This window comes from Amycolatopsis sp. WAC 01375, from assembly GCF_003947325.1.
GTDB lineage: Bacteria > Actinomycetota > Actinomycetes > Mycobacteriales > Pseudonocardiaceae > Amycolatopsis.
Genome location: NZ_QHHW01000061.1, coordinates 1 through 57,671 on the forward strand (window position 1 = coordinate 1; position 57,671 = coordinate 57,671).

The window sequence follows — 57,671 nt, forward strand, 5'->3', positions numbered from 1 at the left end:
GCGGCTTGGTTAGTCAACGAGCCAGCGAGGTCGGGTAGGAAGGCGCCGGGGTCGCTCTCGGCGAGTCGCCGATAGTGGGTGACGGCTTCGTTACTGGCGGCCAGCGCTCCGGCGCGGTTACCAACTTCGCTGCGCGTAGCGGCTTGGTTGTTCAACGAGCCAGCGAGTTGGGGCAGGAAGGCGCCGGGGTCGCTCTCGGCGAGTCGCCGATAATGGGTGACGGCTTCGTCAATCGCGGCCAGTGTTCCCGCGCGATTACCAACCTCGCTGCGCAGGTTGGCTTGGTTGTTCAACGAGCTAGCAAGGTCGGGCAGGAAGGCGCCGGGGTCGCTCTCGGCGAGTTGTCGGTAATGGGTGACGGTTTCGTCAATCGCGGCCAGCGCTCCTGCGCGATCACCAACCTCAGCGAGTCGGATGGCTTGGTTATTCAACGAGCCAGCGAGGTCGGGCAGGAAGGCGTCAGGGTTGCTCTCGGCGAGTCGCCGGTGCAATGCGACGGCTTCGTCGCTCGCGGCCAGTGCCCCCGCGCGATCACCAACCTCGCTGCGCATAGCGGCTTGGTTGTTCGACGCCGTGGCGAGGTTGGGCAGGAATGCGCCGGGGATGTTCTTGGCGAGTTGTCGATAGTGAGTGACGGCTTCGTCACTGGCGGCCAGTGCCCCCGCGCGATCACCAGCCTTATTGCGCAGGTTGGCTTGGTTGTTCAACGCCGTGGCGAGGTTGGGCAGGAAGGCGCCGGGGTCGCTCTCGGCGAGTCGCCGGTGCAATGCGACGGCTTCGTCGCTCGCGGCCAGGGCTCCCGCGCGATCACCAACCTCGCTACGCAGGTTGGCTTGGTTGGTCAACGAGCCAGCGAGGTCGGGCAGGAAGGCGCCGGGGTTGCTCTCGGCGAGTCGCCGGTGCAATGCGACGGCTTCGTCGCTCGCGGCCAGGGCTCCCGCGCGATCACCAACCTCGCTACGCAGATTGGCTTGGTTGTTCAACGCCGTGGCGAGGTTGGGCAGGAAGGCGCCCGGGTCGCTTTCGCAGAGTCGCCGATAATGGGTGACGGCTTGGTCAATCGCGGCCAGCGCTCCCGCGCGATCACCAACCTCGCTGCGCGCAGCGGCTTGGCCGTTCAACGAGCCGGCGAGGTAGGGCAGGAAGGCGCCCGGGTCGCTCTCGCCGAGTCGCCGATAATGGGTGACGGCTTCGTCGCTCGCAGCCAGTGCCCCCGCGCGATCACCAACCCCACCGCGCATAGCGGCTTGGTTGGTCAACGAGCCAGCGAGGTCGGGCAGGAAGGCGCCGGGGTTGCTCTCGGCGAGTCGCCGGTGCAATGCGACGGCTTCGTCGCTCGCGGCCAGTGCCCCCGCGCGATCACCAACCTCGCTGCGCGTAGCGGCTTGGTTGTTCAACGAGTCAGCGAGTTGGGGCAGGAAGGCGCCGGGGGTGTTCTCGGCGAGTTGCCGGTAGTGGCTGACGGCTTCGTCGCTGGCGGCCAGCGCTCCGGCGCGGTCACCAGTTTCGCTGCGCGTAGCGGCTTGGTTGTTCAACGAGCCAGCGAGTTGGGGCAGGAAGGCGCCGGGGTCGCTCTCGGCGAGTCGCCGATAATGGGTGACGGCTTCGTCAATCGCGGCCAGGGCCCCCGCGCGATTACCAACCTCGCTGCGCAGGTTGGCTTGGTTGTTCAACGAGCCAGCGAGTTGGGGCAGGAAGGCGCCGGGGTCGCTCTCGGCGAGTTGTCGGTAATGGGTGACGGTTTCGTCAATCGCGGCCAGCGCTCCTGCACGATCACCAACCTCATTGAGTCGGATGGCGAGATCATTCGACCATGCGGTGCGTGCAGCGAGGTTGTCGGTGTCGGTCGCGGTGGGGTCTAATTGTGGTTGGCTGTGCTGTGTCGCGGTCAATGCGAGGGTTCGGAGCGCCGCGTGTCCTGTGGGTATAGCGGTGGCGAGCTGTGCTAGTGGCAATGGGGTGTCTTCGTGTTCGGCGAGCTCGGTGAGGGCGGCGGCGAATGGGCCTCCTTGGTTGAGGGCAACAGCCAGGCCGGCCGACCACAAGTACGGGTGGTGGTCCAGCAGTCGCTGGGTCAGGTCGAAGGCGCGGTGGGGGTTCTGCTCTGCGGCGCGGGTGAGAACGGTGCAGACGCGCAAGCCTTCCGTGATCGCGGCTTGCGCGTCAGAGTGGGCGTCCGGGTCGTTGGGACGCTGGGCGAGCCGTGGGTCGGTGGTCGGGTCGGGTGGGATGCAGCGATCTAGCAGAGCGGGAGTGTCGGTGAATTCTCGTAGTACGAGTCGTTCACCCACGGGATCTGGCCGGATCGCGACGCCTTCGTCGGCGGTGTCGGGGGTCAGGAGCCCGGTCAGTACGTCGATGAGGACTGTCCGGTCGGGTGTGGGCAGGGCAAGCTCCTCGATTGCCGTAAGACCTTTGGTCGCTCGAGCTGTGGTGGACGGCGCGATGAGCGTCAGTACGGCCCCCGCGCGGGCCAGCAGGGTTGAGGGGTAGGTGGGCAGACCGCGTTCGGTGCAGGTTCGCTGCCAGTAGTCGAATTCTCGGAGCAGGACCCGGTCGTACAGTGTGTCGCGCTGGGTCGGCAGGGCGTCATCTGCTGCGCCCTCGGCGGCCAGCCACGCCTGTAGCACCAGGTCCAGGGTGGTCCAGCGTGGGTTCGGGGGTGGTTGTTCGATGGTGGTGCTCACCATGCCGGGCAGCTCGGCGAACCGTTGCGCGGCGCGGCGGAACACGCCGGCCGAAGCGGGATGTCGCCGCGAGAGGGAAACGAGCAGTGGTGCGGCGCCGCTCAGGCCGTCACGCTCGGCGGCTCCGGTAAGGGTCGTGAGCCAGTCGCCGACCGCCCGGGCGGTCAGCAGCACCCTGGTGGGCGATTCCCGGCCACGGAGGGCTTTGACAGTCGCGAGGATACCCTCGGCGCCGGTGTCCTCGACGTAGTCCACGACGACCAGCACGGGCGACTCCACACCCGCGAGCCAGGCCAGGTCGTCGCCGCTCGGAACTGGGTATTTGGCCAGGAACCCGGTGTACCAGCCTGCTGCGTCCAGCCGCCGGCACAGCTCAGCGGCCAGGTGGGTCTTGCCGGCGCCTCCCACCCCGTGCAGCACTGCCAGTGCCACGCCGTCCGGGGTTGAGCTGTTTGCCTCAGCCCACTCCAGCAGCAGATCCAATTCATCGCGGGTGTAGAACGGCACCACGCCCTGCCTAGCCTTGATCTGCGTCAGCGGGCCGGCATGTGGATTTGGCGTGATATAGGGGTCGGTCAGCGGCTGGAAGTCCGGCTGCCGCCAGTCGATCAGATCCACAGCGGGAACAGTTCGCCGGGCCAGCCCGACGTTGATGCCCAATCCCCACCGCCACTTGCCGGAAGTCTTGGCGGTTGCTGCGATCATCTCGGCGCCATCAGCGACTGCGGTGGCCCAGTCTTTTGCCGGGGCGGACGTCTTCGCCGGCCAGGTCGCGCCAGTGACGTCAATCGCGAGGAAGGACCCGCCAGCATCCACCGTCGCACGGATCTCCCCGTGTAGCGGGAACCCGTCCTCGGTCACCGGTGCAGTCACCTGCACTACGTCCTGGAACGGGGTGCTCCCTTCCGATGCAGACCACGCGCCGTCCAGCCAGATCAGCACGATGGCATGCCCAGCCCCGCCGAGCCGCGAGTCGAACACGACGATCATCGGATGCAGCCCGGCGTCCAGACAGGCCCCGGCGTAGGCCACGCAGATGTCGAGGCAAGTGGCGTGCCGTGGCCGGGCCAGCACCTGGTCCACCGGACGGACGGTCTGTAGCCCGCCACCGCTGGTGGTCGGCTCGCCCACGTAGCGCACGCCGGTGTCGGCGAACACCTCGTAGATCAGCCGCGCCTTCTCGGCCGGTGCCGTGCTCCGCGGCCCAGGTAATCTCCTGGCCAGTTTTGCCGGCAGCAGCTTGCGAGCCAGGTCCTGCTGGACATATCGGGCCAGCTCGCCTGGATCCGCGGCCCGGTCCCATCGCCATCCGGTCATGGCTCGATCACCCCGATGATGTCCTCGCCGATGACCCGGTCCACCTTGGGCACGTGATCAAGCTCGACCCGCAGTCGGTGCGCCCCCGCGGGCAGAGCGGGGATCTCTACCCGCCAGCTTCCGCTGTCCCACTCCACCGGGAGGCCGTCGGGCACCTCAGCCGATACCCCCGGCTCGGCAACCAACCTGACCCGAGCCTTCACCTGCTGCGGATCGGCTCCGCACAACCGCACGGACGCCGTCGACGGCACCCCGGCCGCGGTCACGTCATCCACATCGAAACCCACCCACGGCCGGTCCGGCCCCAGTTCACCGCGCACGGCATCCAGCGGAGCCGCCTCGAACCGGGCGACGAACTCGACCACACCGCTCGCCGACGCGATGGGCAGATGCGGTTCCGGCCACCAAGCTCGGTGATAGACCCCATCGTCACCATCAGCCGAGTACTCCACCGGAGTGGCAGAAACGGCGGGCACCGTGCCATCCCCACCCTCCCACCCCTGGCTCGGCAGCCACTCCGCATCTGCCCGGCTCACCCGAACACGCTGCCCCTCGACCACCGCCCGACTCGCCGTCGCATGCCCGGTGGCATAGAAAGCCATGAACCGCGACCTCGCCTCCGGCGTCGACCCGAATAAGTCCCTACAGCCCGCCTCGAGCTCCAAATGCCGCTCATACGCGGCTTTCGCACGTATACGAAATGACTCCGGCGCGACCGACACCTCGTGCGGATACACCGGGCCGCCGCCGTCCAGCACTGCTGGATAACGTGGCAACAACTCCCAGGTGGAATCCCATCCCGACACCACCTCAGCGGCATCCTTCAGTAGCCGGCTCGACATCGCCGCCACCGACGTGGGGCCCAGCCGGACACCATTGAGAAGCCAGTCGATCGCCTTCGGCGCGCCGCGATGCGGCGTGGCCACCGTGATCAGGGACCGGCAGATCCGGTGACCCCCCAAGACGGCCCACCACCAGCGTGCCACCACGCCACCCATCGAATGAGCAACCACGATCACCTGCCGATCACCCACACGGCACGCGATCTCCGCCTCCAACCGCTCGGCGTTGGATGCCATCCCCTGGCGGAAATCGTAGGGAAACAGCAACACACTCGCCCCAGGCCGAGGGGCCCGACCCGGATGGACAGTGTCGATATCGTCGGGTCCCAATCGGAACTTGTTCATCAGCCGCTGGACTAGCCGGTCATACCCCGCGACCTTCTTCCACGGCAGCACCCTCATGCTCGGCAAAAGCCCGACCGGCACCACCGGCTCCGACATCGCCAGGCCGTCTGGATCGAACCCTGACCGCACTGTTCTCTGCAGGTTCTGTCCCCACAAGGGTCGGCCGTCCGGGTATTCCAGGGCACTTCCGCCGATGCCTGGAACGATCACCAGCAGATGCTTGAGGCCCATCAGCCCTCCCGACCGATCAACTTCTTCACGCCCTTCAATCGTTCGTCCAACGACACGGGTTACCGGCTGTGTATCACGGTTCGGTCGGGCACATGACGAACCAGGCTACGTGAATCAGCGGTAGTAATTGACCAACTTTCTCGCCGCTGAGATATGGGTCTTCGCGACACCGGGTTCTGCCTGCTGAAGCCACATGTTTCACGTTGTTCGGAACTCGATAGCTCTGGTCACGTGTTATCACCGTCCAGATCGTTCCGAAGAGCGGCGGATGATGAAGCTCTTCGGTCCGTGAGTTCTCTGAAGGAGTCCGCTGCGGGTGTTCGGAGTGAAACGACGGTGCCTTTGCGGCCGAGTTGTTGGCGCAGGGCGGTGTTCTCGTGGTGCAGGGTGGCGATGACGGTGGCTGCTGCTTCGAGGCGTCGTCGGAGCTGGGTGCATTCGTCAGTTTTCTTGGTGAGGCTGGCACGTAGCGAGTGGGCCTCCTGGTCGTGGCGTGTCTGCTGAGGCGTTCGCTTGCCGACGGCGTCGAGAGCGGTGTCCCATTCGGTGAGGATGGTCTTGGCGCGGAAGAGGGTTGCGTGACTGACTCCGGCTTCGCGTCCGAGGTTGGCTTTGGTCAGCCGGCCGTCGGTGTGCTTCGGAGTGCCGTCGAGCAGGCGTTTCATGGCTTCCCGGAGCGCTTTCACTGTGCGCGGTGAGACGACGTCGTCGCTCGCGGGAGTCACGATTTGGCCTTCCGCAGGACGGCGCGGACGTCGTCGAGTTCCCGTTGCAGCGCGGTCTTGCGGATGGGCGCGATCTTGGGGGTGTCGAGAAGTGTGAGCAGGGTGTGTTCTTCGGTTCGCCAGGCGGGGATGTGTTCTGGGCCGAAGAGGCTGTTGCCGCAGCGGGCGGGTTGGCAGCGGTCGACCAGCGGCCCCTGATGTCCGGGCGGGATGATGGTGTTCTCCAGGCATTTGGCGCCGACAGGGTTGGTCTCGTCGAGGGTGCAGTGGTTGAGCTTGCCGAAGCGAATCGAGATGCGGGCCTTGCGGAGCAGGTCGTACTCGACGCGGGCGTCGCCGTGCTGGGTTTGCCCGGAGACACGGGTGACGCTGTCGAAGGTGCCGCGCAGCCGGTCGGCTGCCGGTCCGTAGCCGATGGTGTCGCCGCGGCGGTGGGCGTCGTAGAGGTCCTGCAGGCGCTGGAACCGGGTGCTGGCGAGGGCGTCGTCGAGGCGGCGGGCCCATGCCGGCGTGGTTCTGGTGTAGCCGGGGGTGGAGCGGTTGGCGAGTGCTCGGGTGGCGACGTGCTTGAGCTGGATGCCCAGGGCGATCTCGGCGCCGGGGTGGTCGCGGGCGAGCATCGCCATGGTGCGCCGAAACATGTGAGGGGTGATCTTGCTGTCGGGGATGGCGGGCAGGCCGTTGTAGCGGCGCGAGCCGTTCACACGGCGGATGAAGGAGACGATCGCGTGTTGGCTGGAAAAACCGTCGTCGTTACTGCCGTCGCGGACCCTGCCGAACGCCAGCTCCGCGTGCAGCGACAGCTGAGAGGCGGTGAAGATCGCCTTGGCGGCCGGTTCGATGATCCACCAGTGCCGAGTGGGCAGGTCGGGGTCGCGTTTGCGTTTGGTGGAGGTGACCGAGGGTGCGCCGTAATGCTCGACGACGCTGTTGTGGGTGATTTGCCGGATCTCGCTGTCGCGCATCATCGACAGCGCGGCGACGAAGATGTAACAGGCATTGCGCAGCGCGACGCATTCCATCCAGAGCTGCAAGGGGTGCAGGCAGGGATGCCAGGGCCCGCGGCTGCCGTCGGGACGGGTCACCTCGTGCAGGTCAGGGAGCAGACCGGGTTGCGTGCGTCCAGCGGCGACGACGTCCAGCACAAGGCTGCGACGCTGACGGCCTCCCGTACTACGGAGGGCGAAGAGGTTGTTGCTGGCGCCGATCATCGTGCCCAGCACGTTCCAGTTCACCGCCGCCGCAGGGTCGGTGGACCTACTGGGGCGGACCGGGATTCGGTGCTGCGGGTCGGCGAGCCACTCGGTGACGGCCTGGGTCAGTTCGGCCTGCGGCAGCGGCCGCGTGGCGGCTTGCCAGCCTTGCCAGACGGCCCGTGCCCGCAGGATGTCCGGACCGAAAGCGTCGATGTAGGTCCAGGCCGCGCGGACGAGCGGGAACCACGATTCGGGTGGGATGGCCGGGGTGGACAGTTCCTCGGAGTCGCGGATGCCCAGAACGTGGCTGGCGGGTTGACCGGGCCAGGGGTCGGCGGGCAATCCTCCGCAGGCCAGGACAGGGCCGAACTCGTGGAGGGCCTTGATCACCACGATGTGCTCGTTGACGCTGCCGATCGCCAGGCGCTGCCGTTGAGCGTCGATGTAGCGGTGGAAGTCCTCGATGTCCCAGCGGCTCAGGTCCTCGGGTAGCCGTTCGGCTTCGGCCCAGGCCGCCAGTGTGCGCAGGGTGCCGGCGCGCAACGTGACGGTGCGCGGTTCGCGCGGCTGGGGCTGGAGGTGGATCCCGGCGGCCAGGACCGCGGGGTGCCGGGGGTTGAGCCAGACCATCGCGGTCTCGCGGAGCCGCAGGTTCCAGACCGGGGTCAGCCCGGCGAAGGAGACCCGGTAGTTGGCGGCGTATTGGTTCACCGGACGCTCGACGACACCGTTGAGATTCCACCGCTCGGACTGGCCGAACACGGGCGGCTGCGCACCGGGCAGCAGAGGATGAGACTGGACGACCGGCTCGTCGTCGCGGAACACCGAGCGGGCAGCAGGCAGGGGAAAGCGAGTGGTCATCGGTCGAACTCCACGTGTGCGGATAGCGGTAGGTGCAGGTCGGCCTCTCCGGCCGCGATCTGCTGGCGGGCAGACGCGATCTCGGCGGGTGTGCGGTCGGCCAGCACGGCGGTGAGGTTGGTGTGGCTCTGGCCCCAGAGGGCATGGAAGTGCTGTGGGGTCAGCCGGGTACGGAGCCGGTCGAGATGGTCGGCCAGCAGCAACAACTGCGGCAGGTTGGACGGCAGCACCAGGGCGTGGCGGCATTCCAGGCAGCGCAGCGGCGCGACCGGGCAGAGGTCCCCGGCTTTGCCGAAAGGCGAGTCGAACGGGTCCCGGCAGGCCGAGACACCCATGTCCAACACTCCATCGCGTAGCTGTGCGACCTCCTCCGCGGTCAGGCCCACCCCCGTAGCGGTGGCGGGGTCGTCGAGGGCCTGCTCGGCGACCGCGGTCAGCACGGTCGGGCCGACGACCGCTTCGTCGAACCAGCGTTGCTGGGCGGAGGTGATGACATGCCCGGCGATCACCTTCAAGGTGGTGCCGTGCGCGTAGTGGCCGTGGAACACCTCGACGCTGTGATCGTCGGCGACGTCGCTGACCCGCCCCCGATAGGCAAGAGCCTTTTCGACCTTGCCCGACTTCCGTAGCCGCCGGATGTCGGCCGGGCCGGTCACCCGCAGCCCCATCCGCTCCAGCCAGTCGTTGAAATCTGCGCCGTTCATGTCACCGTTGAACCGACTGATCGTGAGGTCATAGACCCAGATGGCCGACCTCAGGAACAGCGGAGCAGGCGCGAGGCCGCTGCGGGCGCGCAGCCGCGCGGTGACCGCGAGCAGGCGCCGCAGGAGGTCGGCAGCGTCCATTCGACCGATTGCCAAGTGTGTGACGGTGACGGCGTCGTCCTCGACGGTGCTGCTGGTGTAGAAGCGGCGCCGGACGGAGCGGGCCCGGTTCTTGGTGAAGGTGAGCAGGACACCGTCCGGGGCGAACTCCACCTGGTCCTCGGTTAGGCCGGTGACTTCCTCCGAGGTGTGCCCGGTCGCGGCCATCAGCAGGATTCGGAAGCCGTGCAGGTCCCGGTTGTGGGGATAGAGCATCCCGGTCAACACCCGCAGCAACGCCCGGCCCCGACGATTGAGCGCCTCGCCCAGTGGCAGCAGGTCGGTCAGCTCAGCGGGCCACGCGGTCGGAGTCGGCAGCCGACCCAGCAGCTCACGGGTCGGCATCCCGTGCTCGATCGCCCAGAGCAGGTTGGCCGGGTCCAGCCACCCGCCCTTCTCGGGATCGACACCACGATCCAGCAGCTCCCGGCCGTGCCGCAATCGCTGTTCCAGGCGTGTGACGTCCGCGCGGGCCGCCTGGACCAGTGCTTTCTTGTCAGCGCGGGAGAACTCGTCGACCTCGCGGGTCTTGCCGCGCCGCAGCCCGCTCGATCCGGTCAGCCAGCCGTGCAAATGGGCCGCGACTTCCCGATCAGGGTGCTGGCCGCGCCGTTTGACCAGCTTCCGGAGCCGCCCCGCCTGGTACGCCGGCTCGGTCGACCCTGCCGGCCACCGAGCTGGCAGCTGCCGGGTCCAGTCCAGGATCAGCGGCAGCACGTCAGGGACCGCGCGGGCCAGTGATACCTCCGCCGCGGCGGGCAGGTGGGTGTCGACGAAGCGGCAGAAGCTGCGGACCGCGCGCCGGTAGCAGCGCATCGTGGCGACACCCAGGTCATCGGTCGCGGCCAGCTCCACCCACTCGTCGGCAAGCTCAGCGGCTAGCGCCGAGCAGACGAACTCAGCCGGGTCGATGGCGGTCGTGCCGCGCCGCCCACTGGGCTCGGTGCCCTCCAGCCGACGGACGCCGATCCGCGCAGGCGCGGCGACTCGACGGGCAGGGCGTGGGTTACGCCGGTACTCACCTTTACGGGGCATCGCCGCTACCTCCCTGGGCGCTGGACATCAGCTGTCGGCCGATCTCGGAATAGGTGGCCTCGTCAAGCGCGGACCACTCGGCGAACGCCTCGTCGACCTCACGCATCGGGTCCTTCAGATAACGCAAGTAGATGTAGGTCGTGGCCGGGCTGGCGTGCCCCAACCTGCGTTGCACGACCAGCAGCGGGTTGTAGGCGATGTGGTCGGCCACTGTGGACATCGGCAGCTCGGATACCGCGGCATCGCGTGCCGCTTTCAGCATCAGAAACCGCAGGAGCTGCAACGCGAAGGTGTGCCTCAAATCGTGGAACAACCACGGATGGTTTGGCATGACTGGGGCGTCGGGATTTGTGGCGTGCAGCCGCATCCGCTCCCACGCACGCCACCGGATCTTGTCCCACGTGGACGGATGCGGCATGGTCCCACCCTGCCCCACAAAGACTGCCAAGGGCTCCAGCCGGTCTCCGGTGTCCATCACCGTGATCTTCCGCAATTCCGGCGGTATGTGCCGAATCGACCGGATCACCCGCTGACCGTCCAATGTGCCCCGCAGCTGCCCTCGGCCGTCCTGGTCCGCGTCTACGAGGAACAGGTCCGACCGTCGTCTGGCTAACGTCGGCTGGGCGGCGGTCACGATGTGCCGCCGCTCCAGCAGCATGTAGGTGCGCACCAGGTCAAGCGCCGATCGGGGCGCGTAGACCGTGCGTGGTCGGCCGAACTTCGCGCACGCTGCGAGCTCGATCTCCAGTCCGTCGCGTGGCCGGCCAGCGTCCAGCCCCAGCTCCGGCAGCAGAAGCGTCGACCATTCACCGAGTCGCATCCCGGTCAGCAGCCCCAGCTCCACTCCGGCGCGGCTGCGATGCGGGAACCTCCCGCGGAACGACCGGTCCACCGTCCCGTCCGGCAGTTGCCCGGCCAGGCCCACGTCACGGAAGTACCGGTACTGCTCCAACGTCATGTGCCGCACCCGCAGATCCCGCGTCACGCCGTTACGCAGCGAGTCCCGGCGGCCATCGCTTCGCCACGGCCGCGCCGCGACGTAGCCCTCAGCCACCAGCCAGGCGTACAAGCGGTTGATCGCCGTCGCCTCGATCTCCCACGTCGTCTTCGCGATCGGCTCGGGCTGCTCACGCGTCCGAAGCGCGCGATACTCCAGCAGATCCGGCTCAGTCGCCGACACCACGTCGACGCCCGCCTGGGCCAGGAACTCCGACAGTCTCAGCGCGACGTAGGCGTATTTGCGCATCGTCTTCGCGCTCCGACCCATCAACGCCAGGTGCCGAAACCACGACGACACCGGCTCAACCGGACACATTTGCTGGTCCAGCAAGATCGGCATCCCGTCCAGCGCAAGCCGCCGGTCGAACAGCTCAACCAGCTCAGCCCCATCGATCCCCGCGACCGACCCGTCGGCGACCGCACGCCTGCGGTCAGTGAAGAACAACTCCAACGAACCCTCCGCACATCCGTGATCAACAACCACTCCGGAAGGCCTAACGAGCCACAACGAGACCGGCATCTGGGTGAAGCAATGAGACAGTTCTAGAACGGCTGGAGAAGCTCCGGAGTCGAGAATCCACGGTGCGCGATCTGCGATAGGAAGGTTGTAGGCGTTTTTGATGCGGCGCAATCTGTTGTGAGACACCATCAGCGGCCGGTCTGTGATGCCGATCCATTGCGGTTCAGGGGCTCCAAGGTAGAAGGTCATCGACGGGTCCTCTGTGGAGTGTGTGTTGATTCGACGCGCCAGGGCGTGAGGTCCGCCAGGCGTACCTCGGAAGGCGAGCCGGTGTCGGGGCGAGGCCGATGCGTAGCGAGACCTCGGCCCGGCACCGAGGAAGCCGTGTGTGGATGCCGTGGCGGATGCGGCTGCCGCAGCACGCAAGGCGGGTGAGTGGGTGGCCCACCTCGGATCGAGGCGGGCCACCGCGGCAGGGATCAGAAAGGCGGGTCATCGCTACAGCCCACAAGGTCAGGACCAGCGATGCGCTGGGCAACCCTCTTCGCCTCGAATTCCTGGCGCTGCTGACACAAGGCGGTGTGCGCCGCTTCGGCGACTCTCAAAAGCCGGCCCGCCAGCCAAGCGGCGCGAGTTTCCACGTGCGCGAAGTGCGCGAACTCCCCGAGATGGACCTGGCGGGCCAGGTAGTCGAGCTCGGTGTTGAGGTCGGCGAACTCCGCGAGTTCGAGACGTGACTCGTAGGTCTTCCGAGCGTTCGCGTAGGCGGCTTGCGCATCGCGCATGATCTGCGGTGAGGAGAGTTCGATGTAGCTGCCGAGAATCTCCTGTAGCTCATCAGTAAGCCTCTTGAGGTCGTCTGGCGTGCGGGGCACTCGCGCTCCTGGATGTCGTTGGTGTTCGTGGACGAGCGCTCGCCGTGTGGTGCCCCGGGGCGGGTCAGGGCCCGGCGTAGCCGGCCGCGGAGCGGTATGCCTTGACCCGTCCCGGGGCACTGCTGGGCTTACGTGGGTTCACGAACGCCGACGTTCTGGAGCGCGTCCCGCTGGACGGGCGACGTGGCACAGAACGCTCAAGCGGACGGACGGCAAGCGACGAGTGCGTAAGCCTCACCGACGGCCACCGGGCGACCGCGCAACGTTCCTCATCTGGGTGGGGCTGGGTGGCCGCTACATCCGGTATGTGGCTCGCTTCGAGGCTTCCGGCACTGCGTGCCACGGGGTGGTTCGTCGGGCCGGGCGCTCTGCGGGACGGCGAGCAGTGGGCGTCCCGCAGAGCACGGATCCCATTGGGGTCAGGGGATGATGTGCATCGCGTCCGCGGCCAAGGCATCGGCGAGCCGCCGGAGTGTGGTGAACCCGCGCTCTGGACTCTTTGCTGTGCCGCTGTTGCTGTACGGCGACGTGGTGCTGTGCCAGTTGGACGGTGGGTTGTCAGTGATGTGCGACCACTCGCGCGAGGGAGTCAGCACATCCGCACGTGCTGTGGACTGATCGGGGTAGATGTCACGTGCGACGGTGACGCGGTAGGTGTTGCTGGTCTCGGTGATCTCGTCGTTGTCGCGGTAGAACCGGACGACGCCGTACCGGTAGGGGCGGCTGTCTGTCACTTCGTGGAAGCAGACGGCTCCGTGTGGCAGTGTGGGGATCGGATCGGTCATGAAGTGCTCCTGGCCGGTGTGGGTGTGCGGGACCAGGTGGACGTGCGCGAGCCTGGCGGACCCGGTCCGGGCTCGGCGGAGCCGACCGCGCAGCGGCGCAGGCCTGGACCGGGTCGCCAGGGGTGCCGGGGTGCCCGGATCCCGCTGACCACACCAGCTCAGGACGAACATCGACTGACCACGGTCAGCCACATCGATCGACGGCTGGCCGATGCTCCTCCAGTCGCGAGCGTGCCTGTGCTCGCGGTGCGCACCGTGAGACCCGTTCGCACCCTGGCGCCAAGAGGCAGCTGACGACTGGAGAGCCTTGACCGGTTGTTCGATGTGCCGGTGCGCACGATCGGCCTCCCACCAGGCTTCTGCGGTGATCGGCATACCGCGGTGTCCCGTCCAGGAGTCGGTGTGGCCTCCTCGACGGGACACGTCAGCGGCTGGCTAGAAGTCGAGTGTTCGCGCCTGAGCGCGGCTCAGAACCACCGAGACGGCCGTCTGTTCGTCCTTGTCCGTTCCGGTCGTGCCGGAGTCGTTGCCGCTCTCGCTCAGTTCGTATGTTCCCTCCGGGAGGACAAAGCTATTCCCGGCCCGGACCGCATCGCGCATTCTGAACCGCACGCCAACGCTGTCGAAGTCGTTGATCATTTGCACGCTGTCGAGGTCGAACAGGTCCACATGTCCGGTGATGATGTCGTAGTGACCGTCGGGCCACTCGATGCGGGCTTCGACCTTCGAGTCGACGCGCCTGGGCGCTTCATGTTGAGGTCGCCGATCACATCCTTGAACTCTTCGCCGCCGCACAACTCGAACGCGATGGCCCGAAGGTGGTCGAAATTAGTGTCGTGCTTGCGGGTGAATTCGACAACTTCTTCGATCTGGGACTGTGAGATGGCCGGAACCTGGTCACGCAGGTAGGTGGTCACCGTCTCGGGTTCGGGGTAGGCGAACCTGAGGTGGTAGTGGAACCGCCCGGGCCTGTTGAGCATGAACTCGTTGACCCGGCTGAGGTCGTTCACCGAAAGGATGTAGAGGCGCTTGGTGGTGCTCAGCCCGTCGAACAGCCCGAGAAACTGGGTCTGGGACATTTCGTCATCGCCGCTGAGCGTGAAGATTTTTTCGAATTCATCGAAAATGACGGCCACCTCGCCGAGTACGTCCAAAAAGGGACGCCAGGCCAGGCGTCGACTCCTGCACGAGAATCGTGGGCAGCTTCAGCTGATCACGGGCCTTTTCGGCGAGCATTCGGAGCATGAGCGATTTGCCCATTCCTTTGTCTCCCGACAGGATCGCGCCCACAGACCGGTTCATGCACTTGTAGCCGCGGATGATGCGGTCCACCCGTCGCGTGTGGGAGCCGTAGACGGTTTCGTCTCCGGGGGCGAGCGGTGCGACCTGCCGGAGGCTGTGTCCGCTCATTTGGTTGAAACGGATGGAGTAGGTCGCCACCGGCAGCCGAGGGTAGGTCTGCACGGAGTCGTCGAAGAAGCGGTACAGGCCGCCGGAGGCAACGATGGTGGAAGCAGGCATGAGGGCTCGCTTTCGCAGATAGGAAGCTGATGAGGTGCAGCGACGTCACCGCGCCCTGCCTGCCGCCGTCTGACGAATGTCGTCGGGCGAGCGTGGCTCTGGTGCTAGGTGATCTGCGTGCCGAACATCAGGCCGTCGACGGGCCCGCAGGGGCGCGATGGTCCGGGCCACGGGTTTGGGGCCGGCCATCGCGCGCATCCGGCGATGGTCTGATCGGCTTCACGCAGGTCGCCGAGCGCGGGGCCCTTCGCCTTGGCACCGTCTGCTGCGGTCGTCCGCGGGAACGGACCGAGCGCGCGCGGAACTCCTTTTCAGAGCCGTCGGTCGCCAGGCGTCCTCACTGGCATCCCATTACGCTCGCAAGGCCGTGGATGGGGAGCATGTCGGGTGTGGTCGTCGAGGAGTCGGATCTGGCGACGATGACGACGCGAGGATGTATCTTGCTAGCGCCAAGGCGTGCTGTCCGCGATCACATCACAGGCGGGCGCCGACATCGGCAGGGACGTCGAGCCCTGCGATTGCACGCAGCGCTAGCTACGAGAAGATCGCCGGGGTGTTACAGACGAGCCCGCGCGAAGCGAATAAGCATCGGGGCTACCTAGGACGTTGTCCGATCGCGTAGCCGTCGTGAACTCTCGTCGGGACTGGATGCACCAGCATGTCGACAGCGATCGTGGAGCCGACCGGCCTCACGTTGGTGTCTGCTCGGTTCTAAACCGGTGGTGTGTCGTTGGGGCGGCGGAGGAAACCAGCCTCCCAGAGGCCATCCTTATATCGCCACGACCAACGCAGCTCCTGATCGGTAAGCCAGGGCCCGAACCGCTCGACGACAATGCGGTGGTGAAGCAGCCATGCGGCCTCGTGGTCAATGCTCCCGGCGATGCCGAACGTCACCAGCGCGTAGCCGTCTGGACTCTTGTTTCGTCATTGTCCGTGTCGGGTTACAGCCCGCCGTCAGCGGCGTAGTGAACCGCAACCAATGCCTCGGCGTCTTGGTCCGGCGCTGCTTGCAGCATGTGCACGGCTCCGAAATCGTGCACGTGGTGGTGGGCATCGGGTGACAGGCCGACTGCTGCGCAAGCATGTGCGAACAGTTTCTTCGCATCCGCTGGGTCCTGGACGATGACATCGGACGAGACACCCATGGTCCTCCTTCCCCCTGGATCCGCAGCCGCCAAAACCCTCGTCTAAACCGACTATCCCCGGGCTTGAAGGGGCGTGCCGCTCAAGGCAGCAACCCCTCCACGAGCGGGCGCCCGCGCCCGCCGCCAAGTGACGACGTGTGAAGCTTACGTGGGCCAGTCAGAGCGCGTTCGACATCGCTCGAGTCGCTGTCGCGTCATCGTGCCGCTCTACGCGGTCGCCGATCCAGGCAAGTTGACCGGTTTGACAGGGCACCAGTGGCGCCGAACCGAGGACTGATCACGCCTGGCTTGAGCGTGACGGCAGGCCCAGGCTCGACGCGCACTAATAACTCACCGGGTCGTGAAGTATCTCCGGATCCGCGCAACGACGCCGCGAACTAGACGCAGGAACACGGCCGGACAGACAGGACACACCGCAAATTCAAGCCTCGGGAGTACGCCCGGGGGTTCATGACGGCGGCGCAGACGTCTGGTCCGTGTACCTGACGAAGACCGGAATCGTTCCGTGCTGAGCTTCATAGTCCGACAGGCGCTCGAATACTCTGGCCCAATCGCGGGCTTCATCGCCGCGACGCACTTCGACGTACACATAGGAGTTGTCGGTACTCAACTCCGGGCACATTTTCCGTGCGAGCCTCAGGCATCGCCTGTCCATGGCACCGCCTTCGGCGACGTCGCCGCCTGAGACGGCGACCCATGCGTCGCCGTCGGACAGCGGCTCGCCGCACACCTGTTCTCCAGATTCTGCATGTCTCATGAGACATCGACTTGGCACCTGGCAGGCGGGTCAAAGGGTTCCCAAGAGAATGTGTCAGCGCGAACTTGGCGACCTATGAGACAACCGGCACGCTGGTGGGGCTAGTGGTGTGTCCACTCGGTTGAGGGAATTTTGTCGAGGGCAGGCGAAATCGCCGTAACCGCCCGCGGTGAGCATCCAGCGCCGCCGCCGGACTTCGTGTACCGGGTGCTGCAGGCTGCTTCCAGGGTCGACCGGGCGCCCGCGCCGGGAACACCAACGTTGGGATTGTGTACGCGATCAGGCCGATGCTGGAGCTTGAATCGACACTTGAGTTAGTGTGCTGGTTTGCGGTCGAGCACGACGATATCCCAGCCTGCGGTGACTACGAGCTCCCCGCCTGGTCCGATGGCGATCGAGCCGATGCTTCGGAAGTCAAACATGCTGATCTCATCGGCGGTCGCTAAGTCCCACACCCGCACGGTCGTGTTGTCGCTGGCAGATACCGCGACCGGCCGCCTATTCAGCCCGCCGCACGCCACCGAGCTCACCGGGCCGGTGTGGCCGGTGAAGGTGACGATCTCCTCTGCGGTTGCCATATCCCATACCCGCGCCGATCTGTCGTCGCTGACGGTCACCGCGACCGGACGACCTTTGAGTGCGCTGCACGCCACCGCGTTCACCGGGCCGGTGTGGCCGGTGAAGGTGACGATCTCCTCTGCGGTTGCCATATCCCATACCCGCGCCGATCTGTCGTCGCTGACGGTCACTGCGACCGGACGACCATCCAACACACAGCACGCCACCCCGAACACCGGCCTAGTGTGGCCAGTAAAGGAGATAATCTTCCTCGCTGTCGCCAAATCCCAGACCCATACCGTTCGGTCACGGCCGGCGGTCACCGCGACCGGACGACCATCCAACACGGCGCACGCCACCCCGAACAACGGACCGCTGCTCGGGGCAAAGGTGGCTTTCCTCTCACCTGTCGCCAAATCCCACGCCCGCGCATTCCAGTCGCGGCTGGCGGTCACCGCGACCGGACGACCATCCAACACGGCGCACGCCACCGCGTTCACCGGGCCGGTGTGGCCGCTGAAGGCGACGATCTCCTCCGCTGTCGCCAAATTCCACACCCGCGCCGACCTGTCACGGCTGGCGGTCACCGCGACCGGACGACCATCCAACACAGCGCACGCCACCGCGTTCACCGGGCCGGTGTGGCCGCTGAAGGCGACGATCTCCTCCGCGGTTGGCAAATCCCACGCCTGCGCCGTTGTGTCGTCGCTGGCGCTTACCGCGACGGGACGACCATCCACCACACTGCGCACCGCGGCCTCAATTTCGGCGCGACGCCCGATATGCGTAGGTTGTCTTTTCGTGGATACGGGGCGCCAGACTCGCGCCGTCGCATCGCCGCTGGCGGTTACCGCGACCGGATGACCGTCCAATACACCCCACCCCACCCCAAGCACCGGGCCGGTGTGGCCGGTGAAGGTGACGATCTCCTCTGCGGTTGCCATATCCCACACCTGCGCCGTTGTGTCGTCGCTGGCGCTTACTGCGACCGGACGACCGTCCAACACGCCGCAGGCCACCCCGATCACCCAGCTGGTGTGGCGGTCAAACGTGCTGATCTGTTCCGCCGTCGCCAAATCCCACACCTGCACGGACGCGTCGCCGCTGGCGGTCACCGCGACCGGACGACCATCCAACACACCGCACCCCACCCCAAGCACCGTTCCGGTGTGGCCGGTGAAGGTGACGACCTTCTCCGCTGTCGCCAAATCCCAGACCCACACCGTTCGGTCGCGGCTGGCGGTTACCGCGACCGGACGACCATCCAACACAGCGCACGCCACCGCGCTCACCGGGCCGGTGTGGCCGCTGAAGGCGACGATCTCCTCTGCGGTTGCCAAATCCCATACCCGCGCCGATCTGTCGTCGCTGACGGTCACCGCGACCGGACGACCTTTGAGTGCGCCGCACGCCACCGCGTTCACCGCGCCGGTGTGGCCGGTGAAGGTGACGACCTTCTCCGCTGTCGCCAAATCCCAGACCCACACCGTTCGGTCGCGGCTGGCGGTTACCGCGACCGGACGACCATCCAACACAGCGCACGCCACGGCGTCCACCGGGCCGGTGTGGCCGCTGAAGGCGACGATCTCCTCTGCGGTTGCCAAATCCCATACCCGCGCCGATCTGTCGTCGCTGACGGTCACCGCGACCGGACGACCATCCAACACACAGCACGCCACCCCGAACACCGGCCTAGTGTGGCCAGTGAAGGTGGCGTGGAGGGCATGGTTGATTTGGCGTCCGGTCGCCCAGCGCGGCGGCCAGACGAGCTCGGTGGACAGGTCATTGAGTAGACGAGTGGCCTTGAATCGGGCGGCGTCGGTGGCCAACACCTGACGGCGCCGTGATGGCGGAATCGCTCGGTGGATGTCAGCGGAGCAGCGGTAGATCGCCCCGATGAGGGCGCCGCCGTCGGTGACCGTCTGGTGAAGGGCAAGAAGGAGAGTGTCGGGTTCGGCGTATACGAGGTAGTCGGCGTCTGTGATCAGGGTGTCCAGGAGTCCTGCGCGCATAGCGTGGATGGCCAGGTGCCGCAGGATATAGGGGTGGGCACAGGTCCAGTCGCGTCGACCGTCGAGTGCACGCGGCACCTTGTTTTGCAGGACCTCGGTGATGGCGCGGTGCATGCTGGTTGAATCTGTACCGATGCGGAGGTGTTCGGCGAGGGCCTGGTGGTATAGGCGGTAGGTGGAGCGGCCTGACTCGGTGGCTTCGACGACGTAAGAGCCTGCGTGCTGGCGCAGCCAGAGAAGGTCGTCGTCGGTATACGTCTTTCCTGAGGCCGCCGACGCGACGGCGGCCCAGATGTCCTCCCACGGTAGGCCCTGTCCTTCGGCGAACGCCAAGGGAAGGAGCAGGTCCCGGACCTTAGCCGCGTTGGCTCCGAGCCGGGTCTCCAGGTCACGACGCATCGCGTCGCCGGGCAATCGGGGGAGCATCCGGTGCCAAGCGGGATCACGAGGGTCGGCTACGGTCTCCTGCGCGGCAAGGGTGGCGCTTGTGATGCGAGCGACCAAGAACGACGGTTGGGCTGCTGCGGCGACCGCGTCAGCGACCGCGCGGATCAACCGATGTGACTGGCTGCGGTAGGGGCTGTGAGGTTTGGCCTCAAGGAGCCCGCGAACGGTGTAGGTGGTCAGTGCCTCGACGTCGGCGTAGCGGTCGGCGTCCAGATCAATCGAGTCGGAGCGCCGCGTTCCTAGGCGGCCGAGCAGGTAGGCGCGGGTTCCGACAAGGAGGCGTAGTCGGCCATTGGCATGATTGGCTAGCGGGCGGAGTAGACGCCGGGTGAGGTGGTCGGGGTCGGCGGCTTCGTCGACTGCGTCGATGAGCACGGTCAGCGGCCTGTCTCTGCCACTCAGCTGGTCCAGGAGCTTACCGATAGTGGTCGCGTGCAGGTGTGCGGCGGCGGCGATACCCTGCAGCACTTGGTCGCTGGTCAGGTTCTGGGCGTATATCGCGACATCAACCGTGCTCGGGTCTGGGACCGCCGCGGCGGGAAGCCCAAGGGTGGACACGGGGACGGTCGCGCGTCGGTCCGGATGGGCGAGTGTCGCGATCAGGCCAAGGACAGCGGTCTTGCCGGATCCCGGGTCAGCGGTCACAGCCAGCAGCGGCCGGCCGGGATCGGGGTCGTGGAGCCAGGCCGTGATGTCGAGCAGCGCGGTGTGACGACCGGCGAACCACCAGCCCTGCGCGTCGTGTCCGCCCATCGCCCGGACCAGCAGCCGCGTGCGGAGCTCGATGTCGCGGCGTTCGGCTTGGACTTCCCATTCGCTAGCGTGTTGGATGGCCAGGTCGACGTCGGTCATGCGCGGATCACGGCGCGGGTTGGGCAGGAACGGCGGGATCTCACCGGTCAGACCGGTCACGCTGGACCCGATCGTCTGAAAGCCGGGCTTATCGGCGCTGGTGTTCATCGCCTTGACCACAGAGTCCAAGGGCAGCGTGTCGGGGGTGTATCCGGCGGTAGGCAGACTGTGGACTGCGGCGTGCAACAGTCGTGGGAAGGTGCCAGTCTTCGCCTGCTCGGATGGTTGCGCCGAGGTGATCACTACCAGGCCCGATCCGTGTTCCTCGCCCCAAGCGCTGGTCATGGACGTGATTGCCGCCGCGGCGAGCGCGTTGCCACCCTGCCCGGAATAGCAGGTATCCAGCATCAACAGCACACGCCGGACCCGGGTGTCGAGCAGCATCTTGCGGGCCAGCTCGGCGGTTGGAAGGGCATCCGCCACGTCGTCGGGATCAGTGTCCGCAGTCAGCAGCACGTGATCATGGGTCGTGTCGAGGATTTCGCCGTGGCAGCCGATGTACACGGCCACCAGGTCATCCGGCCGACGATCGTCATCCCGGCAGAAAGCCCGCAGCAACTTGGTCAGCTGGCCTTTGGTTGGATTCAGGCCGAGATCGCTGACATGCTCATAGCCAAGGTCGTGCGTGAACAGCGCGACTATCTGATCGCGTGCCGTCGCTAAACCCGGGCGATCCCACTGCGGCGCGTTCGGATAGTGCGCAACAGCCGTTGCGATCAGGTATCGTCGCGGACCGTGACCGTCATCGTGCACGCAATCCTCCCGCGACGGCAGCGCCGGTGAGTTTGTCGGTCAGATAGGCGGTCGCGTCATGGGCGTGTGCGCCGTTGTGCACGACAGCGTTGACCACCCGCTCCCCAAACCGCACACGCAGATCCTTCTCCAACGAGACGACATCCCCGCGATCGGTCACGTTCGTCCACACCAACTTCTCCGACCCCGGCCACGCCCCCACCCTGCCGCATGGAGCCGGATCCAGCCGATCGAAAATCAGATTCGCGATCCCCAGCGGCGACCCCAACGTCACCAACGCCCGCACCCCGTGTCCAGGCATCGCGGCCAACGCCTCATACGCCACCACTGACCCCAGCGAATGCGCCACCACCACCCGCGTCTCCGACGTGATCACACCGCTGACGGTGGCACGGGCTGCCTGTCGCAATTCGTGGTCCAGCAGGTACCGACGAACTTGCTTGAGGTCGAACACCAACGCTCGCAATGCCAGACCACCGAAAAATGCCGACCTCGACAACTGCCGCAACGCCGCCTGCACCGACCCCGGCACCCGGACCAGTGTGTCTGCCTCAGGCGGCGCCACTTTCGGATCTACTCGCGCGGCCTCCTGCCACCACGCCAGCAGCAACTCCTGCTCCCAACCCGGCTCCACATCAGCCGCGGTGAACTTCGGATCCCCGACCGCCAGCAGCTCCCCTGCCGGCCGGAACAGGTCCCCGTAGAACGCCATTACCACATCAGCAGGGCTTGCCGCATCGCCGTGGTCCGCGCGTGCGAGCCCGTCCAGGACCGCAGGCGTCCATGCCTGCAGCAGCGACTGCTCGCCTGCGACCTGCTTTCCAACTCCGTGCACGCACACAATCCGGCCCACAGCGCTCCTCCCAACGCATCTGTCCGACCAAGACACAGCGACGCTACAGCCAGTGATCGCAGGCGGGCCGTCGATCGGTCCCACCCGGACCGCCGACCACTCGAACAGACCAACAACGCTCGGCGGCTGTCCGCGTCAGCCGGATGTAGGTCGCGGACGAGGCGCGCGGAGTACAGCTACGTACCGCCCGCCATCGTGAACTAGGCAACCTCACATTGATCGCCCACAGTGCCGCTCGCCGCCACTCTGTTGCTGCTGGTCGCGCAGGTGCTGCTGCCGGGGCTCCTCTATCTGTGCATGGTCTCGGAGTTGGCCGACATCGTGGAGATCGGCCCGTTCATGGGGGCGCTATTCGTGCTCATCGTGCCGCTGATGGCCGCCACCCTTCTGATTATCGGCGCCTCCCGCGTATCGAAACTCGGCGACAGCCTCGCCGACGTGGCCGCCGTCATTCCCTCTACGTGGCATTGCTAGTAGTCATGGCTTCACCGGATGGTCGGTGGCGAGGATCTTCCGCCACGACGTCCCCGCCGCCCGAGCCGTCGTGTTCACCGGCGCTACTCGCAACTCCCTGGTCGTCCTGCCACTTGCCTACGCACTGCCCGACCGACTGGAGCTAGCCGCGGCCGTTGTACTTGCCCAAACCCTGTTCGAAGTAGTCGGCATGGTTGTCTGAATCCGCGTCGTCCTTGCCCGCGTCGACGTTGCGCCCTCGTGAGCGACAGCTCGTCCCGTCGATGTCGCCAGGCGCGTGAAGGCGGACTGACTCCGCTGCTAGTGCTCGCTTCGGTACTGGCTGAGGTCGGTGAGTGATCCGTGTTGCGCGTGGGCCTGGCGCAGCAGCGTGTTGTCGTGATGCAGTGCGGCGATCGCGGTGGCCGCGGCGTCGAGCTGTCGTTTGAGGTCGGTGCATTCCCTGATCTGCGTGGCGAGCTGTCGCCGGACCTCCTCCAGCTCATGGGTGACGCGAGCCTCGCGAGCGGAAAGGCCGCCCGCGGCGATGACGCGGCTGTCCCATTCGGCCATCACGACGGTGGCACGGTTCATCGTCGCCCGGCTGACACCGGCCTCTTTCCACAGATTGGTCTTGATCAGGCGGCCGTCGGTGCGTAGCGGTTGTCCGGCGAGAAGGCGGTCCATCGCGGCGCGCAGTGCCGCGCTCGTGCGCGGTGAGACGTTGTCCTCGGTCGCCGCCGCTGTCTCTTGTGGAAGGTTCGTCACGGGCTTTCCTGTTGTGCGGTAGAGAGAACGTGGTCGACGTCGCCGAGTTCGCGTTGCAGCGCGGCCTTGCGACACGGCGCCAGTTTCGGGCTTTCGAGCAGTGTCAGCAGGGTCTGTCTTTCGGTCCGCCAGATCGGCAGGTGGTCTGGGGTGATGATGCTGTTCGTGCAGCGGTCCGGTCGGCACCGGTCGTGCAGAGGGCCTGCGTGTCCGTCCGGGATGGCGGCTCGTTCGAGGCAGAGCGCCCCCGCGGGATTGTTCTCGTCGAAGGCGCAGTGATTGAGGGTGCCGAATCGCAACGAGACTCTCGCCTGGCGCAGCAGCGCGCGGGCCACGCTGGCATCTCCGTTGCGGGCCGCGACGGTATCGTGGATTTTGTCGAACAGCTCGGTGAGCCGCTCAGCGGCAGGTCCGAAGCCGACGGGCTTCCCGTCGGTATGTGCGCGGTAGAGGTCTTCCAGACGCCGGAACCGGGCGGCGTCGAGCGCGCGATCGAGGTGGTGTGACCACGCCGGGTCCGCGGCACCGTATCCCTGGGTGGAGCGGTTGGCGAGGGCGCGTGCGGCGACGTGCTTGAGCTGGATTCCCAGCGCGATCTCGGAGCCGGCGAACTGCTCGGTGAGCATGGCCATGGTCCTGCGGAACATGTGCGACCGGACAGTGCCCGCAGGGATCGGGGGCAGCCCGGAGATCCCGGTGTGGGCGTTGACCGTGGCTATGAAGTTGTCGATCATGACGCTGCCGCGGATGGCATCATGGCCTACCCGGCCGGCGACCGGGCCGAAGACATAGTCGGAATCCGAGGGCAGCTGTTCACACACGGCGATCGCTTCGGCGACGGGATCGATGATCCACCAATGCTTTCTGGGCTCTGCCGGGTCGTGCTTCAGCTTCGTGGAGACGATCGCCGGAGTGCCGTAGTACTCAACGACCGATCCTCTGGAGATCTCGGACGCCTCGCCGTCGCGCATCATCGACAAGGCCAACACCAGCACGAAGCAGGCGTTGCGAAGAGCACGAACCTGTGTTCCGAGGGCTCGGGCGTCCACGCCACGGATCCATGGCGCCGGTGGCCGGTCCCGGCGCGGGGTGAGAGCGGGGTTGTCGATCAGCCCGCTGTCTGTCCTCGTCCCGTCGGCGACGAGGGCGGTGATGGCGGCTCGACGCTGTCGCCCGCCGACGGAGTGGGTGCCGAACATGGTCCTGGTGTGGCGAGGGTGGAATCCGATCCGCAGGGTCAGCAGAGGCCAGATCGCCTCGGGATTCCCGGTCTGGTCGCGCACCGGCACCCTCGAACCGGAAGCGCTCAGGCAGGCGGTGAACGTCGCGGGCAAGTCGCTGATGTCGTCCCGGGCGCTAGCCAGCAGCGCGGTGTACCGAGCCTGGCCCCGCAGGATGTCCGGTGCGAAATCATGCACGTAGCCCCAGGCCGCCCGGACGAGCGGAAACCATTGCTCTGGTGGGATCACCGGAGTCGTGACGACGTCGGGTGAGGTGGTGTCCCCCGCGACTTGCCGTGTCGTTCGTCCCTGCCAGGGGTCGACCTGGAATCCTCCGCCGCTGAGCAGGTTCGTGGCGTGGTGCAGGAACTTGAGCAAACCGACCTGCCCCTTGACCGAGCTCACCCCGGCGTTGTCCTGCCGGTACCGCAGGAACCTGCGAAGGTCGCTGTCACGCCAGTCCGGCAGCCGTGACGGAAGCCCTGCGGCATGCGCCCACCGCGCCAGCACCCGCAGGTGGGTCAGGTCACCTAGGATGGTCGCGATCCTCGCGGGACGCGGGCGCAGCGGCAGGCCAGCCGCGCGCACCGCGGGATGGCGCGGATTGAGCATGATCATCGCGACTTCTCGGGCCAGCAAGTTCCAGGCGGGGTCGGCCAGTTCGAGCGAGAACACGAGCTTCCATCCGCCGGGGTGCGTTCCAGCCGGGCGCCGCAGGACTGTGTTGAAATCCCACACATCGTGCTGTGCGAAGCACGGTACGACGGCACCCGGCAACAACGAGTGCTCGCCCAGCACGGGCTCCTCGTCCCGGAAGGTTGCACTCGATTGAGGTCGGCACAGAGGGCTGGTCACAGGTCGAACTCCACGGTGGCGCGCAGGGGAAGATGCAGTGACGCGCCGTCGCCGATCTGCCTTCGGGCGAGAGCGAGTTCTTCGTCGGTGCGCTCGGCCAGCGCCGCTGTGAGATTGACGTAGCTCTGACCCCACAACGCGGCGAAGTGCTCCGGCAGCATTCGTCTGCGGAGCCGGTCGAGGTGGTCGGCGAACAACACCAGCTGAGGCAGGTTGTCCGGCAGCACCCAGGCGTTACGGCATTCCAGGCACCGCAACGGCGCGACGGCGCAGAGCGTGCCGGGGCGGCTGTAGGGCGAGTCGAACGGATCCCGGCACTGCGTGAGACCCATGTCGAGAGTGCCCTGCCGCAGGTGTTCGGCTTCCTCGGCGGTCAAACCGAGCGCGTCCAACTGCTCAGTGGTGGCGCTGAGATTGCCCATACCTTTCGTGGTGAGCACGGTGGGCCCGGTGAGCGCGGTGTCGAACCAATGCTGCTGCGCGGTCGCGATGACGTCTCCAGACAGGATCCGCAGCGTGGTGCCCTGCGCATAGTGCCGACGAAAGGTCTCCTCGTGGTGGTCGTTGGCGATGTCGGCGACCCTGCCGCCGAACGCGATGGCCTTCTCCACCTTGGTGGACTTCCGCAGCCGCCGGATGTCGGTCGTGCCGCAGACCTTGATCCCGGCGGCGTCGAGCCATGCGCGAAAGCTGTTCGGTCCCTGGGATGACCAGAGCCCAGCGCTGAGCTGGAACGCGGAGGTGAGACCGACCGCGGTGAACAGCCGCTGCTGCATGTCGCCGGCCAGGAGGCGGGCGTGCTCGGTGACCGTGAGCAGGCGCCGCAGGATGTTGCTGACTTCCAGACGCGGCCGGTCGGTGAAAACGTGGGTGCGTGCGCGTTTCGCGCGGTTTTTCGTCAGCCGGAGCCGGGCACCGTCCTCGGTGAACTCGACATCTCCGGTCGTCAAGGCGGTGATCTCCTCCGCGGTGTGTCCGGTGGCCGCGATCATCAGGACCCGGAAGGGGTGCAGGTCGATACTGCGCGGGTAGAGCAGGGCGAGCAGACGGCGCACCAGGGCCTGCTTGGCACCGCGCAGCGTTCCCGCGGTCGCCGGGTACGGGATCTGTTCCCGCAGGCCGGTCGGCCAGTCGTGAAACGGCGGCAGGTGCTGGGGGATCTCCTCGGGTGTGATGCTGCGGTCGGCCAGGCCTCGCAGCAGGTTGTCGGTGACCAGCCAGTCGGCGGGCTCGTCGGGATGAACGCCGCGGCTGGAACGATCCCAGCCGTGACGAAGGCGTTCCTCGAGTGCGTGGATGTCGGACCAAGCTGCCCGGATCATGCTGGTCTTCTCGGCACGGGAGAACTCGTCGAGTTCGTCGGTCCGTCCCCATTCCACGGTGCTCGGTGCGTGCATGATGCTGAGCAGGTTGTCGTCGACCGGTCTGCGGCCGTGCTGCGCCCGCAAGACGATGAGACCGCGCAAAGCCGAAGCGATCACCGCAGGCCGTGTGGATCCCGGCCGCGATCCGGACGGCAACCTGCGTTCCCAGTCGAGCAGGATCGGCCCGAGCCGCGGCCTCGACGAGGCCAGGCTGGCCGCTGCTGCGTCCGCGCCGAGCTGGTCGTCGACCGCACGGCAGAAACTTCGGATGCCTTGCCGGTAGTAGGTGGCCGTGCTGTCGCGGGCTGTGACCGCCTCGATGTGATCGACCCATTCGTCGGCCAGCTCGCCGGCGAGAGTCGAGCACGCGAACTCGGCCGGGTCGAGTTGAATCCGGCACTCGCGGCCGGTGCGATCCTTGGCATGGACAACCCGGATCCCGACCCGGCTCGCCGGCTCATCCGCCTCCCGCCCGGCAGGTGGGAAGCTCCGCTGCCGGTCGCCGCGGCGGGGCATCAGCGGCCCCGCCCGGCAGAGGAGGCGAGCATGTGCCGGGCGATGTCGGCGTAGGTGTCGCCGTCCTCGACCGTCCACTCGCGAAACGCGGCGTCGACCGCGTTCATCGGGTCATCGGTGTACTCGAGGTAGGCGTACGTCGTCGCGGGGCTCGCGTGACCGAGACGTCGGCTCACGATCAGCAACGGGTTGTGCTTGATATGCCCGCCCAGGTACGCGACGTGCCGCCGCCGCCGAGTGACCGCGTCCGGCGCCTCACCGTCCAGCTGTTGTTCGAGAAACGACAGCAGCTGGAGCGCGAACGTATGCCGCAGGTCGTGCCAGCGCCACCGGCGCGGCGGCAAGGGCGGCATGTCGGTCTCGCCGGAGTGCCGCCGCATCCGATCCCAAGCCTCGCAACGGATGCGGTACCAGTTCGACGGCCCGATCATCTGCCCGCCATGTCCGATGAACACCGCCAGTGCTTCCAGGCCGTCGTGTGTGTCCCGGACCGCGATCCGGCGCAGTTGCGGGCTCATCGCCGAGAGCGTGAACGCCCGCCGTCGTCCCCGCAGCACACCGTGGCAACGGCCGATGGCTCCGTCGATCCGGTCGATCACGAACAATTCATCGCGACGGCGCTCGAGCGCGGCTGCAGAGGCCGCCGCGAGCTCCGGCCGCTCCAGCTCGACGAAGTTCGCCACCGAGTCCACAGCGCCGGTGGGAACGAAAACCTCCCGCCGCTTGCCGTACTTGGCGCAGGCCTGCACCTCGAACACAGCCGGCGTCCCCGGGCGACGTTCCCCTTCTCCGAGTTCGGGCAACAACAGCGTCGACCACTCCTGCGGGCGCATCCCGGTCGACAATGCGAGATCACACGCCGCACGAGCCCGGAGCGAGCTCCGGCCGCGGAACGTCGTGTCGATCCGCGAGTCCGGCAGTTGGCCCGCCAGCCCGATGTCCCGGAAAAAGCGGTACTGCGCCAAGGACATGTGCCGAATATTCATCCCCTGTACCACTCTCGGGGCGAGCGCGCTGCGGCCATTGCGCGCCTGGCGGACCGGATTCACGCCGGTGTAGCCGGACTGCTCCAGCCAGCGGTGCAGCTGATTGAGCAGCTGGGCCTCCTTCGCCCACATGGCCTCTCCGACGGGTCGGTCCTGAAGCTGCGTTCTGAACATTCGGTACGCCGCGAGGTCCGACTCGGTCGCGTCACGAAAACTGCGGCCACGTGACTCCAAGAAGCCCACGTACCGCCTCACGATGTAGGCATACTCCCGCAACGTCTTGGCGCTCTTGTTCTCGTATGCAAGGTGCCGGAACCACGAGCACAACGGTTCCACCGGCAACATCGAGACCTCGTCGAGGAAGCACGGCGTCCCATCCGGAATCGCGCGCGTATCCAACAAGCGCTCCACCTGCCTGGCATCAGCGGCAGAGCCTTCGAGGAGTCGGAACAGCAACGAACGGTCCACAAACGACAGAAACAACGTCGGCCTTCCACTCGATGAGAATCGAGGAACAGACCTACCGGACCTGACTACCCAACGCGAGCCGCGTCGCCGCCACCGATGGATGAGACTGAGACAGTTTCAAACCCTGAAAAGAACACCTGGCACAGCCACGATCGTTGAGCTTCGAGCCCGCGCTGTTCGTTGAGAGCCGTCCAGGCGACCCGGTCGCCGATGACGGGCGCCAGCCACGGGACGGGGCGGCCCTCCAGGACCGGCCGCGGCAACCCGCGCCCCGGCTGGTCCTGGAGGACGACTTCCCCGGCGGGGACTCCGTCGCACGAGCAGTCTCTGTTGAGGCAGTAGGCGTACCGGTGTCATCCAGCAGCGTCACCGACTCCCGGCATCCCGGACACCGAGCAACGCCGGTGATGCGGCTCATCGACGCGTCCGGCACCGCTCTCGCCAGCTCAGCGCCTTCTTATCGGTGGTGGGGCTCAGTGCGTTGAGAACTGCGGCGGGCGCCTTGGCCTCGCTGGGTCCGTCGGTCTCCATCATGTCGAGGTACCGGAACTTGGCGCCGCCAGCTTTACGCATGGTCACCACCAGTGCCCAGACCTTGCGGGTGCCCTTCGTGCGCACGGCAGCGTAGAAGACGTTCTCGACGGTCGCGGATTCCACGATCGTGTGGTTCGAGTACTCGAACAATTCGCGTTCGAAGTGCTCGCGGTCGGTTTCGCTCGGCTGACGGACGGAAGTGCTCCTGCCCATGGCTTTCTCCTGTTCGGCGCGTTGTGCGTGGACCAGGAGGTCAAGGGCGGAGCCCGGCCGGGCTGTCCAGGTTCGGCGAAGCCGATCGCGAAGCGACTTGGCTTGGACAGCCCGGCCGGGATCTGCTGACATCGCGGGTTCCTGCACAACCCGCGGAACCGGGCGGCGGGTCTGGTCACTCAGCCCGCCGGGTATCGACGTGTCAGGAAGGTCTCGGATACGCGATGCCCTCCCCAGCCGGGTACGGTGCATCTCCCGAGCGACGCGGCACGCGGGCCGCCAGCCGTACCAGGACTTCGCCGTGGCAGGCTCAAGGTGCGCGCCAGCACCCCAGAGTCTTCCCGCTCAGCTCACTGAGCGAGGCCAGCAGGTGTGGTTGCGTAAGCAGCCATTGCTCGTAGCGGGCGATGACCTGCTCGCGAGTGCCGTGGGTGCCGATCTTGAACGGGCTTCCCCATTTGCCGCCCCGGCCGATGTAGACGTCGTACCGGTCACGTTTGCAGTGGACGACCAGCGGATGGGCCACGGTGTGCTCCTGTTCTGCGGACTTGTGATCGCCCGCCGGGCGAGGGCTTCGCCAGGCGAGGTCAGCCGAGCGGCTGTCGATCTGCGAGCCGCGAATCGGACCGGGAGCGGGCCGGCGGGCGGCGAGGATCGCCCGCACGAGGGCGCCGTCACCGGCGGAGGGTTCCAGGACCTCGGCCCCGGCCTCGAGGTCGGGGATGTCGGACTCGGTGACGATCTTCTCGGCGAGCCATGCCGGGGTGGCGAAGTAGCCTTCGGTCACCCTGGCCAGCGGCGCGATCTTGCCTCCAGCGACGACGTTCGCGATGGCCGAGCTGGGATCACTCGTGAACAGGTGGGCCTTGGCCTTGCGGTTCCAGGTTCCGCCCAGCGCTTCGAGTACCTTGTTGACTCCTTGGTAGAGCTTGCGGTCGAACTGGCGATCCGACAGGTAGAGGCGGTTGTCGTCGATGCGGCACTCGGCAAGGACCTGGCGGACGGTGTCATCTACGGAAATGGTTGTGCGCACTGTGTTCCTCCTGGTCGGCGCGATGCGTGGACCAGGGCGGAGCAGCGGGGCGGCGATGCGGGGCGGTCCAGACTCGGCGGAGCCGGACCGCGCGGTGGTGTTGGCCTGGACCGGCCGTCGCCGGTCTGCTGGCGTGGCCGGTCCACGCGCGCCGCAGGCGGCAGGTGGACTTGGTCGCGGATGCGTGCGGCCTGAAGGGATCGGTCGCCTCCCGAGCGCGCGGGAGACGACCGATCCGAGGAGCTGTTCAGTGTCGGGCGTGTCTTAGGGCTGGGTTTCGGTGACGGTGATCTGGATCGCGAAGCGCTGCGTCGGCCTTGCCCAGCCGTCGGGAGGGAAGCTCGTCGGCTCGAAGATCCAGGTGCCGTCGCCTTGGGGCCGCATCTGGTACTGGATGGGGACGCCGTTCCCGGCCATGGTCCAGCCCTCCAGCCAGAGAGGTCCGCAGGACGGCGGGGGTTCCGGCGCTGCCCGCCCAGTTCAGCAGCTGTCGGGAGGCTGCGGTCTGTTGGGCGGGCAGCGCCGGGTTCATCGCCGCGTGCCTCTCCGGCGGCGTGCTCGGGTTCGTGCGGCCGCGTCGCCAGCGACGCCCCTGGACCTGGCCCTTGGGAAGTTGCGAGGTGCCCGGCGAGAGGGGCTCATCAGGGCGGCCGGGTGCTACCCGGCCGCCCGTCGGAGTTCAGCGTTGGAAGGCTGCGGCGTGCCGCATCGCCGGGATGCCCTGACGTTCCAGCTCGTAGGCCTGGTCCGCGTCGGTGATGGTCTGCGCCGCGCTGGTAACCGCGTGCAGCACACCGCCGGAGGTTCGGTCGCCGGCGTCGAAGAAGTGGTCGAGGATCACCGCGCGTTCGGCTTCGGTGAATCGCAGCTGCTTGCCGACGTAGGTCAGGGTCTCCATGACCTCGCGCACCCGCACACCGGCTTCCGCCTCCACCTCAGCGATCTTGGCCTTGAGGTAGGCCGGGTTGAGGAAGGTGTTGACCGCGTCGCGGGCCTGCTTGACCAGCACGTCCAGGGCCGCGGCCTGGGTATCGGCACTCCAGCGGACGACGCCGTCGGCGAGCTTGCCGCCCAGGTGCACTTCGCGCATGACATCCTGAGTGAAGGTCATACCGTTGTCGCAGACCTCAACGGTGATCCGCGGGGTGATGGAGAAACTGCCGTGGCCGACTTCGGAGTTGCTGAAGACGAACCCGGCGAACACCACCGGGTTGTCCGCGCCCCGGTTCCCGGTGAACGGACTGGTGTAGTTGCGCAGCAGCGCGGGGGCGTAGGCGAAAATCTCCGGGCAGCGGATCTTGACGTACATCCGGGTTTCGGTGAGGTCGCACTGGGACACGTCCACGTGCACGCCGGCCAGCCGGATTCCTTCGAGGACTGCCGTCAGCACATCGAGGTTGTCGACGAAGCGGTAGTTCTCCGACAGGAACGCGCGGGAGATGCCGGGGGCACCGTCGACGCCGCGGAGGTTGCGTGCGAGGAACCGCTTGTTCGGGGCCTCGGCGAGCCATTCGTTGATGTTGTGGTCGAGCAGGTCGAGGTGTCCGGTATCGCGCATCCGGCGCAGGTACTTCACCGGGATGCCGAGCTTGTCGGCGAAGCCGCCGTCGCAGGTGGCGGTGGGCACGAAGATTCCGGTGCTCGAGGTGACGCCGTCGAGGGTGATCGTCGGCTCGCCGATCCCGTCGATCGCAAGTCGTCCGCCGACCATGCGCAGGTCACGGGCGGGGACGACGACGTCGAGCTTGGCGTCGTGCTGGCTTTGCAGAAGTTCGGCCATGTCGCGCAGGGTGGCGTTGCGCCGGGTGAGGACGGACTCCACGGTGGTCATCGCGTGGTGCTCCTTCGGGTGTGGTGGGGAACCGGCGTGTGGCGAGCGCCGGCGGACAGCGCCTGGCTTGGTTGCTGTTGCTCACCTCGTTGGCGGTGGGCGTGGCGCTCGTCCGGGCCGCCGATGCCTGGACCGGCCGGGGCCCGCCGCGGTCGGCCGACCGGGTGGGATCGCCGGAGGCGACCGAGCGCAGCGAGGCGCGTCTCACCCGATCGGCGCGGTCGTGCGGGCATCGGGCGCAGCCGGGCGCCGGTGGTCCAGAGTGCGCGGCCGCCACCGGCGGCGGGCGAGCATCAGCAGGCCGGGGTCAGTTCGCCATGGCGGGCAGGTCACGCCAGCGGGGCATCATGATGAGGCTTCTGCGGTCGGATATACCTTCGGGCTCGATTGACCAGCTGAATTGTGAGGATCAGGCGATGCGCAGGACCACTGCACCGATCTACAGCAAGAGCGGTGACGTCCTCGGTCACCTCGACCTGACCGACGCGCACTGGCAAGGCGGCGAAGATGTTGCAGACGGCGTCGAGGTCGTCGAGGTGGCGTTTGTTCAGCACACGGACGGCGTCATTTACACCGCGGTCCGGCGGACCCCTCCCCTCACTGACGAGGACTTGGTCATGACGTACACCCCGACGGAATGGAAACTGTTCGCGGCACAGGCCTCCACCGGCTACTTCGATCCTGAAGCTGTGATGGAGCGGCACCGCAACCGCGAGCATGGCGGCTCAGCCACCGCATGATCGCCGGAGTTGGACACTGTTCATTCCGGCTCGACCAGCCGTCTGCCCGCGCGGCTTGCGGTTGGGGCAGCACCTGATCCTGACGTCGTTGACCTCATCTGGATCTCGCCACCACCATGCGTCGGAAAGATCAGCCGGTCGCTGGCTTCAGAAACATGCTCGCGGCCCTGAACCCGCACCGCCCCGACCTCCAGCTCAATGCCAAGTAAGCCGATCACTGCGCCCGGCGGGACGCAAGTACGTCCAGCGACAGCCGGCCGACGGTGACGAAGAATCCTGCAACTAGCCCACCGATCGCCTGTCCGGCGAGTCGGTACGTGGCTTGATCAGGCGCGCAGGTTCGATAGCCCAGCCTCGAAGGCCCCCCTCGCTCGGCGTCCCAGGAGCCGCAGGAGGTCGGCCGTGGGTCAGGAGGGCGAGGTCCGCGGCATCCGGACCGGGTGGCAGGCGCACAACCGTGATGCGCAGTTCGGCCAGTGCTGACGCGATGGTGTCCGGCCCACCGTTGGCGGCGACGTGGGCCGCTACCACGTGGTCGGTGCTCGCCTCCGGCGAGGAGCGCGGTGAGCCGAACGCGCAGGGACCGGAGCGTCAGGACCGCGGAGCCGAGCTAGCCAGATCCAGCGGGTTGGTGCGATCGTCGATATTCCCGGCATCGTGTCGCGGCCGGTGCCCGGTGGGCACCGGCCGCGACACGCGGCGGAATCAGAACGGAGGTTCGTCGGCAGGCGCCGAGGTGGCGTCGTTGGCCCACTGGTCCCCGGACGGGGCACCGCCGCCTCCACCGGTGCCGCGGCTGACCTTGTTCACCTTGGCGGTGGCGTAGCGCAGCGACGGGCCGATCTCATCGACCTCGAGCTCGACGACCGTGCGCTTCTCGCCTTCCTTGGTCTCGAAAGATCGCTGCTTGAGGCGCCCCTGCACGACGACACGCGCGCCACGCGTCAGCGACTCGGTGACGTTCTCGGCCGCCTGACGCCAGATGTTGCAGCGCAGGAACAGGGCCTCGCCGTCCTTCCACTCACCGGACTGCTTGTCCAGTGTGCGCGGGGTGGACGCGACCGTGAAGTTCGCGACCGCCGCACCGGAAGGGGTGAAGCGAAGCTCCGGGTCGGACGTGAGGTTGCCGATCACCGTGATGACGGTGTCTCCAGCCATGGCATCTCTCCTGATTCTACCAAGACACCTGTCGTGTCCTGTGTGGTCGGTGGTTGTGGTGCGTGAACACGCGTCCCGCAGCGGGCCGGACGGGCGAGGTGCAAGGCTCGGCGCTTGCGACGACCGCGTCAGCGGTTTGCCTTGACCCGCCCAGCCAGGTCTGCTGACGTGCTGCGAGTTCTCGTTCCACCACCGGCCAGCAACAACGACAGTAGATGCGAGACAGGGAGATGTCTGGGAAGGACACCGGGGTGTTTCGCCGGGACCGGCTGTATCCGGCGACGGGGGCGTCCGTTCCGGTCGGGCGTCCGCGGGGTGATCACCGTTTCAGCCCCAGCGCTACTGATCCGGGCCTGCGGGACCAAGGACTGCGGCTACCACGGCCGCGCTGTCGAACGGTGGCACGGCCCAGCTCGAGTCACAGAGCTGATCAGCTGCTCGATGCAGTGCGCTGCCTGGGGCAAGATCAAGTGCCTCGGCGATCGCGAGCAATCGTTGTGCCGCAGTGGCTTCGAGACTGAGCACGTTCCACTTCCTCGCCAGGTCCAGTCCGGCGGCGGTGAGCTGAACGTAGCGGCGCGGCGTGCCATAGGCGCCCGGTTCCTCGCGTGTCCGCTGGGCGAAGCCTCGTGTGGTGAGGGTGTTGAGCGCCCCGTAGACGGAGGCGGACCGAAGCCCCGTTTCGCGGGCGATCTTCTCGCCGTAGGACTCGTGGTCTCGGGCGTGTGCGAGTGAGCGGACGATGAACTGCATCGAGATCGAGCGGTTGATTCCCGGCACGGTGTGCCCTTTCCGTGGTTGCAGGGTGGGTGTGAACCGGCACGGCCCGGGAGATCCCAGGGCCGCGCCGGTGTCGGTCGTGCGCTGGCTACGAGGTGCCAGCCGCGGCGTGCAGGGCCAGAAAGTCCTCAGCGGACATCGTGGGGACACCGAGTTCGTTCGCTTTGGCGAGCTTGCTGCGGGCCGAGGAGCCTGCTCCAACGATGAGCAGGTCCGTCTTGGCGGTGACCGAGCCGGACGCGGTGGCACCGAGTCGTTCGGCGGCTTCCTGTGCCTGTGTCCGGGTCATGCTCGGGATCGCTCCGGTGATCACGACACGCTTCCCCGCCAGAGATCCGTCTGCCACCGCCGGTTTGGTGTCGTGGACGGTCGTGATGCCCACAGCGATCAGCCGGTCGAGAACTGCGTCGGCTTCGTGCAGGCCCGCGCGGATCCAGCACGCGGTCACCGTGCCGATGCCGTCGACTACGGCGAGATCATTGGTGGTGGCAGCGCGCAGAGCGTCGAGCGTTCCGAAGTGCTGAGCCAGCATGCGGCCCATACGGCGTCCGGTCCCGCGGATCCCGAGCGAGGTGATGTGCCGGGCCAGTGGTCGTTCCTTCGCCGCCGCGATGCCGGCGACCAGTTTGGCCGCGGTGGCCGCACCGATGCGGCGCCCGACCGCGGTGCCGGCGCGCAGGTACGATGCCTCTGCGACCCGGTTGGATGACAGCGTGTACAGGTCGGCTAGGTCCCGGACGAGGTCGGCTTCCACGAGCGCGGCCGCGACCTCCTCCCCCAGCCCGTCGATGTCGAGGACGTCGCGGCTGGCGGCGTAGGTCAGCAAGGACACCAGCGAACAGGCCGGCGTGGTGCAGCGCCAGAGCTGCCCAGAGCGTTCCCAGGACTGATCGCATTGCGGGCACCTGGTGGGCGGAATCCAGGGCACCACATCCTCCGGCTGCTCACCAGCGGCCGCGGTGACCCTGGGGATCACGTCGCCCGCGCGGACGACCGCAACGCGGGAACCGACACCAAGCCCCTGCTGAGCGATCCAGTCCACGTTGTGCAGGCTCGCGTAGCGGATCGTGGTCCCTGCCACGGTCACCGGGTCGATGACAGCACGGAAGCCGGCGCGGCCGGTCCTGCCGACGGAGACATGGATCTCTCGCAGTATCGAGTAGGCGGTGTCGGGGGCCCACTTGTACGCCACCGCCCAGCGTGGCGCGCTGCTGTGGCTGCCCATCCGGGTGCGGACAGCACGCGAATCGGCCTTGATCACGGCCCCGTCGACCGGGAACCCGAGGCGTGGCCGTAGCTTCTCGAGCGCGTCGACGGCACGCTGCAGGTCCTCGGCACGGCGGCCGTAGGTCAGTGTGCCGGCGGGAAGCGATCCGGCTGTGAGCATGGCCGCGGTGGTGATCCCGGCCAGGCGGGCGTGGGCCATGCGTTCCAGGTGGCTGTCGACGTCCTCGAGGCCGTTACCGCTGATGGCGTAGGCGGCGAAGCTCATCGGCACGCTGTAAGTGCGCTCGATCTTGCGGATCGAGCCAGCGACCGCGTTGCGCGGGTTGACGAACGGCGCCTTGCCGGCGGCGACGCGGGCGTTGTTGGCGAGCTCGAAGTCGGCGTTGGTCATGAAGATCTCGCCGCGGACCGACCCGCTCCATGCGTGCGGGAGGCTCACGGGCAGCCCGGCGACGCCGGGTTCGCGGGTGACCTGGTGGGTGATGTCATCGCCGGCTGCGCCGTCTCCGCGGCTCACCGCGCGGACTAGGCGGCCGTCACGGTAGTCGACGTGGCAGGCCATGCCGTCGAACTTGGCCTCGACCACCGCCGTGCACGTGCTCAGCGTGTTCGTGAACTGCCGAAGTTCGGCGGCGGCGGTGATCTTGTCGAGGCTGAGCATCGGCGGCTCGTGCCGCACCGCCCCACCCGACTCGCCGGCGGCCACCGCGGTGGAGACACCGCGATCGTCCCACTGCGGATTCACCGCCACGCTCGCGGCGATGCGTGCGACCAGGTGGTCGTAGTCGCCGTCCGGCATGGGCGGTGTCTCGCCGCCGAAGTAGGCCTTCGCGGCGGTGTGTGCTCGCTCGACGGCCTGCTCGAATACGGCCAGATCGTCGAACGGAGTCGCTGTTGCGGGGGCGGAGTCCATGAGTATGTGCTCCTCGCTGGTGGTGACGTGGACCCGTGCGGAAAAGCACGACGCGCCCGGCCCCCAGGGGCTCGGCGCTTGAGCCGACGCCCCGGCCCGAGGGCCAGGCGCGTCGTGCTTCAGTCGCAGGGGTGCGTCACCAGCCGCGAGTTACGTTGTCTCGGGTGCCATCGTCAGATAGGGCCAGGAATCGGAGAGGCCCAGCTTCCGCAAGGCCGCGGGAAACAGCGGTTAAAGCAGCGGGCTGTTCGTCGCGCGGGGAACGGGAGTCCAGCCGACCGCGGAGATCACCCAGCCAGATTCGGCGCCGAGGCCGCGGGCCAGGCGGGAGAGCTCGCCGGCCAGCAAGGAAATCCCGTCGAGTTCGGGACCGGCGGACAACTCGAGCCCGATCTGAAATCCACCTTGCGGCAGCAAGCTGACCTGCATGGTGGGCACCAACGCTCAATAGCTGTCCTGGCCCAGGCGAAGACGTTCCCGCAGTTCCTCGCGAAGCGACCGGACCTCGTCCTGGTACCGCAACGCGGGGTGTGCCTTGTCGATGGGCATTTCACGCCAGCCGGTCGACGACGTCAATTCCGGGTGCTCAGGTGCGGCGCCCGCGAATGAGAGCGCTGTGCCTGCGGGCAGAGCAGCTGTCCGAAGTGGATGTCCGATCGCGACGTTGCCGGTTGCGTTATGGACGAGGTGCAGTGCGCCAGCGTTCTTGTCGTCTCGTCGCACCCACCTACGCGCCGTGGTGACCGCGATGTAGTCGGCTCCAGGCGACCACGGGTGGATCCGGCGAGTCGCTGACTCCGGCAGCCGCAGCACCGCATGCACGGTCGGTCGCGACAACTCGGGGTCGAGCTGGTCATTCAAGCGCGCGGCCAGGGCACCGGGGATGTAGACAGGAAGTCCGCGACGCTGCGCGTACTTACGCAGCCGGTATTCCAACCTGGCTGGCGGCTCCGGCCACCCGAAGGATCGGCCGCAGCGGTCGTACACGAACTCGTCAACGGAGTCCCAGATGTTAAGCGCGGCGCCGATCGATCGTGCAGTCGCATCCGCAACGTAATAGGAACAACGCGCGGTGACGTTCGCAAGGTTCACGAAGTTCTCCCTCTGGGGGCACGTGAAGTGGGACGCAAGTCCAACCAGCGGGCGCGCAGGGGGCCGACAATCGCTTATCTTGCCTGCCCCCTGCGCGTCTGCTGTGGTCGCCGAGTACCGCAATCGCTTCCATGGGCAGAACGCGGGATTCCTAGTGGGCGTCGCTGACCGACCACTAACCTCGGCTCAACGCTGCGAGGCGCGATTTAATCGATGTCGATCACATCGGTTGAATACTCGTTTCGGCATGAACAAGCGCCCACGACTACGGCTGCGCGGGACGTCGAGCGATGCTCACGGCCAGGATCACTGACGCGGTGCAGGGCCGGACTGTGGAAACCATTTCAGTCCAGTAGCTCTCCGTGCCGGTGGTGGTCGGACCGCCCGGCGAGGGCGGCCCGACCACTAGTGCCGCCGGAGAAAGGCCCACGCCGTGGGCCTACTTGCGGTCGCTGAGTAGTCCGAGGCGCGTGGCGATCACGATCGCTTCCGCGTTGCTGCTCGCGTTCAGTTTCGTGCGCGCTCGGCGCGCCAGGGTTTGGACGGTGTTGACGGTGCGGTTGGTCAGGAACCCGATACGTGGTTCGGTGAATCCCTTGGCGACCAACGACAGGACCTCGGTTTCCGCTTCCGTCAGCTTGGCTGGCTTCGGCTTTCGGCCCTTGAGCAAACCCAACCCAAGGGCTTTACTCACCGCTTCCGAGCGGGTACTTGCGCCCAACTTCTTCAGAATGTTCTTGACGTGCTTGTCAACCGTATGACTGGATAGCCAGAGTTCGCGAGCGGCTTCCTGGTTGGTACGCCCCGCGGCGATCTGCTCAAGGACTTTTTGCTCCGCAGGAGAAATAGCGTTCTGAGCCATCTCGGTGTGCGCTCCCTCGTCGGCGGTGTGTGTACGCGTCGGCAGGAGCGGGCCGCCGGTTCGGGCGGGCCATGTGCTGAACGTGACGGTGCTCGGGAATGCCCGCCCGAGCCGGTGGTCTGCTGTGCTGGGAGCGCCGCACGCGGCGAGAGGAACGAGCACCGGAAGGGCAGCAGGGGCTGGGGAACCGGGCGGGTGAGGCGTGGCAAACTGTGGCCCTGCAACCCCAAGCGCTCCTACGCGAGGAAGGCAGTCACTCGATGTGGCCGTTCAGGCGTAAGCGGACCAACCTGGGCTGGGGCGCTGCTGGTGAAAGAAGCGTTCAGTCTCCGGAGCTGGCTTGTGACGGCGATGCGGAACATCCACTGGCTGAGTGGGCGGCTGCGACGTGGATCGCTTGGGAAGCGGGGAGCAGGGCATTCCGGGACAACCTGGAGGACCCTCGCGACCTGTGCCCGGCCTGCTACCACGTTCTGCAGGCGGAGTCACAGCGCTTCGTGGCCGTCAGGCAGGCGAAAGCGGCTGCCCGCAGGCTGTGGATCCGCCGTGTCATTGACGCCGAACGGCGGTTGGCGAATCTCGGCTCGTGCCGATGCGAGCACCGCTTAACTCCCGGACAAGCCGCCTCAGGTGCAGCGAGAACGCTGGCGAAATACCAACTCTAGTAGACGGGTGCCACATGCATTCTGGCTGATGGGCCTTCGGCTGTCTGGGCACGACCACTGATTCGCTGGAGTGTCCGACAGCTACTTGTGGCAGACGTGGTTGGCCTGCGGCACTGACGTCAACTCGACTCTTGATGCATTCGATGAGTGTTCTCGCCGCAGCGCGACAGGAGATAAGTCTTCGATTCGGCTGGGCGCTGGACGGAGTGACTGCACTTACTGGATTCCGCGCCGCTGGCGAAGGAGCTGACCGCCAATAACCGGCTGCGTCTGCGGGTGTACCCGGCGCACCTGTTCGCCTCCGCATACGCTGGGAGCAGATGATCCTGCGGATGTCTGGCGCTGCGTCGCGAACACCGACGCCGATCTTGATGCCCTGCCGCGGCGTGTGCAGCTGCTCTGCTCGCGGAGCGTGGCTGCCTGTGAGTATAACGTCGGCCGCCATGGGCAACGATCGGATAGCAATGACAGGCGAGATCAATCATAGCCATCAGCGGCCTGTCCGCCATCGGAGCGGATCACCACAGGATTGGTGGCGCGGCGTGCACCCCGGGCGAGCAATCGAAACTCACTGCACGGCACGCGGCGCTGAGCGCCACAACGTTGCGCCCTCCCACAGAGAATCTCGGTGTGACGAGGCATCGAAGCCACGCTGCGGACACGACGTACCGGTCCTAGAACCCGATTGGTCAAGTCGTGCCGTCCTCCTTTCGGAATCCAGGACGTTCCGGGTCAAGGCTTTGTCTGGGTAGCTGGTTCAGGATCGCGCCTTCAGATCGCTGCATGATCGTTGCTATCACCGACACGACCTTCGCGGGGTCACGAGTTGCCTCGGGTGCTTGAAATTTCTCCTTGACGGTGTCCGCCGACACGTTCAGAGCGGCCGCAATACCCTCGACGATCTGCTGTGCCGGAGCGCCGGGATCGGCTGCGGTCCACGCGCCGTGGAGCGAGGCCTTGAGTTCGTCGGTCCACGGACGGTGTGATTGAGTGGGTTTGCCGTAGCCACGGCGACGGGATTTGCGCGCTTTCGGCAGTCGATGGTCTGGGAAGGCTTCGCTGAGGAGCGCACCCAGGTGCGGCAAGGCGTTCTTGTGGACAATCAGGCGGCCCTCCACGATCACTTCGGCATCGGGTGCGGCGCCGATCAGGTCGATGACCCTAACCTCATCGTCGTCCGGGTCGGGTCTGACCGTCACGACATAGCGGTGCTTGTCCATCTCGATGTCGCGGGTGTACTCGAGCTTCGCGTCGTGCGGGCTGTCTGAATGGGACATGGAGATCATCCTCTCTGCTGTTTCCTGGTGGTTGTTTCCCGACTGGACGGAGGCGCGCGCGGTCGGGACCTCGTATCTGCGGACCCGACGGCCGGTCATGGCGCTGGAACAGGTCGGGCTACGTCTACTTGCGTGGCAGCGCCGGCCGTCGGGTCTGCTGTGCTTGGCTTCCGACCGCGTCGCCTAAGATCTGCAGTCAGCCGCGGTGCTGCCTGCTGCATGCGGTACCTGGGACCGATCTGCTGACGCGGCGCCCGCCTGCCACATCGAGGCCTGGAATGTTCGAGTGCGGACACTCTGCTACCGAAACGGACAAGGTGACGACCAGCATGACTGAGCAGCAACCGACCATCCCCACTTCGTGGCAGGTGCAGGTTAATGACCGCGGGACACAGAACGCGGCATGGGTGCTCGTCAGCGAGCATGAAGGTATCGGCCCTGTTGCTGAAGCCAGCCGACCGGGTGCTGCGGCCGAACCAGACCAGGCGGTGGCGGACTGGGTTGCCCAGGTTCTCGAGGTCACTGGTGTCGTGCTTGTTCCAGCGGATCTCCCACACGTCTGGTCTGTCGAAATAACCTATTGACCCTGCGGTTCCGGCGGACGCGAAAGCTGTTCTATCCCTCGGTCCAGATCGTCCAGGTAGAACCCCTTCGGGTTGTTGCCAGGTCCGATGTTCGTGTCACGACTGTGGACGATAGCCCCGCGCGTTGCCTTGCGAAGCTCGCCGACGAGCTTCAGCTTGTCGATGACGATGCCTCGTCGCCGGAGTCCACGCACGATCTCCTCCCCTGAGGCTCGCGCCGGCCGTCGTCCTTCGCGGCTCGCGATCTCAAGGACTGTCGATCGCACCGCCGACAAAAGTTCGGGTACGCCCTGACTCTCTTCGCGAGCAACCACGTCCAAGTACTGCTGGGACGGCTCGGGGCGCATCGGTGCTCGCTCGCTGGCGCGCCGGACGGCGATGAGGCGGTCCGTCCGGTCGAACCGCACAAGAACTGGCGTGGTCTCGGCGTCGACGACGAAGCCTTTACCTGCATCGTTGGCGTGCGTGCGGGTCGCTTGGCGGAAGAGATGGGGCCGGACTCCGAGTTCGCGTAGGTGCTTGGGCAGACCTTGTGCGTCTTCGGCAGACATCCCGAGGTACACCTTGAGGTGGACCTGGCTCCCCAGCCGTGAGGTCCCCATCATGTCGTTGACGGCTCGCTGGTTGGCGAGGATGACCCACACGCCGGCTTTCGCCCCGTAGGTGACGATGTATTCGACCAGGATTCGAAGCGCGTCGATCTCGGCGACCATCCCGTACTCGTCGATGACCACGACGTGGCCCGGCCCGTCTGTAACGGGGTCGAAGTTCCGTGCGCCGAGCCGAGCGGTGTTGTGCCGGATCAAGTCGACCGCGTTCTGGAGGATTCGCTCGGCGTTCTCCACGTTGGGACCGAAGGCGGACCGGCGCACAGCCATCTTCCAGGACTTCAGGTCCGGGCCGTCGCTGAGGTCGATAGCGACGATGTCCACGTCGTGACGGGATGTGAGCGCGTCGAGAAAGTCATGAAGGACACCGGACTTTCCCGATCCTGTGCGCCCGATGATGAGCGTGTGGCGTGCGAACAGTTCGAGGGCAAGGCGGCCCCCGTCGTAGCGGGTCGCGAGTTCTACGGGATCGCGTACGGAGCCCCAGGCGCGTTCCGGGGAGTCAACAGGAGTGGCGAGGAGATCCCGCATCACGATCCTCACGACCATGACGCGCGCGGCTTCCGGAACGCGCGCGAAGACAAGGCCACCGGTAGGGGTGTTGAGGTGACGCTCCAACGCGTCCAGTTTCGCTTCGGTGATGTTGTCGAGGACTTGCAGGGTGACCGTCCAGCCCCAGCCTCCGGGTTCGGCTTTCACTCCGGCCTCGTTCACGTCCACGCGGATCTTGCTGCTGGTGAATGCGTCGCTCAGCGTTGTGGCCACGCCGCGGGCTGAGTCGCCGAGCGAGAGGCTCTGGGGCATCGCTTCGGCGGGTCTGTCGGTGTCGTGCGGTTCCGGTACGGGGCGGCCGATAAGGGCGAGGATGGGCAGAACCAATGCTCCCGTCACCACGACTGACCACCACGGCACCTTCGCCCACAGTTCACGTCCCCAGTGGTCGACGCCGAAGTAGGTGAAAGAGCTGAGGATGAGTAGCAGGACGACGCTGTTTCGACGGTCGCGGCGCAGTTTCAGACGGGCTCGGTGAGCCCCGTCGGGATTGCTGTGGTCGAGCATCGCGGAGATGTACGCCTCGCGCTGCGGATCCCACAGGACCTGCCACAGCGCCCGGCCCGTTCGGCCGAGGCCGCGCAGCACCCACCACGCGTGCCGGACAAGCCAGGTTCCGGTTGTTCGGGCGCGCTGTCGCCGAGCGATCCGGCGCTCGATGCGCTGGACCTGTGACGCGGCGTCGCGCTCTTGGTGCCGGCGAAGTCGGCAGGACTTGAGTCTGCGTCGAGCGGCGTCCATTGCGGATGGTGCTGGAGCTCGCCGTTTGGTGAGGTCTCCTGAGGCGTGTGTGGTCAAGTCGTGGCCCGCGTGCGCGTCGGGCTCCGTCGTGGGCGGATCGTCGCGGTCAGGAGGGTGGTCAGTCATGAGTCCTCGATCAGGGTGGGCGGCCTGGACGCGTCGCCGTAGCACAGCGGACGGTGGATTTCACGAGAAGTGGATCGTTCTGGAAGGTCCACCGTTCGCTGTGCTGAACTGGCCGCTTCCAGGGCGCCCTGCGTCAGCTCCACTACTAACGCTGGAGCCACTGGTGTCACGGTTGTTGGCTGTCATGGTCCGCGTCGACGTGGAGGCCGGCCCATTCCCCGGCGGTTGGCAGCCAGCCTTGGTCGAAGTCCTCCCGAAGCAGTGCACGCAGGTCTCGTGCGCGTTTGGGACTGATGCGAAGTCCAGTTCGTAAGGCCTCCGCGGTGACGTGAGCCGCCGACGTCCACCCCCACTGTCTCGCCAGCTGCCGCGCCTCGTCATGCAATTCTTGGATCGATCGGATGGATCGACCCGCCGCGATCGACGAACCGCTCCGATCGTCACTCCCTGACCGGTCGGTGTCGTGCGCGGATCGATCAGATCGTGTCGCGATCGGGCGACTCTCTGAGCCGGGATCGGGCATCGGCGCTCGCCGCGCAGCTGCCCTTGGCGGGGCGCCTGCCTCCGAGACGGCTGACGCCGAACGATCGACGGACAGAGGAGCAGCGGGATGCCGTGGTGGTTCCTGCTCATGATCGATCGGTTCGTCGGACACGCACACCGGAGTCGATGCCGATCCTTTCCCCGGCCGGTCGATCGATCCGTCGTCGAGCTTCCTCGTTTCGTCGATCAACGCAGCTGCTGGTGAAGCTGTCCCCGCTGATCGCCGCCGACGACGCAGCCAGGTCGAGCGCGGTCGCCCACCCGATCCGGTCTTATCGGCGAGCGAATCGACGCCCCACCGAGGCACCTGCTGTAGTTGCTGAGACAACCGCTCCAAGTCGTTGACGACCGACTCAAGCCGTCGACCGACTCGATCGATCGACACCGATTCCGGCCGGTTCGGCGCCTCCATCAATCGGCGATGCTGGGCGATCGATCGACGCACCACGCGGCGCCACCGCACACCTGCCAACCTGCCGACTGTGTCATGTGGCAGCCGTCCACGATCGGCTGCGGCCAGGGCTTGATCGACGTTCTCGATCCGATCCCGGACGGCCTGGCGGTATGCCCGCAGCGTCCACACCGGGAACAGCACGACCTGGTCGATCGGGAACCGCGGCCGTACCGGCCTGCTGACCAGTTTTCCCTCCTGGTGCAGCTGGATCCGTTGCTGCGACCACTCATGCATCTCCCAGGCGACCGGACCGGCGACCGACATCGCCGCGAGCACGACTCCGTTGTGCTCGAGGTTGCTGTAGGCCGAGAACGCGATCACCGCCCAGCCGAACATTCGCACCCGGAGCGCACGGTGACGGAACTTGCCCAGGTCGCGGGCGATCCCGAACATGCTGAGGCCGAAGAGTTCCAGGGCGGTGGCACCGGCCGCCGCGAAAAGAACTCCTAACTCCATCGCCTCACGCAGGAATCGGTACTGGCCGTGCCATGCGGTCGCCACCGCCAAGGCGACGAGGATCGCGACGAGACGACCAGCGAGGGCTGCCTCGAACCGTGCACGGACTTCGGCGCGAGCTACCAGGCGAGCGCGCCGTTTGAGCTGACGACGGCGCCGCCTGACGGCCACCCGAAGCAGCCCCGCTCTGCGTTTCAGGTGCTTTTGCTGCTCCGTACGCAGCCTGGTCACCTGGGTCTCTCGCTCGACGAGGTCGAGTTCGGCGCGGCGTGCCCGGATTGAGCGTTCCAGATCAGCGTCGGCCAGCCGGATCTCGGCGTCTGCCTGCTCGAGTGCGGACGGTCCGTTGTTCCCGGTGGCGCGTGAGCGTGAGCGGCCGAAGACCGGGATCCGTGTCATTCGATCATCACGCCCGGCGGCCGCACGTCGATCTGCGGGTGTTCCGATGCCCACCAGGTGCACCAGTCGAGCAGACCAGGAAGGTCATGAGGGTCTGCGTAGCCTTGCTTGTGGTGTTCGACGAACGCCCCGGCCAGGCTGATCGCCGCATCCTGATCTGGGCACGCCACGGGAAGTGTCACGCCTACCGTGTCCTGGTCTCCGGCATACGTGACGAACCACGTCGTCAGGTCGATCGACACCCTCCTGATCACTCGATCGATTCCGATTTCCGCCGACACCGCGGGCCAGACTGTGACCTCCTCGCGGATCGTGTACGCCGCGATCGGGTATCGAACACTGTCGATGACGGGTTCCACCACCACGTTGGCCAGGTGGGCGCGCGTGCGGTCCTTCGGCTCGGTGGCCAGTTTCGGTGTCATCAGATTTGGACCCCGGCGTAGCGGTCGGCTGGACGACGTGCGACGGGTTCGTCGTCATCGTCCGCGACGAGGTCTGCGGCGCGCGCGGCCGCGCGGTTGACAGCCCTGCCGAGCCGCTCAGCGCCGTCGAGCAGCAAGTCGGCCAGCAACTTGCACGCCCAGCTGTCGTGAGCGGCAGCAGCCATCATCAGTCCGGCCAGGGCGCCCAGGGGTCCGCCCAGGGCGAATCCGATCGCCGCGCCGACGATGGATCCCGACGCCGATGCCGCGACCTTGATCATAATCGCTGCGATGAACGCACCGACATACAGTGCGGACCATCGCCAGGAGGGCAGTACTGACAGTGCGCATCGCACTCCCGTCGCGGTCACTGGAAATCACCGCCACGCCCACCCTGACCAGCGCGGGAGGCGGGGGGAGCAGGTTCAGGGGCGCCCTGGCCGCAGCGCGCGGATAGTGATGCTGAGAACATGAACGGCATGGGACCGGTGCTCCTCAAGTGTCGGTCTCTGTCGCCTCTGGCTCGGGGCGCAATCCCGAGCCAGAGGCATCTGTCGCCTTACGTGACCCGAGAGTACTTCAGGTCACGCCTAAAGGTGTCGGGAGACCGAAAAGAAGTCAATAGGTCACGCCTATTTGCTTCTCTTGTTACTTGCAGTAACGTCATAGCGTCACAGGGGAGCGTCGATGGTCAGTTCACGCGTGCAGGAGTTCGCCAACAGGTTCCGCGAGCAGATCCACGCTGGCGTCTACCTGCCCGGTGACCAGCTGCCGCGAGCCGCCGACGTAGCCGCAGAGCACGGCGTCAGCAAAGGCCTCATCCAGGACGCCTACGCCCGACTCCGCGACGAAGGCCTGGTCGAGACCCGGCCTCGCCACGGCACCTTCGTGACTGACCCATCCCGTGACCAGCTCCCCTGGACAAACCTGGTCCAGCGTGACTCCGCCGGCTACGTCTTCGGCGCGACGAGTCTCACCTGGAGCGTCCTCAAGGACTTCGGATCCCGCACGACCAGCGCTCCCCCCGGCATCGATACGTTCCTGAACCTTGATCCGCGCACCGATGTCGTCATCAACGAGCAACTGCTCGGCCTTCCCGCCGATCGAACCGCCGGCCGCCGGAAACAGGAGCCAATCCAGCTGGTCGCAACCTTCCTCCCCGCCTGGATCGTCGAGGCTTGCCCCGCCTTGACCCAGGACGACATTCCACGCTCAATACCGGCCCTGATCGAGGAATCCATCGGGGGACCAATCAGCTGGACCGCACACATCGGATCCGAGCCTGCCAGCCAGTCCGACGCCGGACACCTTCAAGTGACGCCCGGCAGTCCCGCGATCCGGATCTTCACCGTGGGCGCGCTTCCCGACGGCAGACCAGCCGAAGTCACGGTGCGCACACTCAGCGGTCAACGGTTTCAGCTTGGGCCACTCCCCTTGGTCCGTGACGCGTCGGCCGCTTGGTCACCCGCGAACACGACCGGGCACCTGCCAACTATCGGGACGCCCACGTAGCAGTCTCGTCGCGAGATCAATCCGCCACCAAACCCGCTCGACCCCCGCACCAATTCTGCTACCCAGTGTTACCGCCAGGTGCGCTCGACGTATCGCGCGGCGACACTGGCTCTCCTGTTAGCCCCGGTCATTCAGAACAAGCAAGCAGCAAGGAAGCTACGACCTGGCGCCGTCGGAGCGACTTTACAAGTCCGACAGCGAGGCGTCCGATCGCTTGCTTAGCCGCTTAATCGCATCTAGAACGGCTATTCCGCCGCTTGGCCGATGCTTTTCGCGCGTCGGCGCGTGTGCTGCCCGCAGACTGCCTGTGCGTCAACTGGCGCGTGCACCTCGAGATCAGATCGGTGTCCAAGCTATTTCGATGCTCACGCACAGTATCGAACGCGCCGGGTCGCCTAAGTGCGCCTACGGCGCCGTAATGGTGTGAACGCGCACGCACATCGACCATCCCCTCAGCCGACGAGGTGCTCGATCAGACCAAGACTCGGTTACGGCGAGCCGGTACGCCGAGGCATGCGAGACCGGTACTCCAACACCGCGGGTCCATAGGTGACCTCGACGATCAGGTCCACCCCGTCGTCGCCTTCGTTGTCGTTGTCGTTGTCGTTGTCGATCATCCTCATCCGTCGCCCTGTACCGCGACGGAAAGCAGCAAGTCCGCGTGGCCGCTGGCCTCGCCATCTTGACGATCAAGCTCTGGCGGGTGTTCGGCACCGACCTGTCCGGGCAGCCGACTAGTACGGACCTGACCAGTTACTCGATCACCATGGGGCCCAGAAGAAAGCACTGATGAATCTGCTGGCTCGACAGGCCGCTGCCATCGACCTGCGTGGGGCAGACCCGTGTTCCGCGCAGTTGCGTACCGGCTTTAAGCCAGCTTCGATACATTGACGTGAACGCGCACACGACGAGCGACTCACCGAGCCGATGACCCACTGGAGGGCTGCGTTGTGAACACAGGTAACCCGAACGGCTCCGCGAGCAGCACGGCTGGTACGCCGACGGCGTGGATCGACGCATTGGAGACGTTCAATGACAGGATGAGCCGCGCCGTCACCAGCGCCGAGACCTCGCCGGTAAGGCAAGCAGCGGTCGCGGACCTCCGCGCCCATTTGCCTCATCTAACGACCGCCATGCTGGGCCGCCTCGCCGACCTGGACCTCGCCGAGTCGAAGTGACACCGGCCCCGCGATGTGCCGGACCAGCCGGAGTTCCCTCGATCAGCGTTCCCGATCGACTCCAGGTGCGAGAAACAACGGTCCGATCCGGTCGACGAGAGTCGCCTCGCCGGGGTCAGGGGACAGCGCATGCGCCGAGGCGAACGACTCGTCGTATCGCTCCTTCGCACGAAGTAGCCGTTCGAGCACTGGGGGACGTCGCGCGCTAGGCGCGCGGAGCAACTGCCGCGCCTCCTGGACCGACAACTCCTGGTCGATCAAGGCGGCGTAGAGATCCAACTGAGCAACAACATATTCGGCTAGCAACGGGTCATCATCGACCAGGAAAGCTGCCGACACTTCAAAGAAGGCGGCGATGCCGCGGATCCGTTCCAGAGACGGGTTGACTTCCTTACCTTTGCGGAGTTTGGAGACGTACTGGTCGCTGACGCCCAGGGCAGTCGCGAGCTCGGTGGCCTTCCGGTTGCGGTGCCGACCGTTGCGATCCTTCTCGGCCGGATGCCGCACCTTCTCGAAGAGCAAGTTGAGGCGGCCCGCGAAGGTGTAGGGGACGCTGGGGTCTGACGTCACGTAGAACTCCAGTGTCAGGCTCGGGATGACCATCAGGTCGCACGCATAGTATCAGCCAAACTTAACTGTCACGCGACTCCGCGCGGCTCAGACGGGCACTATCTCCCACCCGCTCAGCCCGGCAAACGTCGTTGCCGGACAGCGTTCGACCACGCGGCGATCCTCGTCATCACCGTGGCTCTGGATAATGCGGAGTGCAGCGGCCGTGAGCCTACGTCTGCGCACCAGCCAGGCGAGCCAGGTGCGCCTCCTTCCGGATGGCAGTGTCGCGAGCAGCGCCCTTCTCGCGGTTCTGCGCCGTGAACGTTCGACCTCGCTGAGGGAGTTCCACCAACGACGCTGCCGGCAGATTGCGAACGCCTTCCTCGATGCCGCCGTGGACAGCGCGTTGTGGTGCTGCCACCTCGCCGCCAGGTGGGCCTTCCACCGTTCACGGTCCTCGTTGTGCGTGTGCCGCAACCGTTCCACGTTGGCTGAACCGAGGGCGTCGCGGTAGGGGGCGTACCGCCCAGTGGGGGAATCTCGATCTTGACTCCCCCGAGCCAACATTTTCTGAAGATCCCGCGCTGGCAGCCAGGCGTCACAGTCGGCGGCCGATCCACCGTACCGACGGACCCGCTCGATCAGTCCCAGCTGCTGCGCAGCGTCGCGGGCACGCCGTATGGTTTTGGGATCCAGGCGCGCTTGTTCCGCCCAAGCCCGGATGGATATCGACCCGGCCCGGGTCACGATCGCCTGCCCGAGCACGCGTAGGGCGATGCAGAGTGTTTTGAGGCGAACTCCTCCGGGCAGGCGGTCGCCGCCGGTAGCCGCGCGGCATGCCGCCTCAGCGAGCCGATCCGACATCCCAGCTACCTGGTCTTGTATGTCCCGCGTGGCGCTCGCTCGCGCTTCGGGCGTTGTGTCTAGGACGTTGCCTGGCGTCGTTCTGGTGCGACGGGGACGACTCCTCCCCGCTTCCTCGACGGCTGGCCACCATCTCGACGTCAGCCATCCCGTATATCCGAGGTGAGCAGCCTGTTCCGGGGAGGCACGGCGGAAGTGGTCCCACGCGGACGCGATGTCGATCCGTCGTTCCGCGTCCACAATGGTGACCGCTGGCGCCCAGAACCACCGCCGCCATGCCCTGTACCCGATCTCGTGTGCTTTCGAGCCAGGGCGCTGGGCAGCCGCCCACGCTCGTTCAATCGGCCACAGCGCACGTACGCGGGCGAGCGCTTCGCCGAACTCCGACTCAGACCTGCTGCTTTGCTTCGCGGCGTTCCGGCGGAGCGGCACGTCGTCGCACCGGACATCCGACTGAGTTCCGTCGTCCGACTGGGTTCCCTTTGAGGATCCCGACGGCAGGTCCAAGGCGGTCTGAAGGTCCTCAAGACCGGCTCTGGTCAAGTTCTGGGACGAAATCTCGCTCGGCGCGCCTGAGCGGTGAGGTGCGCTCAGGAGCCGGATGGTCGACCGTACCGTCGCCGGTACGCCATGATGGCCGGAGAGCGTTCGAACTACGGTCCGGAACTCGGGTTGGAGGACTCGGGGGACGTAGACGATAACGTGGTAGTGCCCAGGGCGACCGGACTCCCGCTTCGTCCACCACAGCCCGCGCCGCTCGCACCATGCGACGAGCAGGTCTGTCAGCGCTTCGCCAGCCTCGGCTTCGGCACCACAATCCTGAGGATCGATATCCACGGCAAGAAGCTGACGTCGGAGCGCGCCGGCGATGGTTCTTGCCTCCGGATGTGATGCCACGTAAGCCTGCGCATCACCTAAGGAGCGTGTAGTGGCTAAACCTGCGTTCTCGCTGTCGATGAGCACGTACGGAGCAGTGAACGCAATGCGGTCAAAGCCTTCTGGCCCGGAAGGGCTTTCGCCCGATGGTGCACGATCGCGGTCTACGGGCGCGAAAGAGTCTGCTTTCACTGAGATCCTTGCGTGAACTGACTGGTTCTGACCCGACCTTTCCCCAGGACGGGCGTCTCTGTTGCTGCACTACGGGCTGGAACAGGCGCGTAACAAGTAGGGCGTCCTGGCTGCAGGCCACACCCGCATCCTGAGGACCTCCCACGCAACCATCCCCGAGGGTTCACCCAGTAGATCGTCCGGCGCAGCTCACGTCAAGGGATAAGTCGCGTGACAGTTGACTAGTTGGCGATAGCGACTAGTCTCGGTCATGTGGAGTCAACTGCCACGCGACTTGTCCAGGGTGAAGGTCAGAGACCGTCACCTTGCCCCGAGACGCGCTCACCATCCGGCGCACGTCCAGCACCACTAGGCGGACACAATCCAACCCACTCAGATTCGCCAAACGTCCAGGACAACTACAGCTGGGAGGACTCCTCACCTGACGAACCGTAGACACAACGCAGACACGAGGCCCCAGTGGACCTGCTGCCGGGCTACCCCGAGGCACAACTATCCACACGTCCTTCGTAGACGCCATACATCCCCACCACTCAGCGCCCGCCGATGCACGGCGTTCACGCCGAAAACAACCAGCGCGACGGTCGGCGCAACATTCCCCGCAAGTGGCCCACAAGCCGAAGAGGTAGGCGCCAGACGTGAAGCTCGGACCAACGCCCGCACGCATCAGTTCATCGACAACAGAGACAGAGGACCATGAAGGGAAATATCAAAGCTTCAGAGTGCTATAGCCCCAAAGGCCTCGGTTTAGGCTCGCTTCGCCCCGTCAACCTCTCTGCGCACTTGTCGGCCCTAAAGCCGCGGGCACACCTTCACTGATGGCGTAAGAAATGAGGTCATGCGAAGGCGGCGAGAACATGTTGTCAACCGACGATCTTTCCAGGTATCTTGGCGTCACCAAGAAAACTCTCGCCCACTGGCGCCAAACCAGATTTGGGCCACCATGGGTTCGCATGGGCAAGTATGTGAGGTACTCCCCCGCCAGAGTTAGCGACTGGCTGGACGACCTACATAAAGACAACGACTCGTGGTGACCAGAACACAGGAAGACAAGCATGGCTTCGATCGAAGATCGCTGGATGAAGCAGAAGCGCGACCCAGACACCAAGAGAAAACTGTTCGACAGCGACAAAAAACCGATCATGATTCGAACCGAACGGTACGGAAAAGGGAGCCGGTATCGAGTCAAGTATCTTGACCCAGACAAGAGAGAACGTTCTCGCTCATTTCCTGACGGGAAGTACACGCTAGCAAAGAACTTCAAAACCAAGATGGAGAACGACGTGCTGGCTGGCGTGTACCGAGATCCGAAGGCCGGCGAACTCCTCGTCGAGGACTGGGCAGCCACCTACCTGAAAGGACGCTCACAAGACGCCTCAAGCCAGTACACAGTCGGCAATCTATTCAGGTGTCAAATTTTCCCCAAACTGGGACGGAGAACACTAAAGAACATCGACGACGCCGCCCTGCGTGAGTGGAAGCACTGGATGAGCAGCGTTTCCAAGATCTCGGCAAACTATCAAGTCGAATGCTGGAACAACCTAAGCGCCATGCTTGACGCAGCGGTAGCAGACGGAAAGATTCTCTTCAACCCTTGCAAAAGAAAACACATCTCTGGACCCAAGCGGATAACACGACTGATCACACCATGGAGCGATCGAAAATTCCACGCGATCGAAGCCGCTATACCAGATAGGTACAGAATAGGAACAACCCTTGGAGGCGGGCTCGGCTTACGAGTAGGCGAAACGCTCGCCTTTTCCCCAGACTTTATCGACCGCAAACGGATGATATATCGCTGCGCACGCCAGCTTGTTTCTCGTTCTACCCCCCTCCAATTCAAGCTACCCAAGGGACACAAAGAGCGAGAAATTCCCATCAGCGATGGCATACTACAGCGAATCGACGCACACATTCTCCGTTATCCGCCGATCAGCGTCACATTGCCTTGGGCTGAGCAGGACGGCCAGGAGTTCATGACTGTGCGGCTACTGTTGACAAATGCTAAGGGCAAGGCCTGGTGGTCCAAAGACTGGGCCACGGAGGTCTGGAAACCAGCCTTCGTGACGGCCGGCGAGTTTTACGAGGGCCAGGTCGATGGCACACACGCCCTGCGGCACCTGTACGCATCCCACATGTTGACTCAAGGCGTCAACATCAAGGAGCTGGCCGCGTTTCTCGGACACGCAGACGAGGCTTTCACGCTCAGAACATATGTCCACTTAATGCCAAGCAGCCACGAGCGAGCTCGTGCTGCAACCGATGCGATGTTCCCCCCTGAAGATGGGACGATCCACGCCCGGCCATCCAGAACAACACCAGGCGCGACTTCGAAGAAACGTCCTTCAGGTACCTCGCGAAAGATAGCGGGCAGACTTCGACGTCCGCGCCTTGCAGGACATTGACCTGGCCATCCAGCGCCTGCGTATGTCTCGTTGCGCACACGCAGCGATTGGGTTGAGCGTAGGCCACAGCGACTATTACTCCGTCGTGATTCTACAGTTGGGCACACGTTCGCCGCAGCACCGATGCCACACTCAACAACAGCCGCGTATTCGTCACCCGAACCCGCTTGCCTAGGCGGTGTTCCCGCAGCCTCGGATTGGTATAGAGTCCCTGGTTCTGAGCGAAACCGCATAGATGACTCGGGAGTTCTCACGGCAGGCGAACGGACGTGGCCCGTCGGGCGACCTACGCTGCGTGCGGCGAGAACGGAGATTCTGCGGCCAGAGCGACCTTGGTCGCCGCCAACTGGCGCGATCCGTCGGCGGCCGAGCCGCGGGCTGAACGGATGTGGGACGATCGCCGCCGTGTATCAACGTTTGTTCGTGGGGCACTCGACGTCCCGGGCGGGAAGGCCTGCCACTTAGGTGGAGTTGCCCCCGGATGGAGGACACGGGGATTTCACGCGGCTTGGTGGTGACTGTAGCTGGTTCGGGTTTCGTGGGGTGTTCGGTGGTTGAGTGTCGAATGTAGACGGTTGTGGTTGTAGTAGTGGAGGTAGCGGTATAGGTCGTGTCGTGCCTGGTCACGGGTGCGCCAGATGGTGGTGCCGATCTCAGTTTTGAGGGTGGCGAAGAACGCTTCGGCGACGGCGTTGTCGTAGCAGGACCCGGTCCGTCCGATCGACGGGCGGATCCGGTGTTCGGTGAGCGCGGCGCGGAATTGGCCGGAGGTGTACTGGACGCCGCGGTCGGAGTGGAACACCGCGGCGGGGCGGATCAGGCCGCGTGCGGTGGCCAGGGTGATCGCGTCGCAGACCAGGTCGGCGCGCAGGTGATCGCCCATCGCGTGCCCGACGACCTCACGGCTGTGCAGATCGATCACCGTGGCCAGGTAAAGCCAGCCCTGGAAGGTGGGCAGGTAGGTGATGTCCCCGACGAACCGACGGCCAGGATGCTCGGCGGTGAAATCACGGCGGATCACATCCGCCACCGGTGTCACCGCAGCAGCGGCGGGCCTGGTCAGGCTCCGGCGTTTCCGACGGGTGCTCCCGGCCAGGCCCTGCTCACGCATCAGCCGCTCGACTCGCCTGTGGTTCACCACGCGTCCGCGGCGGCGCAGCTCCGCGGTGATCCGGGGCTGCCCATAGGCACCCCGGCGCTGCGCGTGGATCGAGGCGATCACCGCTATCAGCTCCCGCTCCTGTTCCGCCGCGGCCTCACGGGCCGCCTCGGCGGCGGTCCACTCGTGGAAGCCCTGCCGACGCAGACCCAGGACCTGGCATAGCCGCTTCACGCCGAACTCGGCGCGATGCTCGGAGATGAACCGGTAGCGGTAGATCATCGATCCATCTCTTTGGCAAAATAGGCGGCTGCTTTGCGCAGGATCTCCTTCTCTTTCTGCAGTTCAGCGACTTTTTTCCGCAGTCGTTAGACCTCGTCCGTGACCGCGGGATCCTCCACCGGCCCGGCTTCAGCGGCTTGCTTGGCGGCATTCACCCACGACCGCAGGGTCTCGTGATTGACCCCCAGCTCACGAGCGATCTGACGCAACGGCCTGTCACTCGTGTTGACCAGCTCGATCGCGTCACGACGGAACTGCTCCGGATACTTCGACCTGCGAGACACCAGGACATCCTCCCTCCAGACCAACGTCTGGAATCAAGGTGTCCGCTCCCAGGGGGCAACTCCATAGGTGTATGTCTCGTCTGTCTTCGCCTACGCCTCCCAAGCCATGCCAGGGGCGGACGGGTCTGGCGCCACTACTCGCCCCGACTGACAGGAGCGAGGTCAACCACAAGTTTGCACCGCGAGGCGAAAGTCGCCTGCGATGAGGACGCGGCCGCTGTTTGCCGACCGAGCCCTCATCGCAGGCGTCGGGCTCATTGCCGCCCGGACGAGCACAGCGGACGATCCGGTTCATAGAAGAGTGTCCTGACTCGTTGACATGATCCGGCAACATGCCCACTGACCTGTTCGGAATCAGTCTCATTGAGATCGCCGCTCCTGGGTTGTCTCAGTGAATGTGATCCCAGCGGAAGCGTAGGGGCCGATCGCCTCGGCCCGAGGTGCGTCGCCGACGGACGTAGCAGGGTCGGCGCGATGCAGGGACGGCGTTACTGACTGGATCAGGATCACGCCGAGGATCATGCCGATTCCGCCTGCCCAGATCGTGAGCAGGAACAAGGTACGTACCGAGCACAGAACCTTCATCTGTCCACTCCTTCTGGTAGAGACGCCCTGGTCCTGACCTTGGCCTGGTTTCGGCAGCTCAGCCACCGCAGAGCGACGACTTATGGTCATGATGACAATTCCGACCGTCCCTCGAAAGATAGCGCCGAGAGCTCTTCTGGTCAATCAGACAAGAAGGTAAGATGTGGGCCATGAGGCTCAAAGAGCTGCCCCACTGCGCGGTCGCCGTCGACCTGGCGATTCTCACCGTCCGCGAGCAGACACTGCAGGCCTTGGTCATCGAGCGCGCCACCCCACCTCACCAGGGCGCGTCCGCCCTTCCGGGTGGCTTTCTGCTGGCCGGGGAGACGCTGGACGATGCCGCTCATCGCAAGCTGGCCCAGGAGACCGGCCTGGATGTCACGCACCTGCACGTCCGCCAGTTGCACGCCTACAGCGAACCCGACCGCGATCCTCGCGGCCGTATCGTGTCCGTCCTCTACGTCGCACTCCTGCCCGACCTTCCCCTGCCCGCCGCCGGCGGCGGAGCCGCGACCGCGACTTGGCGCCCCGCCGGCGAACTGCTGGCTCAACCGGACAAGCTGGCTTTCGATCACCACCAGTTGCTCACCGACGCCGTCGAGCACGCCCGCGACAGCCTCTCCGACACGACCGTCGCCACCACGTTCTGCCCGCCGGAATTCACCATCGCCGAACTCCGCTCGGTCTACGAAGTCATCTGGGACACCAGGCTGGATCCCTCGAACTTCCACCGCAAGGTCACCCACGCCGAGGACTTCCTCATCCCGACCGGCCAAAAGGCCGCCACCGACGGCGGCCGCCCGGCCGCGCTGTTCCGCGCCGGACCGGCCCCCCGGCTGCACCCCGCCCTGCAACGCGAACGACACCCGAGAACTCAGTAACCCGACACCAGCACTGCGCACTCGCTCAACCACAGGCACGAGCACGCGGAGGATGCCATGACCACCAGCAACGACACCGTGCTGGGCACCGCGGTGATCTGCACCGCCCTGAACGTCGAATACCGCGCCGTTCGCGAACACCTGGACGGCCCCTTCGACGAGCGCGAGAAGAACGGCACCCTCTACCAGGTCGGCACCTTCCGCACCGGCCACGGACGCTGGGTGGTCGCGCTCGCGCAGACCGGCGTCGGCAACACCCAGGCCGGGATCGAACTCGAGCGTGCGATCTCGGTGTTCCACCCGCAGGTCGTGCTGTTCGTCGGCGTCGCCGGCGGCCGCAAGGACGTCGAACCTGGCGACGTCGTGATCGCCGACGAGATCTACGACTACGAGTCCGGGAAGGACACCGCCAGCGAGTTCCTGCCCCGCATCAAGACCAAAGCACCGGCCCACCGGTTGATCGCACGCGCGAAAGCCGTGGCCCGGGACGACGCCTGGCAGCACCGCATCCTGCCCACCACCCCCCAACCGGCGCCGAAGGCGGTGATCAAGCCGATCGCCGCGGGCAGCAAAGTGATCGCCGACCAGAACGCCGCCACCGCCCGCTACCTGGCCACCTACTGCGGGGACGCCGCCGCGGTCGAAATGGAGGGCTACGGGTTCCTGCACGGCGCCTACGTCAACGACACCGTCCAGGCCCTGGTCGTGCGCGGCATCTCCGATCTACTCTCGGGCAAAACCGAAACCGCTGACGCACACTGGCAGCCCACCGCATCCTGCCACGCCGCCGCGTTCGCCTTCGAACTTCTTGCCCGCCACACCACACCGCCGAACCCGGCGACCGGCACCGTTCCACACCAGCTGGTCGCGGCGCCGGCGAGGTTCGTCGGCCGTGCCGACCAGCTGGCAGAGCTCGACCGCGCCCTCAGCGCGGCTGAGGGCTCCTCGCCCGGAGCAGGTCCGGGTGGCGGCGCGACAGCGATGATCTCCGCGATCGGCGGC

The 57,671-nt window shown here is 66.1% G+C and carries 47 protein-coding genes and 1 pseudogene (1 of these 48 running past the window's edge); 9 read left to right on the forward strand and 39 right to left on the reverse strand.

Going from position 1 to position 57,671, the window contains the following annotated elements; genetic code table 11:
* From DL991_RS40725 to DL991_RS40795, 15 genes and pseudogenes are all read right to left on the reverse strand, one after another.
* Positions 1-4,004: pseudogene (locus tag DL991_RS40725) on the reverse strand (tetratricopeptide repeat protein); the annotation flags it as partial.
* Entirely contained in the window at positions 4,001-5,422 is a 1,422-nt protein-coding gene (locus DL991_RS40730; RefSeq protein WP_125789685.1) for a triacylglycerol lipase, read from the reverse strand. The pseudogene DL991_RS40725 and the gene DL991_RS40730, both read right to left, overlap by 4 nt.
* 227 nt (positions 5,423-5,649) lie before the next feature.
* A complete protein-coding gene (locus DL991_RS40735) occupies positions 5,650-6,147 on the reverse strand; it encodes a hypothetical protein (RefSeq protein ID WP_199754287.1) in 498 nt (165 codons plus the stop codon).
* Entirely contained in the window at positions 6,144-8,204 is a 2,061-nt protein-coding gene (locus DL991_RS40740; protein WP_199754289.1) for an integrase, read from the reverse strand. The genes DL991_RS40735 and DL991_RS40740 overlap by 4 nt, the downstream gene beginning before the upstream one ends.
* Entirely contained in the window at positions 8,201-10,102 is a 1,902-nt protein-coding gene (locus DL991_RS40745; protein WP_125789686.1) for a hypothetical protein, read from the reverse strand. The genes DL991_RS40740 and DL991_RS40745 overlap by 4 nt, the downstream gene beginning before the upstream one ends.
* Positions 10,092-11,810, reverse strand: a complete 1,719-nt coding sequence (locus DL991_RS40750; RefSeq protein WP_125789687.1) for a site-specific integrase — start codon at positions 11,808-11,810, stop codon at positions 10,092-10,094. Before DL991_RS40750 ends, DL991_RS40745 begins: the two co-directional genes overlap by 11 nt.
* 230 nt (positions 11,811-12,040) lie before the next feature.
* Positions 12,041-12,436: a hypothetical protein gene (locus tag DL991_RS40755; RefSeq protein ID WP_125789688.1), complete on the reverse strand. Its 396-nt coding sequence runs from the start codon at positions 12,434-12,436 to the stop codon at positions 12,041-12,043.
* 419 nt (positions 12,437-12,855) lie between these two features.
* Positions 12,856-13,221: a hypothetical protein gene (locus DL991_RS40760; protein ID WP_125789689.1), complete on the reverse strand. Its 366-nt coding sequence runs from the start codon at positions 13,219-13,221 to the stop codon at positions 12,856-12,858.
* Positions 13,222-13,656: 435 nt separating this feature from the next.
* The gene (locus DL991_RS40765; protein ID WP_125789690.1) at positions 13,657-13,890 is read right to left on the reverse strand and encodes a hypothetical protein; all 234 of its coding nucleotides are present in this window, start codon (positions 13,888-13,890) and stop codon (positions 13,657-13,659) included.
* Entirely contained in the window at positions 13,857-14,357 is a 501-nt protein-coding gene (locus DL991_RS40770; RefSeq protein ID WP_125789691.1) for a hypothetical protein, read from the reverse strand. The genes DL991_RS40765 and DL991_RS40770 overlap by 34 nt, the downstream gene beginning before the upstream one ends.
* Positions 14,338-14,742 (reverse strand): hypothetical protein, encoded by a 405-nt coding sequence (locus tag DL991_RS40775; protein ID WP_125789692.1) that lies wholly within the window; start codon positions 14,740-14,742, stop codon positions 14,338-14,340. Before DL991_RS40775 ends, DL991_RS40770 begins: the two co-directional genes overlap by 20 nt.
* Before the next feature lie 941 nt (positions 14,743-15,683).
* Positions 15,684-15,887, reverse strand: coding sequence for a hypothetical protein (locus DL991_RS40780; protein WP_125789693.1), 204 nt, complete (start codon positions 15,885-15,887; stop codon positions 15,684-15,686).
* 448 nt (positions 15,888-16,335) lie between these two features.
* A complete protein-coding gene (locus tag DL991_RS40785) occupies positions 16,336-16,617 on the reverse strand; it encodes a hypothetical protein (protein ID WP_125789694.1) in 282 nt (93 codons plus the stop codon).
* Between the two features lie 341 nt (positions 16,618-16,958).
* Positions 16,959-21,266, reverse strand: coding sequence for a caspase family protein (locus DL991_RS40790; RefSeq protein ID WP_125789695.1), 4,308 nt, complete (start codon positions 21,264-21,266; stop codon positions 16,959-16,961).
* Positions 21,256-22,119, reverse strand: a complete 864-nt coding sequence (locus DL991_RS40795) for a hypothetical protein (protein ID WP_199754291.1) — start codon at positions 22,117-22,119, stop codon at positions 21,256-21,258. The genes DL991_RS40790 and DL991_RS40795 overlap by 11 nt, the downstream gene beginning before the upstream one ends.
* Positions 22,120-22,347: 228 nt before the next feature.
* On the opposite strand from DL991_RS40795, the gene DL991_RS43155 reads away from it, so the two are divergent.
* Positions 22,348-22,593: a hypothetical protein gene (locus tag DL991_RS43155; protein ID WP_199754293.1), complete on the forward strand. Its 246-nt coding sequence runs from the start codon at positions 22,348-22,350 to the stop codon at positions 22,591-22,593.
* 300 nt (positions 22,594-22,893) lie between these two features.
* Here DL991_RS43155 and DL991_RS40805 read toward each other — a convergent pair whose 3' ends face one another.
* The 8 genes from DL991_RS40805 to DL991_RS40835 form a co-directional block, all read right to left on the reverse strand.
* Complete coding sequence (locus DL991_RS40805; protein WP_199754295.1) at positions 22,894-23,340, reverse strand: hypothetical protein; 447 nt, start codon at positions 23,338-23,340, stop codon at positions 22,894-22,896.
* Entirely contained in the window at positions 23,337-25,235 is a 1,899-nt protein-coding gene (locus DL991_RS40810) for an integrase (RefSeq protein ID WP_125789696.1), read from the reverse strand. Before DL991_RS40810 ends, DL991_RS40805 begins: the two co-directional genes overlap by 4 nt.
* A gap of 176 nt (positions 25,236-25,411) precedes the next feature.
* Entirely contained in the window at positions 25,412-27,295 is a 1,884-nt protein-coding gene (locus DL991_RS40815) for a hypothetical protein (protein WP_125789697.1), read from the reverse strand.
* A complete protein-coding gene (locus DL991_RS40820) occupies positions 27,295-28,626 on the reverse strand; it encodes a site-specific integrase (protein WP_255433437.1) in 1,332 nt (443 codons plus the stop codon). Before DL991_RS40820 ends, DL991_RS40815 begins: the two co-directional genes overlap by 1 nt.
* 537 nt (positions 28,627-29,163) lie before the next feature.
* A complete protein-coding gene (locus DL991_RS40825; protein WP_125789699.1) occupies positions 29,164-29,496 on the reverse strand; it encodes a hypothetical protein in 333 nt (110 codons plus the stop codon).
* Between the two features lie 310 nt (positions 29,497-29,806).
* Positions 29,807-30,529 (reverse strand): DUF4326 domain-containing protein, encoded by a 723-nt coding sequence (locus DL991_RS43160; RefSeq protein ID WP_199754297.1) that lies wholly within the window; start codon positions 30,527-30,529, stop codon positions 29,807-29,809.
* Between the two features lie 264 nt (positions 30,530-30,793).
* Entirely contained in the window at positions 30,794-30,946 is a 153-nt protein-coding gene (locus DL991_RS42805) for a hypothetical protein (protein ID WP_158634505.1), read from the reverse strand.
* 262 nt (positions 30,947-31,208) lie between these two features.
* Positions 31,209-32,360, reverse strand: coding sequence for a DUF932 domain-containing protein (locus DL991_RS40835; RefSeq protein WP_125789700.1), 1,152 nt, complete (start codon positions 32,358-32,360; stop codon positions 31,209-31,211).
* Between the two features lie 38 nt (positions 32,361-32,398).
* On the opposite strand from DL991_RS40835, the gene DL991_RS43165 reads away from it, so the two are divergent.
* Complete coding sequence (locus tag DL991_RS43165; protein ID WP_199754299.1) at positions 32,399-33,100, forward strand: hypothetical protein; 702 nt, start codon at positions 32,399-32,401, stop codon at positions 33,098-33,100.
* Between the two features lie 705 nt (positions 33,101-33,805).
* Here the strand turns inward: DL991_RS43165 and DL991_RS40845 are convergent.
* The 7 genes from DL991_RS40845 to DL991_RS40875 all read right to left on the reverse strand — a co-directional run bounded on the left by DL991_RS40845 (position 33,806) and on the right by DL991_RS40875 (position 41,074).
* Positions 33,806-34,258, reverse strand: a complete 453-nt coding sequence (locus tag DL991_RS40845; RefSeq protein WP_125789701.1) for a single-stranded DNA-binding protein — start codon at positions 34,256-34,258, stop codon at positions 33,806-33,808.
* Between the two features lie 339 nt (positions 34,259-34,597).
* Positions 34,598-35,038, reverse strand: coding sequence for a helix-turn-helix domain-containing protein (locus DL991_RS40850; protein WP_125789702.1), 441 nt, complete (start codon positions 35,036-35,038; stop codon positions 34,598-34,600).
* 88 nt (positions 35,039-35,126) lie between these two features.
* The gene (ligA, locus tag DL991_RS40855) at positions 35,127-37,178 is read right to left on the reverse strand and encodes an NAD-dependent DNA ligase LigA (RefSeq protein WP_125789703.1); all 2,052 of its coding nucleotides are present in this window, start codon (positions 37,176-37,178) and stop codon (positions 35,127-35,129) included.
* Between the two features lie 231 nt (positions 37,179-37,409).
* A complete protein-coding gene (locus DL991_RS40860) occupies positions 37,410-37,607 on the reverse strand; it encodes a hypothetical protein (RefSeq protein ID WP_125789704.1) in 198 nt (65 codons plus the stop codon).
* Between the two features lie 15 nt (positions 37,608-37,622).
* Positions 37,623-38,270, reverse strand: coding sequence for a hypothetical protein (locus DL991_RS40865; RefSeq protein WP_125789705.1), 648 nt, complete (start codon positions 38,268-38,270; stop codon positions 37,623-37,625).
* A gap of 439 nt (positions 38,271-38,709) precedes the next feature.
* Positions 38,710-39,132: a response regulator transcription factor gene (locus DL991_RS40870; RefSeq protein ID WP_125789706.1), complete on the reverse strand. Its 423-nt coding sequence runs from the start codon at positions 39,130-39,132 to the stop codon at positions 38,710-38,712.
* 1,354 nt (positions 39,133-40,486) lie between these two features.
* Positions 40,487-41,074 (reverse strand): hypothetical protein, encoded by a 588-nt coding sequence (locus tag DL991_RS40875; protein WP_125789707.1) that lies wholly within the window; start codon positions 41,072-41,074, stop codon positions 40,487-40,489.
* Positions 41,075-41,403: 329 nt separating this feature from the next.
* On the opposite strand from DL991_RS40875, the gene DL991_RS40880 reads away from it, so the two are divergent.
* Positions 41,404-41,658 carry a hypothetical protein gene (locus tag DL991_RS40880; protein ID WP_125789708.1) on the forward strand — a complete coding sequence of 85 codons (255 nt, stop codon included), beginning with the start codon at positions 41,404-41,406 and terminating at the stop codon, positions 41,656-41,658.
* Here DL991_RS40880 and DL991_RS40885 read toward each other — a convergent pair.
* The 4 genes from DL991_RS40885 to DL991_RS40900 all read right to left on the reverse strand — a co-directional run bounded on the left by DL991_RS40885 (position 41,652) and on the right by DL991_RS40900 (position 46,240).
* Positions 41,652-43,559 carry an FtsK/SpoIIIE domain-containing protein gene (locus DL991_RS40885; RefSeq protein ID WP_125789709.1) on the reverse strand — a complete coding sequence of 636 codons (1,908 nt, stop codon included), beginning with the start codon at positions 43,557-43,559 and terminating at the stop codon, positions 41,652-41,654. The two genes, DL991_RS40880 and DL991_RS40885, sit on opposite strands and share 7 nt — an antisense overlap.
* Positions 43,560-43,851: 292 nt before the next feature.
* On the reverse strand, positions 43,852-45,537 hold the full coding sequence (locus DL991_RS40890; protein WP_125789710.1) for a hypothetical protein: 1,686 nt from the start codon (positions 45,535-45,537) through the stop codon (positions 43,852-43,854).
* Positions 45,534-45,959, reverse strand: a complete 426-nt coding sequence (locus DL991_RS40895) for a hypothetical protein (RefSeq protein ID WP_125789711.1) — start codon at positions 45,957-45,959, stop codon at positions 45,534-45,536. Before DL991_RS40895 ends, DL991_RS40890 begins: the two co-directional genes overlap by 4 nt.
* The gene (locus tag DL991_RS40900; protein ID WP_125789712.1) at positions 45,959-46,240 is read right to left on the reverse strand and encodes a hypothetical protein; all 282 of its coding nucleotides are present in this window, start codon (positions 46,238-46,240) and stop codon (positions 45,959-45,961) included. Before DL991_RS40900 ends, DL991_RS40895 begins: the two co-directional genes overlap by 1 nt.
* Before the next feature lie 406 nt (positions 46,241-46,646).
* On the opposite strand from DL991_RS40900, the gene DL991_RS40905 reads away from it, so the two are divergent.
* On the forward strand, positions 46,647-47,471 hold the full coding sequence (locus DL991_RS40905) for a GntR family transcriptional regulator (protein WP_125789713.1): 825 nt from the start codon (positions 46,647-46,649) through the stop codon (positions 47,469-47,471).
* A 488-nt stretch (positions 47,472-47,959) separates the two neighbouring features.
* Here DL991_RS40905 and DL991_RS43860 read toward each other — a convergent pair whose 3' ends face one another.
* Positions 47,960-48,094 carry a hypothetical protein gene (locus DL991_RS43860; RefSeq protein WP_255433436.1) on the reverse strand — a complete coding sequence of 45 codons (135 nt, stop codon included), beginning with the start codon at positions 48,092-48,094 and terminating at the stop codon, positions 47,960-47,962.
* Positions 48,095-48,421: 327 nt separating this feature from the next.
* Here DL991_RS43860 and DL991_RS40910 point away from each other — a divergent pair, with 327 nt between their 5' ends.
* A complete protein-coding gene (locus DL991_RS40910) occupies positions 48,422-48,649 on the forward strand; it encodes a hypothetical protein (protein WP_125789714.1) in 228 nt (75 codons plus the stop codon).
* A gap of 42 nt (positions 48,650-48,691) precedes the next feature.
* Here DL991_RS40910 and DL991_RS40915 read toward each other — a convergent pair whose 3' ends face one another.
* Positions 48,692-49,252, reverse strand: a complete 561-nt coding sequence (locus tag DL991_RS40915) for a helix-turn-helix transcriptional regulator (RefSeq protein WP_125789715.1) — start codon at positions 49,250-49,252, stop codon at positions 48,692-48,694.
* Between the two features lie 2,738 nt (positions 49,253-51,990).
* Between DL991_RS40915 and DL991_RS44150 the strand changes: the two genes are divergently transcribed.
* Together DL991_RS44150 and DL991_RS40925 are read left to right on the forward strand one after the other, a co-directional pair.
* Positions 51,991-52,167 carry a helix-turn-helix domain-containing protein gene (locus DL991_RS44150; RefSeq protein WP_125789716.1) on the forward strand — a complete coding sequence of 59 codons (177 nt, stop codon included), beginning with the start codon at positions 51,991-51,993 and terminating at the stop codon, positions 52,165-52,167.
* 21 nt (positions 52,168-52,188) lie between these two features.
* Complete coding sequence (locus DL991_RS40925) at positions 52,189-53,538, forward strand: site-specific integrase (protein ID WP_125789717.1); 1,350 nt, start codon at positions 52,189-52,191, stop codon at positions 53,536-53,538.
* A 499-nt stretch (positions 53,539-54,037) separates the two neighbouring features.
* Here DL991_RS40925 and DL991_RS40930 read toward each other — a convergent pair whose 3' ends face one another.
* The 3 genes from DL991_RS40930 to DL991_RS40940 form a co-directional block, all read right to left on the reverse strand.
* Complete coding sequence (locus DL991_RS40930; protein ID WP_125789718.1) at positions 54,038-54,919, reverse strand: IS3 family transposase; 882 nt, start codon at positions 54,917-54,919, stop codon at positions 54,038-54,040.
* 86 nt (positions 54,920-55,005) lie between these two features.
* Entirely contained in the window at positions 55,006-55,203 is a 198-nt protein-coding gene (locus DL991_RS40935; RefSeq protein WP_199754301.1) for a transposase, read from the reverse strand.
* 360 nt (positions 55,204-55,563) lie between these two features.
* Positions 55,564-55,788 carry a hypothetical protein gene (locus DL991_RS40940; protein ID WP_125789719.1) on the reverse strand — a complete coding sequence of 75 codons (225 nt, stop codon included), beginning with the start codon at positions 55,786-55,788 and terminating at the stop codon, positions 55,564-55,566.
* A gap of 170 nt (positions 55,789-55,958) precedes the next feature.
* Here DL991_RS40940 and DL991_RS40945 point away from each other — a divergent pair, with 170 nt between their 5' ends.
* On the forward strand, positions 55,959-56,669 hold the full coding sequence (locus DL991_RS40945) for an NUDIX domain-containing protein (protein WP_125789720.1): 711 nt from the start codon (positions 55,959-55,961) through the stop codon (positions 56,667-56,669).
* 57 nt (positions 56,670-56,726) lie between these two features.
* Positions 56,727-57,671, forward strand: partial view of a tetratricopeptide repeat protein gene (locus DL991_RS40950; RefSeq protein ID WP_125789721.1) — the start only. The gene runs 1,887 nt beyond the window's last position; only the first 945 of its 2,832 coding nucleotides appear in the window; its start codon is at positions 56,727-56,729; its stop codon lies beyond the right edge, outside the window.

Coding starts and splice junctions, on each gene's coding strand:
- DL991_RS40900 (WP_125789712.1), bottom strand. CDS start 46,240: ATGATCAAGGTCGCGGCATCGGCGTCGGGATCCATCGTCGGCGCGGCG.
- DL991_RS40745 (WP_125789686.1), bottom strand. CDS start 10,102: ATGCCCCGTAAAGGTGAGTACCGGCGTAACCCACGCCCTGCCCGTCGA.
- DL991_RS40940 (WP_125789719.1), bottom strand. CDS start 55,788: ATGAAGGTTCTGTGCTCGGTACGTACCTTGTTCCTGCTCACGATCTGG.
- DL991_RS40815 (WP_125789697.1), bottom strand. CDS start 27,295: ATGCCCCGCCGCGGCGACCGGCAGCGGAGCTTCCCACCTGCCGGGCGG.
- ligA (WP_125789703.1), bottom strand. CDS start 37,178: ATGGACTCCGCCCCCGCAACAGCGACTCCGTTCGACGATCTGGCCGTA.
- DL991_RS40890 (WP_125789710.1), bottom strand. CDS start 45,537: ATGACACGGATCCCGGTCTTCGGCCGCTCACGCTCACGCGCCACCGGG.
- DL991_RS40775 (WP_125789692.1), bottom strand. CDS start 14,742: ATGCCTGCTTCCACCATCGTTGCCTCCGGCGGCCTGTACCGCTTCTTC.
- DL991_RS40905 (WP_125789713.1), top strand. CDS start 46,647: ATGGTCAGTTCACGCGTGCAGGAGTTCGCCAACAGGTTCCGCGAGCAG.
- DL991_RS43860 (WP_255433436.1), bottom strand. CDS start 48,094: ATGAGGATGATCGACAACGACAACGACAACGACAACGAAGGCGACGAC.
- DL991_RS40925 (WP_125789717.1), top strand. CDS start 52,189: ATGGCTTCGATCGAAGATCGCTGGATGAAGCAGAAGCGCGACCCAGAC.
- DL991_RS42805 (WP_158634505.1), bottom strand. CDS start 30,946: ATGGCCGGGAACGGCGTCCCCATCCAGTACCAGATGCGGCCCCAAGGC.
- DL991_RS40835 (WP_125789700.1), bottom strand. CDS start 32,360: ATGACCACCGTGGAGTCCGTCCTCACCCGGCGCAACGCCACCCTGCGC.
- DL991_RS40825 (WP_125789699.1), bottom strand. CDS start 29,496: ATGGGCAGGAGCACTTCCGTCCGTCAGCCGAGCGAAACCGACCGCGAG.
- DL991_RS40760 (WP_125789689.1), bottom strand. CDS start 13,221: ATGACCGATCCGATCCCCACACTGCCACACGGAGCCGTCTGCTTCCAC.
- DL991_RS40750 (WP_125789687.1), bottom strand. CDS start 11,810: ATGACCTTCTACCTTGGAGCCCCTGAACCGCAATGGATCGGCATCACA.
- DL991_RS40860 (WP_125789704.1), bottom strand. CDS start 37,607: ATGCAGGTCAGCTTGCTGCCGCAAGGTGGATTTCAGATCGGGCTCGAG.
- DL991_RS40730 (WP_125789685.1), bottom strand. CDS start 5,422: ATGGGCCTCAAGCATCTGCTGGTGATCGTTCCAGGCATCGGCGGAAGT.
- DL991_RS40930 (WP_125789718.1), bottom strand. CDS start 54,919: ATGATCTACCGCTACCGGTTCATCTCCGAGCATCGCGCCGAGTTCGGC.
- DL991_RS40880 (WP_125789708.1), top strand. CDS start 41,404: ATGACTGAGCAGCAACCGACCATCCCCACTTCGTGGCAGGTGCAGGTT.
- DL991_RS40885 (WP_125789709.1), bottom strand. CDS start 43,559: ATGGACGCCGCTCGACGCAGACTCAAGTCCTGCCGACTTCGCCGGCAC.
- DL991_RS40895 (WP_125789711.1), bottom strand. CDS start 45,959: ATGACACCGAAACTGGCCACCGAGCCGAAGGACCGCACGCGCGCCCAC.
- DL991_RS40740 (WP_199754289.1), bottom strand. CDS start 8,204: ATGACCACTCGCTTTCCCCTGCCTGCTGCCCGCTCGGTGTTCCGCGAC.
- DL991_RS40845 (WP_125789701.1), bottom strand. CDS start 34,258: ATGGCTGGAGACACCGTCATCACGGTGATCGGCAACCTCACGTCCGAC.
- DL991_RS40780 (WP_125789693.1), bottom strand. CDS start 15,887: ATGGGTGTCTCGTCCGATGTCATCGTCCAGGACCCAGCGGATGCGAAG.
- DL991_RS40820 (WP_255433437.1), bottom strand. CDS start 28,626: ATGTTGCCGGTGGAACCGTTGTGCTCGTGGTTCCGGCACCTTGCATAC.
- DL991_RS40875 (WP_125789707.1), bottom strand. CDS start 41,074: ATGTCCCATTCAGACAGCCCGCACGACGCGAAGCTCGAGTACACCCGC.
- DL991_RS40945 (WP_125789720.1), top strand. CDS start 55,959: ATGAGGCTCAAAGAGCTGCCCCACTGCGCGGTCGCCGTCGACCTGGCG.
- DL991_RS40915 (WP_125789715.1), bottom strand. CDS start 49,252: ATGGTCATCCCGAGCCTGACACTGGAGTTCTACGTGACGTCAGACCCC.
- DL991_RS44150 (WP_125789716.1), top strand. CDS start 51,991: ATGTTGTCAACCGACGATCTTTCCAGGTATCTTGGCGTCACCAAGAAA.
- DL991_RS40870 (WP_125789706.1), bottom strand. CDS start 39,132: ATGGCTCAGAACGCTATTTCTCCTGCGGAGCAAAAAGTCCTTGAGCAG.